Origin of the sequence: Tamilnaduibacter salinus, assembly GCF_003096655.1 — a bacterium.
Lineage (GTDB): Bacteria > Pseudomonadota > Gammaproteobacteria > Pseudomonadales > Oleiphilaceae > Tamilnaduibacter > Tamilnaduibacter salinus.
This window is the reverse complement of sequence record NZ_QEKQ01000003.1, coordinates 170,208-227,878: the sequence shown is the minus strand read 5'-3', so window position 1 is coordinate 227,878 and position 57,671 is coordinate 170,208. Positions and strand designations below refer to the sequence as shown.

General features: G+C 62.1%; 47 protein-coding genes, 1 pseudogene and 1 riboswitch (2 of these 49 cut by a window edge). Of the genes and pseudogenes, 11 read left to right on the top strand and 37 right to left on the bottom strand.

Annotation, left to right across the window (positions count from 1 at the left end; all coding sequences use genetic code 11):
* From C8D92_RS06080 to C8D92_RS06040, 10 genes and pseudogenes are all read right to left on the bottom strand, one after another.
* Positions 1-1,029, bottom strand: the 5' portion of a protein-coding gene (locus tag C8D92_RS06080; protein ID WP_116918737.1) for a choline dehydrogenase. It extends 636 nt beyond the left edge of the window; 1,029 of the gene's 1,665 nt are visible here — the first part of the coding sequence; its start codon is at positions 1,027-1,029; its stop codon lies off the left edge, out of view.
* A gap of 14 nt (positions 1,030-1,043) precedes the next feature.
* Entirely contained in the window at positions 1,044-2,195 is a 1,152-nt protein-coding gene (locus C8D92_RS06075) for an aromatic ring-hydroxylating oxygenase subunit alpha (RefSeq protein ID WP_116918736.1), read from the bottom strand.
* 185 nt (positions 2,196-2,380) lie between these two features.
* Positions 2,381-4,624 (bottom strand): excinuclease ABC subunit UvrA, encoded by a 2,244-nt coding sequence (gene uvrA, locus C8D92_RS16070; protein WP_481000423.1) that lies wholly within the window; start codon positions 4,622-4,624, stop codon positions 2,381-2,383.
* Between the two features lie 537 nt (positions 4,625-5,161).
* Positions 5,162-7,942, bottom strand: a pseudogene (gene uvrA / locus C8D92_RS16065) (excinuclease ABC subunit UvrA); the annotation flags it as partial.
* Positions 7,943-8,052: 110 nt separating this feature from the next.
* Entirely contained in the window at positions 8,053-9,216 is a 1,164-nt protein-coding gene (locus tag C8D92_RS06065; RefSeq protein WP_116918734.1) for an ABC transporter substrate-binding protein, read from the bottom strand.
* Positions 9,217-9,465: 249 nt separating this feature from the next.
* A complete protein-coding gene (locus tag C8D92_RS06060; RefSeq protein WP_095610036.1) occupies positions 9,466-9,906 on the bottom strand; it encodes a universal stress protein in 441 nt (146 codons plus the stop codon).
* A gap of 209 nt (positions 9,907-10,115) precedes the next feature.
* Entirely contained in the window at positions 10,116-11,102 is a 987-nt protein-coding gene (locus C8D92_RS06055) for an NAD(P)-dependent alcohol dehydrogenase (RefSeq protein ID WP_095610037.1), read from the bottom strand.
* A gap of 68 nt (positions 11,103-11,170) precedes the next feature.
* Positions 11,171-12,226 (bottom strand): calcium/sodium antiporter, encoded by a 1,056-nt coding sequence (locus C8D92_RS06050; RefSeq protein ID WP_095610038.1) that lies wholly within the window; start codon positions 12,224-12,226, stop codon positions 11,171-11,173.
* Positions 12,227-12,241: 15 nt separating this feature from the next.
* Entirely contained in the window at positions 12,242-12,775 is a 534-nt protein-coding gene (locus C8D92_RS06045; RefSeq protein WP_409456160.1) for a shikimate kinase, read from the bottom strand.
* Positions 12,748-13,191 carry a GFA family protein gene (locus tag C8D92_RS06040; RefSeq protein WP_207775123.1) on the bottom strand — a complete coding sequence of 148 codons (444 nt, stop codon included), beginning with the start codon at positions 13,189-13,191 and terminating at the stop codon, positions 12,748-12,750. The genes C8D92_RS06045 and C8D92_RS06040 overlap by 28 nt, the downstream gene beginning before the upstream one ends.
* Positions 13,192-13,291: 100 nt before the next feature.
* Between C8D92_RS06040 and C8D92_RS06035 the strand changes: the two genes are divergently transcribed.
* A complete protein-coding gene (locus C8D92_RS06035; RefSeq protein ID WP_095610040.1) occupies positions 13,292-13,864 on the top strand; it encodes an NnrU family protein in 573 nt (190 codons plus the stop codon).
* 59 nt (positions 13,865-13,923) lie between these two features.
* Here C8D92_RS06035 and C8D92_RS15835 read toward each other — a convergent pair whose 3' ends face one another.
* The 3 genes from C8D92_RS15835 to C8D92_RS06020 all read right to left on the bottom strand — a co-directional run bounded on the left by C8D92_RS15835 (position 13,924) and on the right by C8D92_RS06020 (position 15,906).
* Complete coding sequence (locus C8D92_RS15835; protein ID WP_116918733.1) at positions 13,924-14,511, bottom strand: PEP-CTERM sorting domain-containing protein; 588 nt, start codon at positions 14,509-14,511, stop codon at positions 13,924-13,926.
* Between the two features lie 300 nt (positions 14,512-14,811).
* The gene (locus tag C8D92_RS06025; protein ID WP_116918732.1) at positions 14,812-15,426 is read right to left on the bottom strand and encodes a cation efflux transmembrane domain-containing protein; all 615 of its coding nucleotides are present in this window, start codon (positions 15,424-15,426) and stop codon (positions 14,812-14,814) included.
* A gap of 3 nt (positions 15,427-15,429) precedes the next feature.
* Positions 15,430-15,906: a DUF302 domain-containing protein gene (locus C8D92_RS06020; RefSeq protein WP_095610043.1), complete on the bottom strand. Its 477-nt coding sequence runs from the start codon at positions 15,904-15,906 to the stop codon at positions 15,430-15,432.
* Between the two features lie 148 nt (positions 15,907-16,054).
* Between C8D92_RS06020 and C8D92_RS06015 the strand changes: the two genes are divergently transcribed.
* The 4 genes from C8D92_RS06015 to C8D92_RS06000 are packed head-to-tail and all read left to right on the top strand — an operon-like array spanning position 16,055 to position 20,104.
* Positions 16,055-17,029, top strand: a complete 975-nt coding sequence (locus C8D92_RS06015) for a metal ABC transporter solute-binding protein, Zn/Mn family (RefSeq protein WP_116918731.1) — start codon at positions 16,055-16,057, stop codon at positions 17,027-17,029.
* On the top strand, positions 17,026-17,838 hold the full coding sequence (locus tag C8D92_RS06010) for a metal ABC transporter ATP-binding protein (protein WP_095610045.1): 813 nt from the start codon (positions 17,026-17,028) through the stop codon (positions 17,836-17,838). The genes C8D92_RS06015 and C8D92_RS06010 overlap by 4 nt, the downstream gene beginning before the upstream one ends.
* The gene (locus C8D92_RS06005) at positions 17,838-18,977 is read left to right on the top strand and encodes a metal ABC transporter permease (RefSeq protein WP_116918730.1); all 1,140 of its coding nucleotides are present in this window, start codon (positions 17,838-17,840) and stop codon (positions 18,975-18,977) included. Before C8D92_RS06010 ends, C8D92_RS06005 begins: the two co-directional genes overlap by 1 nt.
* Complete coding sequence (locus C8D92_RS06000; protein WP_116918729.1) at positions 18,974-20,104, top strand: metal ABC transporter permease; 1,131 nt, start codon at positions 18,974-18,976, stop codon at positions 20,102-20,104. The genes C8D92_RS06005 and C8D92_RS06000 overlap by 4 nt, the downstream gene beginning before the upstream one ends.
* A 3-nt stretch (positions 20,105-20,107) precedes the next feature.
* Here the strand turns inward: C8D92_RS06000 and C8D92_RS05995 are convergent, their stop codons facing one another.
* From C8D92_RS05995 to C8D92_RS05985, 3 genes are all read right to left on the bottom strand, one after another.
* Positions 20,108-21,958 carry a sensor domain-containing diguanylate cyclase gene (locus C8D92_RS05995; protein ID WP_116918728.1) on the bottom strand — a complete coding sequence of 617 codons (1,851 nt, stop codon included), beginning with the start codon at positions 21,956-21,958 and terminating at the stop codon, positions 20,108-20,110.
* Positions 21,959-22,108: 150 nt separating this feature from the next.
* On the bottom strand, positions 22,109-23,167 hold the full coding sequence (locus C8D92_RS05990) for a ribonucleotide-diphosphate reductase subunit beta (RefSeq protein WP_116918727.1): 1,059 nt from the start codon (positions 23,165-23,167) through the stop codon (positions 22,109-22,111).
* A 207-nt stretch (positions 23,168-23,374) separates the two neighbouring features.
* Positions 23,375-26,143, bottom strand: a complete 2,769-nt coding sequence (locus C8D92_RS05985; protein WP_116918726.1) for a ribonucleoside-diphosphate reductase subunit alpha — start codon at positions 26,141-26,143, stop codon at positions 23,375-23,377.
* Between the two features lie 140 nt (positions 26,144-26,283).
* Positions 26,284-26,510: riboswitch (cobalamin riboswitch) on the bottom strand.
* A gap of 140 nt (positions 26,511-26,650) precedes the next feature.
* Here C8D92_RS05985 and C8D92_RS05980 point away from each other — a divergent pair.
* The 3 genes from C8D92_RS05980 to C8D92_RS05970 are packed head-to-tail and all read left to right on the top strand — an operon-like array spanning position 26,651 to position 33,413.
* Positions 26,651-27,691: an efflux RND transporter periplasmic adaptor subunit gene (locus C8D92_RS05980; RefSeq protein ID WP_243402375.1), complete on the top strand. Its 1,041-nt coding sequence runs from the start codon at positions 26,651-26,653 to the stop codon at positions 27,689-27,691.
* Complete coding sequence (locus C8D92_RS05975) at positions 27,684-30,905, top strand: efflux RND transporter permease subunit (protein WP_116918724.1); 3,222 nt, start codon at positions 27,684-27,686, stop codon at positions 30,903-30,905. Before C8D92_RS05980 ends, C8D92_RS05975 begins: the two co-directional genes overlap by 8 nt.
* Positions 30,906-30,929: 24 nt before the next feature.
* Positions 30,930-33,413, top strand: a complete 2,484-nt coding sequence (locus C8D92_RS05970; protein WP_116918723.1) for an efflux RND transporter permease subunit — start codon at positions 30,930-30,932, stop codon at positions 33,411-33,413.
* Positions 33,414-33,439: 26 nt separating this feature from the next.
* Here C8D92_RS05970 and C8D92_RS05965 read toward each other — a convergent pair whose 3' ends face one another.
* Positions 33,440-33,865, bottom strand: coding sequence for a potassium channel family protein (locus C8D92_RS05965; protein ID WP_116918722.1), 426 nt, complete (start codon positions 33,863-33,865; stop codon positions 33,440-33,442).
* Positions 33,866-33,970: 105 nt separating this feature from the next.
* Here C8D92_RS05965 and C8D92_RS05960 point away from each other — a divergent pair, with 105 nt between their 5' ends.
* Positions 33,971-34,687 (top strand): DUF3047 domain-containing protein, encoded by a 717-nt coding sequence (locus tag C8D92_RS05960; protein ID WP_423837071.1) that lies wholly within the window; start codon positions 33,971-33,973, stop codon positions 34,685-34,687.
* A 287-nt stretch (positions 34,688-34,974) separates the two neighbouring features.
* On the opposite strand, the gene C8D92_RS05955 is transcribed toward C8D92_RS05960, so the two are convergent.
* The 19 genes from C8D92_RS05955 to C8D92_RS05865 form a co-directional block, all read right to left on the bottom strand.
* Positions 34,975-35,826: a universal stress protein gene (locus C8D92_RS05955; RefSeq protein WP_116918721.1), complete on the bottom strand. Its 852-nt coding sequence runs from the start codon at positions 35,824-35,826 to the stop codon at positions 34,975-34,977.
* A 61-nt stretch (positions 35,827-35,887) separates the two neighbouring features.
* On the bottom strand, positions 35,888-37,375 hold the full coding sequence (locus C8D92_RS05950) for a SulP family inorganic anion transporter (protein ID WP_095610056.1): 1,488 nt from the start codon (positions 37,373-37,375) through the stop codon (positions 35,888-35,890).
* Positions 37,376-37,461: 86 nt separating this feature from the next.
* Positions 37,462-38,967, bottom strand: coding sequence for a sodium/proton antiporter NhaB (nhaB, locus tag C8D92_RS05945; protein ID WP_095610118.1), 1,506 nt, complete (start codon positions 38,965-38,967; stop codon positions 37,462-37,464).
* A 109-nt stretch (positions 38,968-39,076) separates the two neighbouring features.
* Entirely contained in the window at positions 39,077-40,909 is a 1,833-nt protein-coding gene (gene glmS, locus C8D92_RS05940) for a glutamine--fructose-6-phosphate transaminase (isomerizing) (RefSeq protein ID WP_116918720.1), read from the bottom strand.
* A 9-nt stretch (positions 40,910-40,918) separates the two neighbouring features.
* On the bottom strand, positions 40,919-42,292 hold the full coding sequence (glmU, locus tag C8D92_RS05935; protein ID WP_116918837.1) for a bifunctional UDP-N-acetylglucosamine diphosphorylase/glucosamine-1-phosphate N-acetyltransferase GlmU: 1,374 nt from the start codon (positions 42,290-42,292) through the stop codon (positions 40,919-40,921).
* 140 nt (positions 42,293-42,432) lie between these two features.
* A complete protein-coding gene (locus tag C8D92_RS05930) occupies positions 42,433-42,852 on the bottom strand; it encodes a F0F1 ATP synthase subunit epsilon (protein ID WP_116918719.1) in 420 nt (139 codons plus the stop codon).
* A gap of 38 nt (positions 42,853-42,890) precedes the next feature.
* Positions 42,891-44,279 carry a F0F1 ATP synthase subunit beta gene (gene atpD, locus C8D92_RS05925; RefSeq protein WP_095610059.1) on the bottom strand — a complete coding sequence of 463 codons (1,389 nt, stop codon included), beginning with the start codon at positions 44,277-44,279 and terminating at the stop codon, positions 42,891-42,893.
* A gap of 57 nt (positions 44,280-44,336) precedes the next feature.
* Positions 44,337-45,212 (bottom strand): F0F1 ATP synthase subunit gamma, encoded by an 876-nt coding sequence (atpG, locus tag C8D92_RS05920; RefSeq protein WP_095610060.1) that lies wholly within the window; start codon positions 45,210-45,212, stop codon positions 44,337-44,339.
* 71 nt (positions 45,213-45,283) lie between these two features.
* A complete protein-coding gene (gene atpA / locus C8D92_RS05915) occupies positions 45,284-46,828 on the bottom strand; it encodes a F0F1 ATP synthase subunit alpha (RefSeq protein ID WP_116918718.1) in 1,545 nt (514 codons plus the stop codon).
* Positions 46,829-46,856: 28 nt separating this feature from the next.
* A complete protein-coding gene (locus C8D92_RS05910) occupies positions 46,857-47,396 on the bottom strand; it encodes a F0F1 ATP synthase subunit delta (protein ID WP_116918717.1) in 540 nt (179 codons plus the stop codon).
* A gap of 12 nt (positions 47,397-47,408) precedes the next feature.
* On the bottom strand, positions 47,409-47,879 hold the full coding sequence (locus C8D92_RS05905) for a F0F1 ATP synthase subunit B (RefSeq protein ID WP_095610063.1): 471 nt from the start codon (positions 47,877-47,879) through the stop codon (positions 47,409-47,411).
* 91 nt (positions 47,880-47,970) lie between these two features.
* On the bottom strand, positions 47,971-48,198 hold the full coding sequence (atpE, locus tag C8D92_RS05900; protein ID WP_095610064.1) for a F0F1 ATP synthase subunit C: 228 nt from the start codon (positions 48,196-48,198) through the stop codon (positions 47,971-47,973).
* Positions 48,199-48,245: 47 nt separating this feature from the next.
* Entirely contained in the window at positions 48,246-49,100 is an 855-nt protein-coding gene (atpB, locus tag C8D92_RS05895) for a F0F1 ATP synthase subunit A (RefSeq protein ID WP_095610065.1), read from the bottom strand.
* A 15-nt stretch (positions 49,101-49,115) separates the two neighbouring features.
* A complete protein-coding gene (locus tag C8D92_RS05890; RefSeq protein ID WP_228151102.1) occupies positions 49,116-49,487 on the bottom strand; it encodes an ATP synthase subunit I in 372 nt (123 codons plus the stop codon).
* Positions 49,488-49,776: 289 nt separating this feature from the next.
* Complete coding sequence (locus tag C8D92_RS05885) at positions 49,777-50,649, bottom strand: ParB/RepB/Spo0J family partition protein (protein ID WP_095610120.1); 873 nt, start codon at positions 50,647-50,649, stop codon at positions 49,777-49,779.
* Between the two features lie 52 nt (positions 50,650-50,701).
* A complete protein-coding gene (locus C8D92_RS05880) occupies positions 50,702-51,493 on the bottom strand; it encodes a ParA family protein (protein WP_095610067.1) in 792 nt (263 codons plus the stop codon).
* Entirely contained in the window at positions 51,481-52,095 is a 615-nt protein-coding gene (gene rsmG / locus C8D92_RS05875; protein WP_423837072.1) for a 16S rRNA (guanine(527)-N(7))-methyltransferase RsmG, read from the bottom strand. Before rsmG ends, C8D92_RS05880 begins: the two co-directional genes overlap by 13 nt.
* A 52-nt stretch (positions 52,096-52,147) precedes the next feature.
* Positions 52,148-54,034: a tRNA uridine-5-carboxymethylaminomethyl(34) synthesis enzyme MnmG gene (gene mnmG, locus C8D92_RS05870; RefSeq protein WP_095610068.1), complete on the bottom strand. Its 1,887-nt coding sequence runs from the start codon at positions 54,032-54,034 to the stop codon at positions 52,148-52,150.
* A 270-nt stretch (positions 54,035-54,304) separates the two neighbouring features.
* Positions 54,305-55,630 (bottom strand): MFS transporter, encoded by a 1,326-nt coding sequence (locus C8D92_RS05865; protein ID WP_116918835.1) that lies wholly within the window; start codon positions 55,628-55,630, stop codon positions 54,305-54,307.
* 172 nt (positions 55,631-55,802) lie between these two features.
* Between C8D92_RS05865 and C8D92_RS05860 the strand changes: the two genes are divergently transcribed.
* Positions 55,803-56,087, top strand: a complete 285-nt coding sequence (locus C8D92_RS05860) for a PDC sensor domain-containing protein (RefSeq protein ID WP_116918716.1) — start codon at positions 55,803-55,805, stop codon at positions 56,085-56,087.
* Between the two features lie 51 nt (positions 56,088-56,138).
* On the opposite strand, the gene C8D92_RS05855 is transcribed toward C8D92_RS05860, so the two are convergent.
* Positions 56,139-56,675 carry a DUF3833 domain-containing protein gene (locus C8D92_RS05855; RefSeq protein ID WP_116918715.1) on the bottom strand — a complete coding sequence of 179 codons (537 nt, stop codon included), beginning with the start codon at positions 56,673-56,675 and terminating at the stop codon, positions 56,139-56,141.
* A gap of 267 nt (positions 56,676-56,942) precedes the next feature.
* Here C8D92_RS05855 and C8D92_RS05850 point away from each other — a divergent pair, with 267 nt between their 5' ends.
* Positions 56,943-57,671, top strand: the 5' portion of a protein-coding gene (locus C8D92_RS05850) for an acyl-CoA dehydrogenase C-terminal domain-containing protein (protein ID WP_116918714.1). The gene runs 1,092 nt beyond the window's last position; only the first 729 of its 1,821 coding nucleotides appear in the window; the start codon lies at positions 56,943-56,945; its stop codon lies off the right edge, out of view.

Below are 57,671 nucleotides of genomic sequence, written 5' to 3'. Positions count from 1 at the left end.
GCCGGCCTCAAACTGGTTGCTGGCGGCGAGACCGGCTTTCTGAAGGAACCAGCGCAGACCCACCCAGGCCTTGCGGGGAAAGCGGGTCCAGGGGGCGTTGGACACCGGCTCAGGGCAACGGTAGGCCACGACCGTGTCGGGGTGATCGCTCAGCCGGCGTCCAACGCCTTCCAGCGGGTGAACAGCTGGAATGGACCAGCGAGACAGCTCATCGTCAGGCCCGATGCCCGAGAGCATGAGCAGTTGCGGCGTGTTGATCGCCCCGCCGCAGAGCAGCACTTCGCGCGCGGCGGTGACGTCGAACGACACACCGCCTCGGCGGTAGCGAACCCCGGTGGCCCGCCCCTGAGAGACCAGTACCCGCTCAGCCAGAGCGCCAGTGATCACCGTCAGGTTGGGCCGCTTCCGGGCCCGGGCCAGATAGCCCCGGGCGGTGCTCCAGCGACGGCCTTGCCAGGTCGTGCGATCCACCCGACCGAAGCCCTCCTGGCAGTGGCCGTTGACGTCCTCTGAGAAGGCATAGCCGGCCTGCTCTCCGGCCCTGAGAAACGCCCGGGACAACGGGTCGTACGGCTGTCCTGAGGAGACCTTCAGCGGCCCGTCGCCACCGTGGTAGTCATTCGCTCCCAGCTCATGACACTCCGAGCGCCGGAAGTACGGCAACACGTGCCGGTAGCCCCAGCCCGCGCAGCCACTCGCCTCCCAGGCATCATAGTCCCGGGCATGGCCGCGAATGTAGACCATGCCGTTGATGGAAGACGAACCGCCCAGGGTTTTCCCGCGAGGGGTCGCCACCGACCGATTATCAAGCCAGGGTTCCGGGCCGGACCAGTAGTGCCAGTTGAAGTCCGCACCATCAATGGCCGCGCCCATGGCCGCTGGCATGTCGATTTTCCAGGACTGATCACGCGGGCCGGCTTCCAGAAGCAGCACCCGATACCGTCCATCTTCAGTCAGCCGATCCGCCAGGACGCACCCGGCCGATCCGGCACCCACTATGATGTAGTCGTACTCGGATTCAATACGCATGCGCCGTCCAACCCTTACTGGATCGGGTCGCCCTGGCCGTGAAGGGCCCGGTAAACCAGTCGATGGAAATGCAGGACCAGGTGCTCACTCTCATTACTGCGTTCAGGGTCGATCATGTAGCGCCCCTGGTCGTAGCCCAGTGAGTGAAGCCCTTTCTGAACCGTGATGTTGAGGTCGATGTCCTCCGGGCCGAGTTCGTTGTTCATCCAGTCCATGGCCGCACGCGATATCGCCGGCAGCGCTTCATGCGGGGTGTAGTAGCCAAAACGCAGGATGGTGCGCTCCTCGTCCAGGGGAATCATCATGAAGGTGCCCATGCACTGCGAGTACGGAAACTGGTAAAAGGTGTTATGGGGCCAGAGACCAATATTGAAGAAGCCGTCTGCATCCGTTGCCTTACTCTCTATGGGCACGCCATATGCGGAAGTGGCCTCCCGGTTGGGCGGTGCTCCGTACGTCCACCAGTTCTCGCGGTGGACCAGCTTGTACTCGGAAAAATCGATCAGCGAGGCCAGATCGACGTGGTGCGGGCCGGACAACTGAAAATGGTAACCCTCGATGGAGTTGTCCATGATGACCTTCCAGTTCGCCGGAACGATCACATCGTCTTCCTGAACCAGACGCATGTCGTCGAGGTTCGGAATCGACCGGCGGATGACGTCCTCCGCTTCCGGGAACAGGGTCTCCATGCCCTCCGCATCGGGGTCCAGGTTGAAGAACACCGAACCGGCAAAGACCTGCAGACGGACCGGCGGAATCCGGTGGTCATCGACGTTGAAAGCCGGAATCTTCTGACTGCGCGGTGCGCCTTTCAGGGAGCCGTCGTGGTTGTAGCACCAGGAGTGGTAGGGGCAACGGATGACGCCTTTCTGCACGCCGCGCGTCTCGGTCAGCAACCGGTTGCCACGGTGCTGGCAAACATTGTGGAAGGCATGGAGCTCGCCCGCCTTGTCCCGCATCAGAATGACGCTCTGATCAAACACGTCACGCACGACATAGGCACCGGGTTCGGACAGTTCGTTCACGTGACAGCCAAAGTGCCACGCTCCCATGAAAATCCGATCCCGTTCCGCCTCAAAGATCGCTCGGTCATAGAAATAGCGGGAAGGCAGTGTCAGCGCCTGTTCCGGGACCTGTTCGTCCCAGCGCATCTCAGTTTGTGACATGTCTCACCTCTCTCATCAGTCGTTCGAGTTGAGAGAGTCTAAGGACAGGTCACCGATCACACCTGACTAAAAACGCCATCCCATTTTACTACTTTTGATTAATAGCGTCGTTAAATAGCGCATTACATCAAATAAAGACGCAAAGACCGGCGGTATTGGTTGATTGAAAGCGTCACCCAGGGGCATCAGCGCCCTCTCAGAAAGTCCTTCAGAACCCGTGCCGTTTCACTCTTGCGGCGGGTCCGCACCACTTTCTCCGGTGGTCCTTCGGTGACAACCTTACCGCCGGCATCGCCGCCTTCCGGACCCATGTCGATGAGCCAGTCGGCCTCGGCGATGATGTCCAGGTTGTGTTCGATCAGCACCACGCTGTGGCCGGCGTCCACGAGTCGGTGCAGCACGCGGATCAGGCGTTCCACGTCCGCCATGTGCAGACCGACGGTCGGCTCATCGAGAATGTACAGTGTGTGGAGCTGGCGCTGGCGGCGGCTGTCCGGCCTCGCCTTGGCCAGTTCCGTGACCAGTTTCAGGCGCTGGGCCTCGCCGCCGGACAGGGTCGGACTGGGCTGACCCAGGGTGAGATAGCCCAGCCCCACGTCGCGCATCAGTTCCAGCGCGTGGTGGATCTTCGGGTGGGCGCGGAAGAAATCGACGCCCTCGTCCACGCTCATTTTCAGGACGTCACCAATGTGCTTGCCGCCATAGGTCACCGCCAGCGTTTCCGGCGTGAAGCGATCGCCATGGCAGACTTCGCAGGGCACGGACACGTCCGGCAGGAAGTTCATCTCGATGCGCTTCATGCCCTGGCCGTCGCATTCCGGGCAGCGGCCCTCTTTGGTATTGAAGGAGAAACGCCCGGCGTTGTAGCCCCGCAACCGGGCTTCCTGCGTACCGGCAAAGAGCTTGCGGATGGCGTCCCAGAAGCCGACATAGGTCGCCGGGCAGGAGCGCGGCGTCTTGCCGATCGGGGTCTGGTCCACTTCCAGCACCCGGTCCAGTGATTCCCAGCCGTCCAGCGCCTCGCAGCCCTCCAATGCAGGCCGGGGCTTGTTGCGACCGGCACCGGTCAGGCGTTTCAGGTTGCCATGCAGCACGCCGCGTACCAGCGAACTCTTGCCGGAACCGGACACCCCGGTCACGCACACCAGCCGTTCCAGCGGTACCGACACGTTGACGCCCCGCAGGTTATGCAGACTGGCCTTGCGCACCTCCAGCCGGTGTTCGGATGCCTCGGTGCGCCGGTCGTCCATCATCGGGTGGCGGATGGGATGGGCGAGGCAGTGTCCGGTAGTGGACTCGGGATGGGCCATCAGGTCCTCAACCGTGCCTTCGGCCACCACACGGCCGCCGTTCACACCGGCCCCCGGCCCCAGGTCAATCACATGTTCGGCCCGGCGGATGGTGTCTTCGTCGTGCTCGACCATCAGGATGGTGTTGCCCTTGTTCTCCAGCCGCGCCAGCGTGTCCAGCAACATGGCGTTGTCGCGTGGGTGCAGGCCGATGGTGGGCTCATCGAGGATGTAGCACACCCCCTGCAGATTGGAACCGAGCTGTGCAGCGATACGGATGCGCTGGGCCTCGCCGCCGGAGAGCGTGGGCGCGGCGCGATCCAGACTCAGGTAGGACAGGCCCACCTGATCGAGAAAACTCAGACGATTCTGGATTTCCGGCAGGATGTCCCGCGCGATTTCCGATTCGCGGTGGCCCAGGGGCAGGTGCCGGAACAGCTTCTGCGCCTCGGTGACCGACGCCTCGGTGTAGTGGGCAATGTTCCAGCCCTGGAAGGTGACCGCCAGCGCCTCGGGGTTCAGTCGCCGGCCGTCGCAACGCGGGCAGGTTCGGGGCTGACCGTCGTCTTCCTCCTCGAGCCAGGCGCTTTCCTCACCGGTCTGCTCTTCGTCAAAGCCGCTCAGGGACAGACCGGTGCCGAAACAGCCACCACACCAGCCGTGCTTGGAGTTGTAGGAGAACAGGCGCGGGTCCAGCTCCGGAAAGCTGCGGCCACAGCCCGGGCAGGCCCGCTTGACGGAGAAAATGGTTTCGCCGTCGTCGGAGAACATCTTCAGGGTGCCCTGGCCGAAGTCCAGCGCCCGTTCGATCAGCTCATCCAACTCGGGTTCCGCGCCGGCCGTTACTTTCACGGTGCCCACCGGCAGATCGATGGTGTGCTCCTGATGCCGGGCCAGGCGCGGCCAGTTGAAGGTCTCCAGGTACTCGCCATCCACCCGCAGGTGCTCGTAGCCTTTCTTGAACGCCCACTGGGCCAGATCGGTGTAGTAGCCCTTGCGGGCCACGATCATCGGGGCCAGCAAGGTCACCGTCTCACGCCGCGCCTGGCGCAGAATCTGGGCGCGGATGGCTTCCGGCGTCTGCGCCTCAATGGGCACCTGACACGTCGGACAGTGCTGGGTGCCAAGCTTGACGAACATCAGCCGCAGGAAGTGGTAGATCTCCGTCATGGTGGCGACGGTGCTCTTGCGCCCGCCGCGACTGGTGCGCTGTTCAATGGCCACGGTGGGCGGAATGCCGAATACCGCATCCACATCGGGCCGGGAGGCTGGCTGCACGAATTGCCGGGCGTAGGCATTCAGCGATTCCAGGTACCGGCGCTGGCCTTCCTGAAACACGATATCGAACGCCACGGTGCTTTTGCCGGACCCCGACAGGCCCGTGATGACCGTGAGCTGGTTCCGGGGAATGGTGACGTCGGTGTTCCTGAGGTTGTGTTCCCGGGCATGGTGAATCGTGATCGCCGACGGTGAGGCCTTAGCGTGGGTTGCGGCCGGGGCCTCGCTCGCCATCACACTCGCCACCTCGCCCGAGAGCATGCCGGACTGTCCGGTCTCGCCGCGCTGGGCCAGGTAGGCTTTCAGCGCGACGCCGGTGCGGCTTTCGGGTACCGCCATCACCTCGTCCGGCGTGCCCGCCGCCATCAGCTGACCACCACGGTCGCCGCCCTCCGGGCCCATGTCGATGAGCCAGTCCGCAGCGGCCATCACATCCAGATTATGCTCGATCACCGCCAGCGAGTGCCCCGCCGCCAGCAACCGCCGGAACGCCTGCAACAGCGTCGCCACATCGTCCATGTGCAGGCCGGTGGTGGGCTCGTCGAAAAGAAACAGCAATCGCTCGTCTGCTTTGGTCCGCCCGCTGGCCTTTGCCAGGTGCCCGGCCAGTTTCAGGCGCTGGGCCTCGCCGCCGGAGAGCGTCGGCACCGGCTGGCCCAGCCCCATGTATCCCAGACCGACGGCCTGCAGCGGCTCCAGCGCCTGCAGCACTTTCGGGTAGTCGGCAAAGAACGCGACCGCCTGGTTAACGGACATGGCGAGGACGTCAGCGATGGAACGCGGCCCACCTTCGAAGCCCACCGACGGCGCCAGCGTGACTTCCAGAATCTCCGGCCGGTAGCGCTTGCCATCACAGTCCGCGCAACGCAGGTAGACGTCGCTGAGGAACTGCATCTCCACATGCTCAAAGCCGTTGCCACCACAGGTCGGGCAGCGACCGTTGCCGGCATTGAAGCTGAATGTCCCCAGGGTGTACCCCCGTTCCTTCGCCTCGGGCAGCCCCACGAACACCTTGCGGATGGCGTCGAACGCGCCCACATAGCTGGCGGGCGTGGAGCGGGTAGTGCGGCCAATCGGGGACTGGTCGATTAACACCGCATCATCGATCCGGTCGGCGTGTTCGATGCGATCGTGCTCGCCAGGCACTTCGCCGGGACGCCCCTTGATCTCCGCCAGCGCGCGGTAGACAACGCTTTCCATCAACGTGGACTTGCCCGACCCACTCACGCCGGTGACCACCACAAACCGGTTCAGGGGCAGGTCCACATCGACGTTCTGCAGGTTGTGCTCACGGGCACCCCGCACGCCGATCCACGCCTCCGGCCGGTCGACAGCGCCAACGGTCGATGCGTCGACCACTGAACGCCGGCCCGTCAGGTAATCCGCGGTCAGGGAGGCGCCGGAGCGCATCAGCGTCCCCGGATCGCCCTGGAACAGGATCTCGCCACCGCGCTCGCCAGGGCCGGGCCCCATATCGATCACCCGGTCGGCGGCGTGCATGACCTGTGGGTCGTGTTCCACCACCAGCAGCGAGTTGCCGGCATCCCGGAGCTGATGCATGACGTGAATGATGCGGTCCATGTCGCGCGGGTGAAGGCCGATGCTGGGCTCGTCCAGCACAAAGAGGGTGTTCACCAGCGAGGTGCCCAGCGCGGTGGTCAGGTTGATGCGCTGCACCTCGCCACCCGACAGGGTGCGGGACTGGCGGTTCAGGGTCAGGTAGTCCAGCCCCACCGTGACCAGATAGCCGAGTCGCGCCCGAACCGCGTCCAGCAGCAGGTCGGACGCCTCGTCCAGCGGCGCGGGCAGCTCAATGTCCCGGAACAGGGCCTGAACCCGGCCCAGCGGCAGATCCATCAGATCGGCGATATTCAGCCCCGGCAGATCCGCCAGCACGTCATTGGAAAACCCGGTCTCGCGGGGCCGGAACCGCCGCTCGGGAGGCAGTACCGCGTCGGCGTTGGCCTTGGAACCCACCCGCCAGGCCAGCGACTCGGGCTTGAGCCGGGCGCCGTCACAGGTCGGGCATTGGTCGTAGGAGCGGTACCGGGAGAGCAGCACCCGGATGTGCATCTTGTAGGACTTGGTTTCCAGCCAGTCGAAGAACCGCTGAACCCCGTACCAGCCACCCTTGTGGCTCTGCCAGGTCCATTTTTTATCGCCCGCCAGTACCCAGCGCCGGTCCTCCTCGGTCATGTCCCGGAAGGGAATGTCCACCGGCACGCCGGCCCGTCCGGCGTGGGCAATGAGATCCCGCTGGCAACCGGCATAGGCCTTGGTCTGCCAGGGTTTGATAACGCCCTCTTCCAGGGTCTTGCCCTCGTCTGGCATGACCAGCCGGTAGTCGATCCCCATGACCCGGCCAAAGCCCCGGCAATTCTCACAGGCGCCCATCGGGGAGTTGAAGGAAAAGGTGTTGGGAATCGGGTCGGTGTAATCCCGGTCGCAGTCGGGGCAATGCAGCCCCTCGGAATAGCGCCAGTGATCGCGGGGCTGGCGGTCATCATCCAGCGGGAACACGCCAATCCGTCCCCGGCCGCCGCGCAATGCGCCTTCGACGGCCTCTGTGATGCGATCCCGGCGTTCTTCGTCCAGCCGCACCCGGTCCTGGGTCACCCGCAGGGTGTTGCGATCAATGGTGTCAACGCGCGTGTAGCCCTGGCGATCCAGCTCCGTGCGCACCTTGTCTTCGGCCACGTCGCCGGTGAGTGGCAGATCGAAGGCGATGACCGCCCGCTCGCCCTGGCCACGGGTCATCAGATCCTCGACGATACTGTCCTCGGTATCGCGCCGCACTTCGCGGCCACAGCCCTGGCAATACAACCGCGCCGCCCGGGCGAACAGCAGTTTCAGGTGGTCATTCAGCTCCGTCATGGTGCCGACGGTGGAGCGGGAGTTGCGCACCGGGTTGGTCTGATCGATGGCGATGGCCGGCGGAATCCCCTCGATCTGGTCCACGGCCGGCTTGTCCATCCGGTCCAGGAATTGCCGGGCGTAGGGCGAGAAGGTCTCCACGTACCGACGCTGGCCCTCGGCGTAGATGGTATCGAACGCCAGCGACGATTTGCCCGACCCGCTCGGCCCGGTCACCACGGTCATTTCACCGAGCGGGAGATCCAGGTCCAGATTCTTGAGATTGTTCTGGCGGGCGCCGCGAAGGCGGATCCGGTCGTCGGACATGGGCGGTTCCTGAGTAGTGGCAATTCCCGGAAATGGCTGTCGAGTATAACGGACACCGCTGCGACAGCACGATGGAAGCCCTTACGCGCCGCTCGGACCGATTGGATTGATCATTGAGTGGTGGATCGCTCGAACAGCCCTTGCCGGGGCGCCATCGCCCAGTTCGACTGGTAGCGTTTGAGCACATCCCGCAGCGAGAACTCGTAGTGCTTGCGGTTGGGGTTCTCCAGACGGGAGTACCGCGTGAAATCGACCCGGGAAAGGCTGTCAGGATTGTCCTCGAGACGTCCGAGCGCCTTGCGGACCACACCGACATTGTTGCGGTTCACCAGCAGCAGCGGCGTGTCGAACACCGGCCGGTCGGTCGCGGGCCAGGCGCCACCCAGATAGTCGTGGGCCAGGATGACCGACCAGGCGCCCTCCACATAGTGGCCACCGGCGGTGATGGTGACCCGACCGTCGGCAACCTGTTCAAGCGTGGCCGGGTTGATGTCGTAGGAATTGATCAGCAGGTCCTGGCCGGGGGTTAACCCCTCCTCCTCCATTGCCGAGAGAATACCTTCCGTGATGCGATAGTTCGCCGACCAGACCACATCCACACGCGGGTATCGTTGCAACAAGCCACTAAGGCGCGTCTTCGCTTCGCCAGCGCTCCAGTCGGTGTAGAACATCTGGGTGAAGGTCACATCCGGACGCCGCTCCAGTACCTGACGGACGCCGCGCTCGCGCTTGATCGCGGGGGTGTCCGACCGGTACCCGTTGATCGCCGCCATCGTCACCGGCTCGGAAGAGGCCCCCTGCTCCGCCCGTCGGATCAGGTACTCGGTCATGTCGGCGCTCGAGCCCACATCGTCCGGCACCAGATGGGCGATCCAGTGTGGATTGGAGCCGTCGGTCTGACCGCCAACCCCGTTCTCCGGTTCCTGCAGGCCACTGTTGAAGAGGACACAGGGGACGGCTTCCTGAGCACAGATCTCAAGAAAGCGGCTCGCGGTCTGTAGGAAGTTCGGAAAGATCGCCGCATCGAAGGCGCGATCACCCCGCAGGGCCGACTCGAACTGTCGCTGCATGCGGAGGCGGTCGGCATCGGCATCAAAAACCGTCAGTTCATCGCCCATGTCTTCGGTCGCCGCCCGGGCGAAGAGCACCACTCGATTCCAGAACGGCGTGTCATCAGGGATAAACAGCGCCAGCCGGTTCCCGGTCGAGGCCAGCGCCACCGGCGCATGCACCAGTACACTCAAAAGAACCAGACAAATCGCGCGATACATCATGGCACTCCGCTCTTACTCGCCCCGGTCACCGGAACAGTCGCCCGGCAACCCAGACCAGCCCGCATGGCACCAACCACTGTCAGGATGCGAGGAGCATCAGCCAGTACCAGCAGGAGTACCAGACCTACAGTCGCCAGTATCAGCAAACCCGAAACCGGTGAACCGGCCCGCTGCCGGGCAGGATGATACCGCCAGCTTTCTTTTGTGACGCCGGTCCCACCGGATCTGACCACCCGCCGTCACCGGCCGCTATTCACTGACAACAGTGACCGGCCCGGTGGCATGGCGAATCACTTTTTCGCTGATGCTGCCCAGAGTCAGGCTGCGTACAAGCGAGTGGCCCCGCCGTCCGAGGAAAAGATGAGTGTCCGGGTGGTTTTCCATGTACTTCAGGATTTCACTTGCCGGCTCCCCGACCAGAAGAACCTCTTCCGTCGGCTCAACCTTGTCTTTCAGCGCCTTTCTGGCGACATCAAACATTTCCTGGCCATACTGTTCCTCATTGGCCTCAATGGACTCCGGCTGTACGCCGCGAATCGCCATTCTTTCGGCCTGAGTGGATGGGAAAACGGACAGCAGTCGAAGCGACTGGCCAGTGGCTGACGCCAGGTCAGCCGCCAGTGCAGCCGCATTCGCGGACTGATCCGACCCATCGCACGCCACAACGATGCTTGAAGAAGTCTGTCCCATGGTGAAGCCTCCTTTGCTGATAGGTGCTCTTCAATGTAGCAGTGAGTTGGAGACAGTACTGTTGATTCGGATCAATACGCCGGAAAAAAGTTCAACGCGGATCAGCGTGACAATGCCGAAAAGATGGTCGACTCCAGCATTGAACGGTGCCACATCTGTCGCCGATGCCACGCTAATCGTCGATGAACCATCAACAGGAATACTTCGGGTCATCGGGAACGTCTGAAAGACGTGTCGTCCGCTTCCCCGTCGCCCCGGATCACCACCTTGCCCCGGCATCGGCCGGTCCCGTTTCGGTCATAGGCCCCGTTGGCATCGATCAGTTCAAAGGTGCTGTCGATGACCGGTTTGAGCTGGCCGCTCTCGACCATGGCGAACAGGGTCTCCAGATCCTCCCGGTAGGACTCGACAACCACCGTGCCGGCCTTCTTCCCCAGTAGCCGGTAGAAGGGCGTACCCACCATGGAGCGGGCATCGCCGCCGGTGGAGATGAAGTAGCCGCTCCGCCCGGTCAGGGCAGCACAGCTTGTCGGGGACTCGTAGGAGGTCACATCGAAGACAAGGTCGAACGGTCCGGCGCGGGTCCGGTAGTCGCCGGCCGTGTAGTCGATCACGGCATCAGCGCCAAGCGCCTTGACGAAATCGGTGTTTCGGTGGCTACAGACGCCGGTGACGTGGGCGCCCATGGCGTTGGCGATCTGTACCGCAAAGGTGCCGACGCCCCCGGAGGCGCCAATGATGAGCACCGAGCGGCCGAAGCCGGCATGGCCCTGTCGCAGCCCCTGCAGGGCCGTCTGGGCGGCCAGCGGCATGGCGGCTGCCTCCTCGAAGGACAGTGACGGCGGCATGCGGGCGATGCGCGTCTGGTGGATGCGGGTTCGTTCGGCCAGCGTGGCGGTCCGGGGGCGCATGTCCATGCCGTAGACGGCATCGCCAACGTCGAAATCCTCAACGTTGGCGCCTTTTTCGATCACGATGCCGGCCAGATCGTCGCCGAAAACCGGCGGAAATCGTTTCGTAACAACCGGTGGCGTCCATCGGGCCACATTGAGGTTCAGCTTCCGATCCTTGGGATTGACCGACGCGGCGTGCACGGCGACCAGCACATCCTCCGGCCCCGGCGCCGCGGGTTCGTCCACGTCTGTGAGCACCAGCCGGGTCTGTCGACCCCAACCGGACGGCATGATGGCTTTCATCCAATGACCCCCTCGGTCCTCCAAATGCGTGTGCAACGAGCGTACACCGGCATAATGCCCGGAGCGAATTACCCGGTTGAGGTCGCGGTCCGGCTTCGGCGAAGACTCACAACCAGCCCCAATACCGTGAGCGGCCCGACAAACCACAGCATGGCACCACTGAATGCGGGCAACGCCTCGTGGTGGCTGGCCGCGAGAATCAGGTACGCCGTGTAGGCCAGGTAGTAGCCGAACAGGACGCCACCCTCCAGGCGACTGATCACGCCTCCGGTAAAGAAAATCGGCAGGCAGGCAATCGCCACGGCCATCATCACCGGCAGATCAAAGCGCAGCACTGCCGGCGTGACCGCAAGCCCGTCCGGCGCCACCACCGCCGCCAGACCCAGCACGCCCATGATATTGAACAGGTTGCTGCCCACGACATTACCCACGGCGATGTCGCGCTCGCCCTTCATGGCCGCCATGATGGAAGTGACGACTTCCGGCAGCGAGGTGCCCGCGGCGACGATGGTCAGGCCGATCACCAGTTCGCTGACCCCGAGCGCCTCGGCGAAGGTGACCGCACTGCTCACCAGCCAGCGCGAGCCGAGCACCAGCAGGGCCAGTCCGACTCCGACACGTACGAGGTTCCAGGCGAGCTGGCGGGGTGGTCTGGCGCCGTCATCCGCGTCATCACCCCGCTCGTGCCGTCCCTGACGGATCAGGAAGGCGAAATAAGCGATCAGCACCAGGACCAGCACGCCCCCATCGATCCACCCCAAACGCCCGTCCAGCGCCAGCACCCAGACGCCAATCGACAGCCCGATCATCAGCGGCACGTCCAGACGAATAAGTTGACGGGACACCACCATCGGCACGATGAGGGCGGACACCCCGAGGATGAACAGCACGTTGAAGACGTTGCTCCCTACGACATTGCCCAGTGCCATGGTGGTCTGGCCCGACCACGCGGCCCCGATCGAAACCGCCAGCTCCGGCGAGCTGGTGCCGAAGGCCACTACCGTCAGGCCAATGATCAGCGAGGGAATGCCAAACGAGGCGGCGAGGTTGGAGGCGCCCTTCACCAGCGCATCGGCGCCGAGGATCAGTGCCACCAGGCCCGCCACAAACAACAGTACGCTCATCGGTCGATCGTCCGGTCAGTTGGGAATGGAGGCTAGGATCATGTCACAAATCCGCTCCTGGGTCCGGCCCTCACCGTCCACCGTGAGATCCGCATAGCGCTGGTACAACGCCAATCGCTCGTCGAACAGCGCCTCCAGCGACTGATCCGGTCGTTTCGACAGCCCCCGGAGACTGTAGTCACCAATCCGCTCGCGCACGGTGGCCAGCGGGATGTTGAGGAAGACGACCGGCCCTGTGGATTTCAGGTGCGCCATGGCCGTTTCGCCATAGACCGCGCTGCCGCCGGTGGCGATCACCTGACCAGCCCTGGGGATGCGGCACAGCACCCGCTCCTCCACCTCCCGGAGGGCCAGATAGCCGCGCTCATCCACGATGGTCTGCAGGGTCTGCCCCTGGTCCGACTGGATCAGCAGATCCGTGTCGACAAAATCCATTCCGGCGGCCTTGGCCAGCAGGACCCCGATCGTGCTCTTGCCCGAGCCGGGCATGCCGATGAGGATGATATTCGACCGGTCGCCCATCATGATTCCAGCGGGGGCAGGCGCCACCGGTCGCTGATCCGGCATTCGGCATGGCGCGGTACCGGATCGTGAACGCCATAGTAATCGCTCGCTTCCGCCGTTCCGATGTGCTCCGCCAGGCTCATGCCCGTGGGCGGGTCGATGACGCCACCACTGATGGACACCTCTGGCGAGCCGTACTCCTCGTACAGCAGACTGCTGCCGCATTCCTGACAGAAACCGCGACGGGCCACGTCCGAGGAGGCAAACCACTTGAGGCCACGATCCTCCAACAGGCGCAGGTCCTTCCGATAGCCGCGCGTGGCGGCCCAGTAGTGACCGGACGTCCGGCGGCAGGTTTCACAGTGGCAGCCGATGATCGGGCGCATCAGGCTCTCAATCTCGAAGCGGACCGCGCCGCAGGCACAGCCGCCGGTCAGATGGTAGTGTTTGAGGTCCGTCACGATGGCATCCTCTTTTCACCGATTTCCTCACCATGCATTACACCATCAACCTGCCATACTCAGCCACGGGAACGGCTTATTCTGACTCAGGAGCGACGTCATGCTGGCCTTGCTGACCGGACTGGTTCTTTTTCTCGGCATTCACTCCCTCTCAATCGTGGCACCGAGCCTGCGGGAGACATTTGCCCGGCGGCTCGGGGAATGGCCCTACAAAGGGCTCTACTCGCTCGTGGCCATCGCCGGCTTTGTGCTGATCATTCAGGGCTATGGCGCCGCCCGCCTCGACCCGCTGGTGCTGTACACACCTCCGGTCTGGATGCATCTGGTCACGGCCGTGCTGATGCTGATCGTGTTTCCGGGACTGCTGGCAACGTATTTTCCGGGCCGGATCAGCGCCGCGCTGAAACACCCGACGCTCGTCGCGGTCAAAGCCTGGGCCCTGGCGCATCTGCTTTCAAATGGTCAGCTGGCCGATGTGGCCCTGTTCGGAGGGTTCCTGATCTGGGCGGTTGCCGACCGTATCTCCATGAAGCGCCGGTCGCCGCGCCCGATACCGCACCTCCGGGCAAGCTGGATGAATGACGGCATCGTGGTGATTGGCGGTATGACACTCTATGTCGGGTTCCTGCTCTGGCTGCATCCGGCCTGGATTGGTGTGCCCGTGATCCCATAACAGAACAGCCCGCCGAAGCGGGCTGTGTGCGAGCCAGAACGGTCTTTGCGGCGCATTCTTCAGGCAGACTGCGTCCGGCGCCGCCGTGCCAGCCCGAGACCAAGCAGGGAGCCGCCCAGCAGGGCGAGAGTGCCCGGCTCCGGAACCGGCATGTACTCGATGGTCAGCTTGGATTGCTTGATGTAGAAATCGCCTTTTTTCGACTTCAGAGTGACCCCGAACATGCCATCTTCGAGGGCGGCCAGAGACACGTCATAGTCGTAAATGCCAGTGTCGACCTCACCCCAGTCCCAAGTGCCATCCTCAGCATAGCCGAACGCAAACTCCGTAGTGCACTTGCCGAAAATGCAAAGGTCGCTGTCGTCCTTGAGGTAAAGCTCCAGATTGCCACTGATCAGCGTGTCAGCCGGGGGATCGAATGTGTACTGGTGTTTCCATTCCACGTAATCGAACCCTTTAAAGAGGCTCGGATGGTCCAGTTTATTGACCGTCCCAAAGCCATGATCAACGTAGTCTTCTGGCGCATTGGTTCCACTAGGGCCAAAGTAGGTAATATCGTGAAGGGTGATCGGAGCAGCGGTAGCCAGCCCACTGAACCCCATCCAGCCAACAAGAATCCCTGCCAGCGCTTTCCATTGAGTGTTCATCGTCTTTTCTTCCCTCGTTATCCATTCCGTTTATCAAGGTCGTTTCAGACCGCGGGAATGCATAGGCAACACGTGTACCAATCTCGAAAAAGGCTTCAAAAACAGCACAGAACATCCGGGAGGGAAGCCGGTAGTGTAAAAATTGGTGACACTCCTGAGAGTGCCGATGGAACCCATTATGCAGTTGCTTAACGTCACAGCCGTCGTGAGCCACGCCCATCGTGGGGCTCAAGGGTGTCAGAATCCGAAACACTCACTCAAAACCATGGCGCCGATCATGATCCGTTGAACACAGCAGTGTCAGATCGCCCGACGCAGCTCGGCCCGCGCGTTCATCAGCACCCGGATGGCAGAACGGGTCAGCAACCAGAGCAGGCCCAGCGCCACCACCAGATCCGGCCAGCCGGAGCCGGTGAGCCAGACCGCGCCGGCCGCCACAAACACCGAGAGATTGGCAGCGATGTCATTGCGGGAGCACTCCCAGACGGAGGCCATGTTGACGTCCTCATGGCGGTGGCGCCACAGGAGGTAGAGGCAGGTGCCGTTGGCGCCCAGGGCGATGAGACTGAACAGACCCATCATCTCAAACACCGGCACGGCGGGCACCATCAGCCGGTGAACGATCTGGGCCGCGACGGCCATGGCCGCCAGCAGGATCAGACCTCCCTTGAACAGCGCCACCCGGGCTTTCATGTGATCGCCCCGTCCCACGGCAAACAGGCTCAGACCGTAGGTGAGGGCATCACCAAGATTGTCGAGACTGTCCGCCAGTAGCGCCGTGGACTGACTCCAAAGCGCAGCCACCACCATGACGGCGAACATCACGCCATTGATAGCGAGGACAACCCGTAATGTCCCGCGCTGCCGATCATCGCGCGCATCGACCGCGCAGTGACTGTCACAGCAATCCGTCAACGTCTACTCCGTCGTGCTCGTCCCTTCAGACGTTGCCGCCCTGGCGAAGCCATCGAGAGCCTTCCCAATCTTCCCGACGACCGCATCGCAGCCATCGATGTCGTGGCGCTCCGTGAGGTATGCCGGGTCATTATAACCGAGCCAGACCTGACCGTCGGCGTCTTCCCAGATCAGCGCTTTCTGGGGCAGATCGATGGCCACCGACTGCTGGCACTGCATCAGGGGTGTGCCCACCTTCGGGTTGCCAAAAATCACGATCCGGGTCGGACGCAGGGACAGATTCACGCCGGCGGCGCCCTGCCGATGGTCGACTTGGCGGAACACCGTCATCCCCTTATCCTTCAACGCATGGACCAGCCGATCGGTGGTGCGTTCAACGCTATGAGCACTTTCCATTTGAACCAAGCCATCGGCCGCCCAGAGCGTCGATGTGACCAGCACCAGCATCAGGCCGACCAGCGAACGAACCGTTAATCGCATGACATCCTCCCTCATTGCTCTGTTCTGTGATCCGTTCCCAGCGTATACCGCCCATCCTGACACGCCAATCGATACGATTGACCCGTATGGTCCGTATAGACGGTACACTGCCAGCAGTGCTGTTTCGACCGATAACAGAAGGACCGCCATGAAACGGATGCTCTCGATGCTTTTGGCCCTCGGCCTGTTGGTTGCCCCGCTGGCTAACGCCCAGTCCCAACCCCTGAGAATGGCTGTGACGGTCGGCATGATCGCCGATGTTGCGGAGAACGTGGGCGGCGAATGTGTCGATGTGACCGCAATGATGGGGCCGGGTGTGGACCCGCACCTCTATCAGGCCAGCGCCAGCGACGTGACGCTGCTCCGCCAGGCCGAGCTGATCCTGTATTCCGGCTACTCGCTGGAAGGCCAGCTCGGGCAGGTGCTGGAGCGGTTCGGGCAGACCAAGCCGACAGTCGCCGTGGCGCCGTCGTCAATCGATCCGGGTCAGCTCATTACGGTTCAGGACATCTACGGCATCGACCCGCACCTGTGGATGGACGTCAGCCTCTGGTCACAGATTGTGCCCACCATTGCCGATCACATCATCAAACAGCGGCCGGACTGCCAGTCGACGATCCGTGACAACGCCCAACGCTACCGGGCCCGGCTGGAGGCCCTGCATGGCTGGGTCCGACAGGCCGTCAACACGATTCCCGAGGCACAACGCATCCTTGTCACCGCCCATGATGCGTTCAATTACTACAGCCGTGCCTACGGCATCGAAGTGGCCGGCATTCAGGGCATCAGTACGGAAACCGAATCCGGTGTGGCGGACATTCGCGAGATGGCCGATGTGGTCACCGAGCGTCAGGTGCCGGCCGTATTCATCGAGAGCACCATCAACCCCCGGACCGTCCAGGCCGTAATCGACGCCGCCAAACAGCAGGGCCAGCCGGTGCGGATTGGCGGCGAACTGTTCTCCGACGCCATGGGCGAGGACGGCACCGCCGGTGGCACCTACATCGGCATGCTCTATGAGAACACCCGGCAGATCGTCACGGCGCTGGGCGGCACGCTCCCACCCCTGCCAGACGCGCTGTCGCGCTGGGCCGGACGTTGGGAGTTGACGGAGGCCCCATGATCGACACGCCCCATGAACCGCACCTGGCGCTGCACGTCGAGGATCTGACGGTCAGCTACCAGAGCAAACCCGTGCTGTGGGATATCGACTTCGACATTCCACCAGGCGTACTCGCCGGGATCATCGGGCCCAACGGCGCGGGCAAGAGCACACTGATCAAGACCATTCTCGGACTCGTGAAACCCGTCGCCGGGCACGTCACCATTTTTGGCGATACCTACCGCAAGCAGCGCCGCCACGTCGGCTATGTCCCGCAGCGCACCAGCGTCGACTGGGACTTCCCCACCACCGTTCTGGATGTGGTCACCATGGGACTCTATGGGCACCTGGGGTGGTTTCGCCGACCCGGCCGGCGCGAGCGGGACGAAGCACTGGATGCGCTCGCCATGGTGAACATGCAGGACTTCGCCCGGCGCCAGATCAGTCAGCTGTCCGGCGGGCAGCAACAGCGGGTGTTCATTGCCCGGGCACTGGTGCAGAAGGCCGATGTCTATTTTCTCGACGAGCCCATGGCCGGCGTGGACGCCACGACGGAACGGGCCATCATCGATCTGCTGCACCGGCTGCGCGATGAGGGGAAAACCGTCATCGTGGTGCATCACGACCTCCAGACTGTGCGCCGATACTTCGACTGGCTGATGATTCTCAACGTGCGGGTGATCAGCCAGGGCCCGGTCGAACAGGTCTATACCGGGCCCAACCTGCGACAGGCCTACGGCGGGCAGATTGCCCTGCTGGATGGCCAGGCCGTGATGCAGGACCAGCCGACCACGAAGCGGGACGCGACGGCGAATCACGGAGAACGCTGATGAGCTTGCTGGCGCTGCTGTCGGACTACACCATCCAGAACGTGGTGATCGGCGCCGCCCTTCTGGGGCTGGTCAGCGGCACGCTGGGATGCTTTGCGGTCCTGCGTAAGCAGAGTCTGCTCGGCGATACCCTGTCCCACGCCGCCCTGCCGGGCATCTGCCTGGGCTTCCTGGTGGCCGGCACCCGTGACATCGCCAGCATGCTGACCGGCGCCTTGATCACCGGCACGTTGGCCGCCCTTGTGATGCTGGTCCTCACCCGCCACAGCCGCCTGAAAACCGATGCCGGCCTGGGCATTTCCCTGAGCCTGTCCTTTGCGCTGGGCGTGGTCCTGCTGACCTACATCCAGGGCACCAACAACGCCGCCCAGGGCGGACTGGACTCTTTCCTGTTCGGCCAGGCCGCCGCCACGCTGCGCAGCGACCTGTGGATCATGGGCGGTATTACGCTGGCAGCGCTTGCTCTGGTCATGCTGTTCTGGAAGGAGTTCAAGCTGGTCTCCTTTGACCCGGCGTTTGCGGCTACGCGGGGCCTGCCCGTGGCGACGCTGGAAACCGGCCTGACCGTCATGGTATCGCTCGCGGTGGTGGTCGGCCTGCAGATGGTGGGTGTGGTGCTGATGGCCGCCATGGTCATTGCCCCGGCGGTCGCTGCCCGGCAGTGGACCCACCGGCTTGGCACTATGGTGCTGCTGTCCGCGCTGATCGGTATCGCCTCGGGCGTGTTCGGCGCGCTGATCAGCGCCATGGGACGGGGCCTGGCCACCGGGCCACTGATCATCCTGAGTGCGTCGGTACTGGTGGTGATCTCCCTGCTGTTCGCACCCGGTCGCGGCTTCGTCTGGTCGCTGCTGTCCCAGTGGCGGGCCCGCCGACACCTGCGCAGCCAGCAGGTGCTCACCACCCTGTACCGACTGGCCATGGAACACAAAGACACCACCTACCGGACCCAACAGGGCATGGTGGACACATACTACGGCATCGGCACCCGGCTTTCCCTGGCCCGGCTGCAGAAAAACGGGCTGGTTCGCCTGCGGGGGCAGGACGCACTCCAACAGCCCGGCTGGGAACTGACCACTGACGGCATTACCGAGGCCCAGCGCATTCTGGACGGACTGGGCCACGGAGACCGGCGATGATCGAGACGCTGCTGCAGAGTGTGCCCTTCCAGATCATGCTCACCGGCGCGCTGGTCGGCATGGCCTCATCGCTGGTGGGCACCTTTCTGGTCCTGCGGGGCAACAGCATGCTGTCCGACGCCATCGGTCACTCCATCGTGCTGGGTATCGTTGTGGTCTGGCTGCTTACCCACCAGCAGAGCGGCCCGTTCCAGATTGCCGGCGCGGCGCTCACGGGCATCCTGACGGTCTTTCTCACGGAGCTGCTGGTCACCACCCGGCGGGTCAAAAAGGATGCGGCCATCGGACTGGTCTTTCCCATGCTGTTCGCCATCGGGGTGCTGCTGCTCAACGTCTATGCCCGGGACGTGCATATCGACACCCATACGGTGTTGCTGGGTGAGATTGGTTTTGTCTGGCTGGACACGGTCGATGTCCTCGGTTGGTCGGTACCGATCGCCCTGCTCTCCATGGGCGGCATGACTGTGCTGAATGCGCTGTTCATCGGCCTGCTTTACAAGGAACTGAAACTGGCCACGTTTGACCCGGATCTGGCCAAGGCGCTGGGCTACGCGCCGGGACTGATGTTCTACGCCCTGCTGTTCCTGACCAGCGGGACCGCGGTGGCGGCATTTGATGCGGTGGGCGCCATCCTGTTCGTGGCGTTTGTGATCGTGCCGCCGTCCGCCGCCTACCTGATCACCGACCGGCTGTCGTGGATGTTCCTGTACGGCGGGCTGATTGCCATCGGGTCCAGTATCAGCGGCTACTATCTGGCGTCATGGTGGGACGTGTCCATCGGCGGCATGATGGCGCTGATGACCGGCACCTTCCTGCTGGTGGCGTTTTTGCTCAGCCCCCGCTATGGGGTCATCGCCCGGCTCATCCGCCAGCGCGGCCAGCACCGCAGCAACGAAACCCGTACTCTCGCCGTGCACCTGTACAACCACGAGGACAGCGCCCGGCGGGACGAGGAAAATGTCACCGCAGCGCTGCGCGAGCACCTGCTCTGGGACCGCGGCAAGGCCCGGCGTGTTCTGCTGGAGTGCCTGGACCGGGATATTGTTCGGCGAGAGGGCGATATTCTGACGCTGACCGAAAAAGGCCGGGGACTGGCGCGGGAGATACTGGCTCCCCACGGCGGCTGAGCGCTACTCCTGGCAGGCGGCGGCGTATCCGACTGAGACCCGGTTCCGCCCGTCGTTCTTGGCCTCATACAGGCACCGGTCCGCCTCGTTGAGAAGCGCCTCATGGGTTTCCCGGACATCGGCAGGAATCTCAGCGGCGACGCCAATGCTGACGGTCAGCGACACGCTCTGCTCTGCGTCACGGACGGGTGAGTCCGCCACGGCCCGGCGGATGGCCTCCGCCACCGACACCCCCCCGGGCCGGTCGGTGTTGGGCAACAGTACGACGAACTCCTCGCCCCCATAACGGGCCGCCAGGTCCGGCGGCCGCCTGATGCAGTCCCGGATCACGCTCGCCACCTGACGGAGGCAATGATCGCCGAACGGGTGGCCGTGCTCGTCGTTGAGCGGCTTGAAGTGATCAATATCGATCATCAGCACCGCCAGCGGGTATTTCTCGCGGTAGGCCCGGCGGTACTCCATCTCGAAGGTCTGATCGAAATAGCGCCGGTTGCGCAGACCGGTGAGCCCGTCCGTGATGCTGATTTCCTGTAGCTTGGCGTTGGCCTCTTCCAGCGCCTCGGTCCGCTCACGCACCTTGCAGTCGAGATCGCGGTTCATGGCCACCTGGGCATCGAGCAGCTCCTGCTGGGCCTGCGCCGACTGACGCTGGGCCTCCTCGCGCTTGCGACGCTCGTAGCTCATACGGTTCGCCAGCGCGAATGACAGCAGCAGCACTTCGGCGCTGGTACCGATCTGGCCGGCGTTCTCGGTAAACCAGTTGCGTGGGGCCACGCCGATTTTGTTCAGCAGCATGATCAGCCCGCCGCCGAGCATGAAGGTCCAGGCCAGGTTGTAGTAACGCGCGGCGTGGAACCCGTCCCACCAGCGCACGATCCCCGAGGCAAAGTTCAGGACAATGGCCGAACCGGCGAGCATGATGGTGGTCACCATCAGCTCCCGATAGGGCAGGAAGAACGATCCGATGGCCGTCAGTACGGCAAGCGCCGCCAGCCCGACCAGCATCTTCGCCATCCGGGGCCGGTCCTGCGGCATCTTGAGGAAATGGCGTGTGAACAGGCTCGGAAAGAACACCATGCCACTCAGGGCCAGTATCAGTGACACATCATTGAGCCCGGTGGAACCGGGCCAGAAATACTTGAACGTCACGCCATGAATGCCGGCCACGAGCGCCACCATCGACAGCACATAGAAGACGTAATACAGGTAGCTGGCGTCCCGGACTGCCAGGAAAATCAACAGATTGTAGATGGCCATGATCAGCATGGCGCCGTAGAACAGCGCAAAGGCGGTGGCCCGTTCAAAATCGTGGCCAATCAGTGCTTCCGGGCGCCACAGACGAATCGGCAACTGCAGTGAGGAACTGGTCTGTACCCGCATGTACAGATCGGTGGGCTGACCACCGGACAGGTGAACCGGAAACACAAAACCGGGGTGGTCCACGGGGCGCTCGGCATAGGGGATGCGATCACCGAGCCGGAACGAGCGCAGCTGCTCGCCACCATGCCAGAGCGACACATCGAGGCGATCCAGGACCGGGTAGTCAATCTCCACCATGAACCGGCGACGCTCGCCTTGGGCCGGCGGCAGGGTGACACGGGTCCAGTAGACCGCATCGGTATAGCCGAAATTGGGAATGTCCGCCCGGGCCGCCCGCCAGCGATCCGCCAGCGCCGGCGAGCGGGCGTCTGACAGACTCAGGACGCCTTCCGGGTCCTTGAGAAATTCCAGATGAGGGCCAAGCAGAACACTCCGCGTGTCGTTATCCACCACAAAAGCCCCGGCGTAAGCCGGGGCCATCAAAATCGCCAGACCCAACAGGACCAGCGTGGCAAGACGTCGACGATGACTCATGGAAAGCTTGAATTCCGTTCAATCTTTCACCAAGTATCGCCCAGCACGACGGATCATGCCACGGCGCCGGTGTCACAACGTGTTATTGTGGCGCGCCCTGACAAATAGCCTGAGTGTCGCTGTGACGCGGTTCCCTTCGAAATGCGTTTGTCACCACTCCAGCTGCGCCCCGGTCTGGTATTCGATCACGCGGGTCTCGAAGAAGTTTTTCTCCTTGCGCATGGTGGCCTGCTCTTCCAGCCAGGGCGAGACATTGCGTGCGCCCGGGAACGGTTCCTCCAGGCCGACCGTGCGGGCACGTCGGTTGGCGATGTAACGGAACTGTTCACTGTGGTACTCCGATGAGTAGCCCAGGATCGGGTCCCGGAGGATGTAGTTGGCGTAGTCGCGCTCGGCCGCTTCCGCCTCATCCCACATCTCACGCAGGGCTTTCGGGTCCAGTTTGATGTTTTCCTCTTCAAAGATCTGGTTGCAGACCTTCAGGCCGAAGGAGAAGTGCATGGCCTCGTCCCGAAGGATGTACTGGAGCTGCTCACCGGTACCGCGCATCAGGCCGCGACGCTGGAGCGCGAAGATCGGGCTGAAGCCGTTGTAGAACCAGGCGCCCTCGAAGATCGCCGCGAAGAACAGGTAAGACATGACGAATTCCTGCAGATCGTCCTTGTTCCGCAGATTGATGTCCGGGCGCATGGCGGCATCCAGCCGCCGGTTCGCCAGGCTGATCTTGCGGTTGATCTCCGGCACCACCCGATAGCGGTTGTAAATCTCGCTCTGGTCCAGGTTCAGGGTCTCAATGCAGTGCTGGTAGGCCCAGGTGTGCATGGATTCCTCATAGACCTGACGCGCTTGGTAGATCTGAAGCTCTGGCGCACTCATCTTCTCCATCACCGCCAGCCCGATGTTGCGCATGGCAAGGATGTCGGCCGTGGTGAGGTAGGCCAGCACGTTCTCGTACACATGCCGCTCCGCGTCGTTGAGGCGGTGGTGGTAGTCGTGGACGTCCTGGGACATGTTCACGTCCAGTGGCGTCCAGTGGTTCTTGTTGGCGTTCATGAAGTATTCCCAGGCCCAGGGATACTTGAACGGCGCGAGCTGGTTGATGTCCGTCTCGCCGTTGACCACGCGCTTGTCGTCCACGTTCACCGGCTGCGGCCCGTCGGTCGGGGCCTGCGTTTGTTCGGTGTTCGGCTCGTCGTCCCATTGGAGCATGGCTTGCCCTCCTGAAGATTCATTTTCGCCGCGGAAACCGCGGAAGGACGCGGAAAAATTGATAAGGACAAAGAGAAAACCGACTCGTCCATCTTCCTGTCAGCGCCCGCAGGGCGCTTTCCGTGTCCTTCTGTGGATTCCGTGGCCTTATCTCTTTCTTTCTCTTTGCTTCCGCGTCCTTCCGCGGTTTCCGCGGCGAACCGGTCGTTACTGACAGGCCTCGCAATCAGGCTCGTCGATGGAACACACCTGCGGCTGCGGCGCGGCGACCGGGGTGGTTTTCTCGGCGCCGGTCGCGCCCAGTGAGCGCAGGTAGTAGGTGGTCTTCAGGCCCCGCTCCCAGGCGAGCTGGTAGAGATCGTCGAGCTTGCGGCCCGAGGGCTCGGCCATGTAGAGGTTCAGGCTCTGGGCCTGATCCAGCCACTTCTGCCGCCGGGCAGCGGCTTCCACCAGCCAGCGCGGGTCGATCTCAAAGGCGGTGGCATAACGGGCCTTGATGTGATCGGGCACGCGGTCGAGCTGCTGGACGGAGCCGTCGTAGTACTTCAGGTCGTTGACCATGACGTTGTCCCACAGCCCTTCGGCCTTGAGCTCGTTGACCAGCGACGGGTTGATGACCGTGAACTCGCCGGACAGGTTCGATTTGACGAACAGGTTCTGGTACGCCGGCTCAATCGACTGGGAGACACCCACGATGTTGGAGATGGTCGCGGTCGGGGCGATCGCCATGACGTTGGAGTTGCGCATGCCGTACTGGCGAATCAGCGCCCGCACCGCGTCCCAGTCCAGGCGGGCCTCGGTGTTGACCTCGAAGTCGCCTTCGCGGCGGCTGTCACGCACCCGGTCCAGCGAATCGATCGGCAGCACGCCCTGGGACCAGAGTGAGCCCTCGTAGCTCTCGTAGGCGCCGCGGTCCCGGGCCAGTTCGGCGGAGGCGCGGATGGCGTAGTAGCTGATCAGCTCCATGGATTCGTCGGCGAAGGCGACCGCCTCTGGGCTGGCATAGGCGTAGCCCTGACGGTAGAGCGCGTCCTGGAAGCCCATCAGGCCCAACCCCACGGGGCGATGCCGGACGTTCGAATTGCGCGCCTGCGGGACCGCGTAGTAGTTGATGTCGATGACGTTGTCGAGCATCCGTACCGCGCGGTTGACGGTGCGCTCCAGCCGCTCACGATCCAGCTCGCCGTCGACGATGTGCGCCGCCAGGTTGATCGAGCCCAGGTTGCACACCGCGATCTCATCCTGGCTGGTGTTCAGGGTGATCTCCGTGCAGAGGTTGGAGGAATGCACCACGCCGGTGTGCTGCTGGGGCGAGCGCAGGTTGCACGGGTCCTTGAAGGTGATCCATGGGTGACCGGTCTCGAACAGCACGGTCAGCATCTTGCGCCAGAGCTGCTTCGCGGAGACGGTCTTGTAGAGCGTGATGTCGCCGCGCTCGGCCATCGTCTCGTATTCCTCGTAGCGCTTGCGGAAGTCGTTGCCGTACAAATCATGCAGATCCGGCACGTCGCTGGGGGAGAACAGTGTCCAGTTGGCGTCGGCGCGCATGCGCTCAATCAGCAGGTCCGGCACCCAGTTGGCGGAGTTCATGTCGTGGGTGCGGCGGCGCTCGTCACCGGTGTTCTTGCGCAGCTCCAGGAACTCGTCGATGTCCAGGTGCCAGGTCTCCAGGTAGGCGCAGACCGCGCCCTTGCGCTTGCCGCCCTGATTGACGGCGACGGCGGTGTCGTTGACCACCTTGAGGAACGGCACGATGCCCTGGCTCTTGCCGTTGGTGCCCTTGATGTGCGCGCCCAGCGCCCGCACCGGCGTCCAGTCGTTGCCGAGACCGCCGGCCCACTTGGACAGCATGGCGTTGTCGCGGATCGCGCCGTAGATGCCTTCCAGATCATCGTCGACCGTGGTCAGGTAGCAGGACGAGAGCTGCGAGTGCAGCGTGCCACTGTTGAACAGGGTCGGTGTCGAGGCCATGTAATCGAACGAGGACAGCAGGTCATAGAACTCAATGGCCCGCGCGGTCGGGTTGTCTTCCTGCAGCGCCAGACCCATCGACACCCGCATGAAGAACACCTGTGGCAGCTCGATGCGGCGCTCGCGGTGGTGGATAAAGTACCGGTCGTAGAGGGTCTGGAGGCCAAGGAATCCGAATTGCAGATCCCGCTCAGGCTTGAGGGCACCGCCCAGCTCCCGGAGGTCGAAGCGGGCCATGGCCGGATCCAGCAGCTCGTGTTCGATGCCGGTTTCGATGAGCTGACTCAGCGCCTTCGGATAGACCTCGGCCAGCGGGAGATCGAGCGGCAGTTCCAGCGTCTGGCCGACTTCCAGGCGCAGCTGCTCCAGCAGCAGTCGGGCGGTGACGGCACTGTAGTCCGGCTCCTGCTCGATCCGCCCGCGGGCGGTCATGATCAGGGCGTTGAGCACTTCGGTCTCGGCAATGCCGTCGTAGAGATTGCGCACGGCGTCGTCGACAATGGCATCCGGGTCCACCGAATCCAGCCCCTGCGAGGCTTCGCGGACCTGATGCTTCATCAGGCCCACATCCAGCGGGCGCTTCTCGCCATTGGATTGCGTCACGGTCAGGCTCGGGTGCTCCTCAACCGGCGCCAGCCGCGCCCGCTCGGCGGCGTGTGCTTCGCGATAGAGGACATAGGCCCGGGCGACGCGCTGCTCTTCGCCGCGCATCAGCGCCAGTTCCACCTGATCCTGAATGTCTTCAATGTGAACCGTGCCGCCCGCGTGGAGGCGGCGACTGAGGGCGCGCACGACCTGCCCGGACACACGCTGGACACTGTCGTGAATGTGCGCCGAGCCGGCGGCATCCTCACCCTCGACGGCGAGATAGGCTTTGGTGATTGCGACACTGATTTTGCTGGGGTCAAACCCGACGAGCGTGCCGTCGCGTTTGATGACCTGAAGGTCTTCGACCGGGGCCGTGGTGCCGGCCGACGGGGACGGGGCCGTTACCGCACTGGACATGAGCCATCTCCTGCATACGCGTTGGTGAAATCCATGTTCCCTTCGCGTAGACAGGACGGCATCGGACGGTGGGAAAAGACGAATCCATCGGAGGCCGTTTGCTGCTCACCCTGAACGCGAAGGTGCAGTCACGCCGATTCGTGATCGGCGCTTCCCTGGCAGGTCTTCGGACTCAGGGGCCAAAAAGAGCTTCCCGAAAGCTCCAGCCTCACGTGGCGACTTCCCGGCCTCCGCCAGTGTCGTTATGCCACGCTCGTTCCCCAATACCGCTGCGCGTCAGTTCCGGACTCTCACCGGATTCCCGACACCAGACTGATCAGTGATTGATCACAATATCTGGTGCTTAACCAAGGATGGAAACACTATATAACCCGAATGAAGCAAGAGCAAACCGGATTGCGTCCGGACCGGCACAGGGCGCCTTCGCGCCTGGGCTGCCGATTTGATATAACGGAAGCCCATTTCGTTATATCCGATAACAGCTCACCAATACCGGGGACCATGAACATGCTCCGAAACAGCCGTTGGCTGGTGTTGTTGGCCGCTTTCGCCGCCACTGCACTGAATGCCGACATCAGAACGGCTCGGGTCGAGCGGGCACCGCTTGAGGAAACCATCCGCCTGGACGGACGGATCGAGGCGGTTCAGCAGAGTACCGTCTCTGCCCGGACCGCCGGCACCGTGATTCGTCTGCCGTTCGACGTGGATGATTCCGTGAGCGCCGGTGAACTGATCGTGCAACTCGACGACAAGCGACAGCAGGCCGGTGTGGAGCAGGCCCGGGCGGCCCGGGCCGAAGCCCGCGCCAATCTGGAGGACGCCAACCAGCGATTCGCACGCATCCAGTCGGTTTTTGAGCGCGGCCTGGCCTCCCAACAGGAACTGGACCAGGCCCGCAATAACCGGGCTGCCGCCAAAGCTCGCCTGGAACGGACGAACGCGGCCCTGACCAATGCCCGGGAGGAACTGGGCGATACCCGCATCACGGCCCCATACTCGGGGATCGTCACCGAGCGCCATGTCGAGATCGGTGAATCCGTTCAACCAGGCCAGCCCCTGATCAGCGGGCTGTCCCGGGAAAAGCTGCGGGTGCTGACGCACGTGCCTCAGCCCTACGCAAACCATGCCCGTCAGCAGGGCCACGCCATGGTGACCCTGCCGGACGGTCGCCAACTGGCCACCGGCCCCATCACCTTTTATCCCTATGCCGACCCCCAGACCCACAGCTTCCGGCTGCGCCTGCCGGTGACGGACGACAGCGGCAGTCTATACCCGGGCATGCTGGTAAAGGTGACCTTACCCGTGGGGAGCCGGAGTGCTTTGTGGGTTCCGAAGGACGCCGTATTCCATCGCGGCGAAATGCGCGCGGTTTTCGTGCTGACTGACCACAACCAGCCCCGGCTGCGCCCCATTCGAACGGGCATTGAACACAACGGCCGGATCGAGGTCCTGGCCGGTCTGACCGAAGGGGAGCCGGTGGCAACCCGGCCGCAAAACCTGTTCGGCAGCGACGCCCTCAACCTGCCGGACGAGGCCGACGATGAGTGATTCCCTCCCTCCGGTCGGCCCTTCGGGGCAGATTGCCCGGGCATTCCAGAATGCCCACCTGACCCCACTGCTGGCCCTGCTAGGCATTCTGCTCGGCATTCTGGCGGTCGTGGTAACGCCCAAGGAAGAAGAGCCGCAGATCGATGTCACCATGGCAGACATCCTGGTGGCTCTGCCCGGCGCCTCAGCTCAGGAAGTGGAAAACGCGATTGCGACGCCCGGCGAACAGGTGATGAGTGAGATCAAGGGCGTGGAACATGTCTATTCGGTGTCACGCCACGGCCGGGCGGTGATCACGGTCCAGTTCGAGGTGGGCATTCCCCGTCAGGAAGCGCTGGTGCAGCTGTACAACCAGGTGCACTCAAACCGTGACTGGCTGCCGCCGGACTTCGGAGCCTCCGAACCGGTGGTCAAACCGCGCGGCATCGATGACGTACCCATCATGGGGCTGACGCTCTATGATCCCGCCAACAAATGGTCCGGTGAAGACCTGACGCGCCTCGCCCACACCCTGGAAATTGCCCTGAAACGGGTGCCGGGTACCCGGGATGTCGACACCCTCGGCGGCATTCCCGATCGGGTCGACGTGCGATTTGATCCGGCCCGGTTGAATGGCTACAACCTGACCGTGACGGACCTGCGCCAAGCACTTGCCAGTGCCAACACCAGCGCCCGAAACAACCGCATTACCCGCGACGGCGTCTCCATACCGGTACAGGCCGGTACGCTGATCGACAGCGTCGAGGCCGTCCGGCAACTGGTGGTGGGGATGCATCAGGGGGCCCCGGTCTTTCTCGATAACGTCGCCAACATCAACCGCGGGGGCACTGTTGCCGATCAGAGCGTAATGATCGGCTTTGGCCCGGCCTCGGAGCGGGCTGACCCTGGCCAGGTCCATCCCGCCGTGACCCTGGCCGTGGCCAAGAAAGCGGGTGAAAACGCCATTGATGTGACGCGGGCCATCGAGACCCGGTTAGAGGCGCTACGCAACCGGGCGATCCCCGAGGGTATTGAGGTGGTCATCAGCCGCGACTACGGGAAGACCGCCTCCGACAAGGCCGAAAAGCTGATCACCGACCTGATCTCGGCAACGGTCTGCGTGGTGCTGCTGGTTCTGGCCGCCATGGGCTGGCGGCAGGCCATCATCGTCGGTGTGTCGGTACTGATCACTCTGTTGCTGACACTGGTTTTCTCCTGGGCCTGGGGCTTTACACTCAACCGCGTTTCCCTGTTTGCCCTGATCTTTGCCATCGGCATTCTGGTCGACGACGGCATTGTCATCACCGAAAACATCAACCGGCGCATCCGTAACAGCCGTCACGCGGTCCGGGACATCATTCCCGTGGCAGTCGATGAGGTGGGTACGCCGACCATCATGGCCAGCCTCACCATCATGGCGGCCCTGCTGCCCATGGCATTCGTCACCGGTTTGATGGGGCCCTATATGAGCCCGATCCCCATCAACGCCTCGGCCGGCATGGTGCTGTCACAGCTGGTGGCCTTCTTGGTCGCACCCTGGCTGGCCATGCGCCTGCTGGCCCATCAGAGCGGGGCGGATGTCGCCCGGGAAGCCGCCCTGAGCCACTCGGCCGAGGGCGTGAACACCACCGTTCTCGGCTTTTTCCACCGCCTGCTGTCGCCCTTTCTCGGCGATCACCACTGGCGCCGGCGCTTCCTTGGACTCGGCGTGGTGGGGTTAACGCTCGCCGCCGCCGCCCTGCCGGTGTTCCTCGCAGTCATCCTCAAAATGCTGCCATTCGACAACAAGTCTGAGCTCCAGATTGTCGTGGACATGCCCGAACATACCCCCGTGGAAACCACACAGCAGACACTGCTGGCTCTGGGCGAGCACCTGGAAACGGTTCCGGAAGTGACCAACTGGCAGGCCTACGCCGGAACCCATTCACCAATCAACTTCAACGGCCTGGTCCGTCAGTATTACCTGCGCTCGGCGCCCTATCTGGGTGATCTGCAGGTCAATCTGGCGGACAAGAGTGAGCGCGGACGCGAGTCCCACGCCATTGCCCAGGCCATGCGGGAACCGCTCCAGGCCATCGGCGAACGGTTCGGCGCCACCGTCCGGATTGTTGAAGTGCCCCCCGGGCCACCAGTTCAGGCGCCGGTGGTTGCCGAGGTGTACGGCGTCGGTCCGGAGCATCGGGCAGAGCTGGCCCGCGCCATTGAAGCCACCATGCACAACACGCCCGGCCTGGTGGATATCGACACATCACTGGAAGCGCCCACACAGCAGTGGGAGGTGCGCGTGGACCGCGAGCGGGCAGCCCGGCTCGGCGTCTCCCAGGCTCAGGTGGTCCAGACATTGAGCACCGCCTTCGGCGGACAGGGCATCGGCTATCTCCATGGTGCCCATGCCAAATACCCGGTGCCTGTACGAGCGATTCTCGATGAGGGCGACAAAGCCCAGCAAGCGGCCCTGATGTCGCTTTCTGTCCGCAGCCGCAGCGGTGAACGCGTCCCCCTGGCCAGCATTGCTGATATTGCCACCGTCGACTGGCCCGGTGCCCGCTATCACAAGGATCTGATGCCGGTCACCTACGTGACGGCCGATATGGCCGGAGCGGTGGACTCCCCCCTGTATGGCATGTTCAACCTGGTCGGTCGACTGTCGCAACAGCGCGCGATGCCGGATCAGTATTTCACCAGTCTGCCGTCGGTCGCCGAGAAAGGGGCCATCAAATGGGACGGCGAGTGGCGGATCACCTACGAGACCTTCCGGGACATGGGGCTGGCCTACAGCGTGGGTGTGTTCCTGATTTTCCTGCTGCTGGTGGCCCAGTTCCGCTCCTATGTGCTGCCATTGGTGATCATGGCGCCCATTCCCCTGACGTTAATCGGCATCATGCCGGGCCACGCCCTCCTGGGTCGGGAATTCACGGCCACCAGTATGATCGGTATGATTGCGCTGGCCGGCATCATCGTGCGTAACGCCATCCTGCTGGTCGTGTTCATCCGTCAACTGCTGGAGGAGGGCGTCGCCCTGGATGAGGCCGTGGTGCTGGCCGGCGCGGTCCGGATCAAACCCATTGCCCTGACGGCAATCTCAGCGATGGTCGGCGCGTATTTCATACTGGATGATCCGATCTTCAATGGCCTTGCCATTTCGTTGATCTTCGGGCTGGCTGTCTCGACCCTGCTGACCATCGTGGTCGTGCCACTGCTCTACTACTCTCTGGCCCGGGTCCGCTGGCTCTAACCCAACACCGACACTCAGGATTGTATGTCGCCACTGCGCCGTTTCTATCGTCAGTTGCTCCTGCCCCATTCGGGGTGGGTGCTGGTTCTCTTCGCTCTGATCATGGGGGGCATGAGCCTCCAGATCGACCGCTTCGAGCTGGATGCCTCAGCCGAGTCCCTTGTGCTGGAGAACGATCAGGCGTTAGCCCAGTACCGTCAGGTCAATCAGCGCTTTTCCACCTCCGACGACTTTCTCATCGTCACCTACACACCGGATGAGACGCTGTTCTCGGAAGCGGAACTGTCCCGTCTGGCATCGCTGCGTGATGAGCTGGGGGGCATTGAGGCGGTCGGCAGCACCACCAGCATCCTCAGCGTCCCGCTGCTGCACAGCCCGGAGCTGACACTGGACACCACGGACACCGCGATCAAGACGCTGGACGAGGACCCGGTGCCACCACAGACGGCCCGTCAGGCCCTGCTCAGTAATCCACTCTATCCGAACCTGCTGATCAGCGAGGACGGCCAGACCACGGCCATCCAGGTCACCCTGCCGACACCACCGCGCTACTTCGAGCTCATTGAGGAGCGCCAGCAATTGCGTCAGGCCCTGGACGCCGGCGATGGCGATCCGATGACGGCCGAACGCCTGGATCAGGTGGAGCGGGACTATCAGTCATTGACCGACCGGCTGGATCAGCGCCGGGACCGGACGATTGCACAGGTGCGCGCGACGCTGGACGGTTACCGGGATCATGCCGAGATTCATCTGGGCGGCGTTCCGATGATTGTCGCGGACATGATCCGGTTCATACAGAACGACCTGTCGACGTTCGGACTCGGGGTGCTGGCGTTTCTGCTACTGACCCTGGCCGTCATTTTCCGTCAGTGGCGATGGGTTGTGGTGCCCCTGCTGTGCTGTTCCTTCACGGTGTGGCTGATGATCGGTTACCTGGGGTGGGTCCAGTGGCCGGTGACGGTCATCTCCTCGAACTTCGTCGCCCTGCTCCTGATCATGACGCTGTCGCTTACCATCCACCTGATGGTGCGTTACCGCGAATACCAGCATGATGAGCCGGACGCCGAGCCGCAGTCCACCCTCGTCAATACGCTGGCGGCCATGATCAAACCCTGCGCGTACATGGCCATCACCACCATCGTGGCATTCGGCTCCCTGACCGTCAGCGGCATCCGGCCGGTGATCGACTTCGGCTGGATGATGACGCTCGGGCTGGCCGTCGCCTTCATCATGGCCTTCATCATCTTCCCGGTCCTGCTGCGACTGCTCCCGCCCCCCGTTGACCAGCGCGTCCGCGCCGGTGGCACACCGTTGACCCATCATTTCGCCAGCGTCACGGATCGTCGCGGCGGGCTGGTGCTGCTGGTGGCTGTGACGCTCGCCGTCGTGTCGGCCATGGGCATCAGTCGCCTGACGGTGGAAAACAGCTTCGTGGACTACTTCAAGTCGAGCACGGAGATCCATCAGGGCATGGTGACGATCGACAACCGGCTTGGTGGCACCACACCGCTGGATGTGGTCATCACCGACAAGCCGGCCCCAGACACCGGGGGCGACCCGTTTGCCAGCGACTGCGACCCCTTTCTCGAGGACTGCGGGGATGACGCCGACCATCGCGACACCTGGTACACCTACCAGAAAATGGAGCGCCTGGAGTCGGTACACGACTATCTCGACGGCCTTCCCGAAACCGGTAAGGTGCTGTCCATCATCAGCACGCTCGATGTGCTGGCGGAGATCAATCAGGGCGAGCCCCTCGACGCGCTGGAACTGGCGTTCGTGCCCGCCGCCGTACCGGACAACCTGAAGGACACGCTGCTCACCCCCTACATCTCCGAGGTCCACGATCAGGCCCGGTTCACAATCCGGCTCCGGGACACGGCGCCGGGCCTGAACCGGGATCAGCTGCTGGAACAGATCCGCGACCACCTGACCGGTGAGCTCGGCTTTGCCCCGGAGCGGGTCACACTGACCGGCATGACGGTGATGTACAACAATATGCTGCAGAGCCTGTTTGACTCGCAGATCAAGACCATTGGCGTCGTTTTTGCCGCCATTGCCATCATGTTTCTGATTCTTTTCAGATCCTGGAAGCTGGCACTGATCGGCATCCTGCCCAACATGCTCGCCGCCGCCTCCGTGCTGGGCCTGATGGGCTGGATGGGCGTCCCGCTGGATCTGATGACCATCACCGTCGCCGCCATCACCGTGGGCATTGCGGTGGATGACACCATTCACTACATCCACCGTTTCCGGGAGGAGTTCCGCAAAGACCGGAGCTATCATGGCGCCATGTATCGTGCCCATGACAGTATCGGGCGGGCGATGTTCTACACCTCGCTCACCATCATTGTCGGCTTCTCGATTCTGGTGCTGTCGAACTTCCTGCCGACGATCTACTTCGGCCTGTTCACCGGTTTCGCCATGCTGATGGCGCTGCTGGGTGCGCTGACATTGCTGCCACGGTTGATACTGCTGATCCGGCCGCTGGGGCCATCTGTGGACTAGGAGTCTGCGCCAGTATCAGAGGCTCCCTAACGGAACGCCCAGTGGCGCTGCATCTCAACGAACAGGTAAGACGCACTCCAGGTGATCAGTACCAGACCGGTGAGTCCCTCAATGCCGGTCAGGAACCGCACGGTGCCCAGGGGCTCGATGTCACCGAACCCGAGCGTCGTGAAGGTGGTGAATGAGAAGTAGACCGAATCCATAAGGGAGCCATCAAAATTGCCCTGAAAATGCCCCCAGCCGTCCGCACGATGCATCCCGTAATACACCAGTGCGAACACCCAGACCTCCACCGCATGGGCCACAAGAACGCCGAGCACGGTGACCAGCAGGCGAACCCGGTGTCGGGGGCGTGTCCGGGCCAGAAAGCCGCTCAGGCGAATCAACGCTTCATAGTGAATGAGTACAACGGTCATGACGACCAGCACGTTTAGGGCGGTGGCAAGCAACATCGGGGCCTCGTGAGCGAACCAAAGGCAATCTTCGCGTTCATACTAGGGTAGTCCGGTGCCGTCCACCAGATCGTTCCGTATCAAGTCGTTAGAGGTGAGCCACCAATGAAACGAGCACTGACCGTCTGCTTCGTCATTGTCGGTTTCATGTCCGCGCCACTGGCGTCAGAAACACTCCCGCGTTTTTCGTCCATGACCGATCTTGACGATGGTGGCTCCTGGGAGCCATTGATTTTCCCGGACATCGATACCCATACCGACTACAGCCTGGTCACGGTTGGAGACCAAACCGTGGTTCGTGCCAACACCGACGGCGGCGCGTCCGGGCTGATTGCCCGGCAGCGCATTACGCCGGGCGACTCACTGATCCTGCGATGGCGCTGGAAAGTGTCGAATGTCTACGACGCCGGCGACGCACGACAGAAAAGCGGGGACGACTATCCGGCCCGGATCTACGTGGCATTCGCGTTCCAGCCGGAGAAAGCCGGGTTTTTCGAACGGGCCAAACGGGCCACCGTGGAGACGCTGTTCGGCGAGGAACTGCCAGGGAATGCCCTCAACTATATCTGGGCGAACAGGGTACCGAAAGGCACCATCCTGCCCAATCCATTCACGGACACGACACAGATGGTGCCCGTGAACGGCGGCCCGGAGCGCGTGGGGGAGTGGGTCACCATCGAGCGGGATGTGGTGGCAGACTACCGGGCCGCCTTCGGCGAGGCACCGCCGCCGATTATCGGCATTGGGCTGATGACGGACAGCGATAACACCGGCGAGTCCGCCACCGCGTGGTATGGCGATATCGAGATCGTTGAACCCTGAAAGACTGAAACTCATCCAGCCGGCCACTGTCCTCAAGACGTCGGCACGCGTCGTCCATGCGCCGAACAATACGTGCGACGTGTGTCAGCCTGACGAGAGACAATGAACGCGCCTCGGCGCTTTCACTGGCGCACTAACTGGTTGGTGTGGCGCCAATCGGACCCTGATCGGCCAATGGGTGGTTTTTTATCAGTCGTACACTGACAGAATCACCACGGCATTGCCCGGTTCTACTACCGCAGCATCACCGACGGCGGGCGGGCAGCGAACCGGGCATTGCGCTCCTCCTAACGAAGAATGACGAGTGGCGTGCGCGTATTCGTCAGCATGCTGGTGGTGGTGCTGCCGACCAGGAAACGCCGGATTTTTGAATGGCCGTACGCGCCCATGACCATCAGGTCGATCTCATGTTCGTCCTGGTAGGCATGCAGCGTCTTCTCCACATCGCCGGCCCGGATGGCCGTGTGTACTTCACAGCCATTTGCGGTCAGCGCGGATTCGGCCTTGCCCAGTTGCTCTCGACGGTCGTTGGTGTCCGGCCCCACCATCACCAGATGCAGCGGGAAATCCCGGAACACCGGACTCTCTGCCAGCAGGCGGACGCCGTTGAAGGCCGTCTCACTGCCGTCGAAGGCCAGCATGGCACTGCGCGGCTCCCGGAACTCGTCTGGCACCAGCATGATCGGCCGGTGCAGGGTGCGGATCACCGTTTCCAGCTGACTGCCGATGTGGACGTCCCGGTCGGTACTGCTCTCGCCGTGCAGGCCCATGACGAGCACCCGTGTCTCGGGTTCGATGTCCAGCAGGCAGTCCGGCAGATCGCCGTGACGCTGGCGGCGCAGGATGGTCTCGGCACCATCGGCCCGGGCCCGCTTTTCGGCCGCTTCCAGCATGTGGCGGCCCTGTTCCAGCGCCAGACGACTGCGTTTCTGGTCCAGCTCCGCCAGTTCGTCCAGCAGATGTTCCCGACTGCCCAGACCGATGCTGCCGGCCAGGTCCGGCTCGCCCGGGTAGCGGGCTTCATCCAGAACGTGAAACAGCATCAGCGGGGCATCCATCCGCTGGCTGGCCCAGGCGGCATGGTCACACACCGACTGGGAGGCACGGGAGCCATCAATGCAGGCGACAATGTTCGGCATGGGATCTCCGTTGGTCCGTTGTTGTTTTTGGGAAGCGTCAGTGTTTCGCATCATACACACCTTAATGTCCCATGAGCTGATCAACGGCATCCGGCTTGTCGTGCACCCCGAAGCGGTCCACGATCGTCGCACTGGCCTCGTTCAGGCCGATCACTTCCACCTCGGCACCCTCACGGCGGAACTTGATGACGGCCTTATCGAGCGCCCCCACCGCCGTGATGTCCCAGAAATGGGCGCGGCTGAGATCGATGACGACATGCTCTACCGCTTCCCGGAAGTCGAAGGCATCAATGAACTTCTCAGCAGAGCTGAAGAAGACCTGCCCCACCACCGTGTAGGTGCGCGTCTCGCCGGATTCATCGAGTGTTGAACGGATCGCCATGAAATGGCTGACTTTGTTGGCGAAGAACAGGGCCGCCAGCAGCACACCCACCAGCACACCAAACGCCAGGTTGTGTGTTGCGACCACCACGATCACCGTCGCGACCATGACGATGTTGGTCGACAACGGATGACGGCGCAGGTTGATCAGCGACTCCCAGCTGAAGGTGCCGATCGATACCATGATCATGACGGCGACCAGGGCCGCCATGGGGATCTGCACCAGCCAGTCGTCCAGCACCAGCACCATCACCAGCAGGAAGGACCCGGCGGTCAGCGCGGAGAGCCGAGTGCGGCCACCGGATTTCACGTTGATGATCGACTGGCCGATCATGGCGCAGCCGGCCATGCCACCCAGCAGACCGGCGCCGATGTTGGCGATGCCCTGCCCCCGGCATTCCCGGTTGCGGTCACTGGTGGTGTCGGTGAGGTCGTCCACAATGGTGGCGGTCATCATCGACTCCAGCAGGCCCACCACCGCCAACGCGAGGGAGTACGGGAAGATAATCGCCAGCGTTTCCAGCGTCAGGGGGACATCTGGCCATAGAAAGACGGGCAGCGTGTCGGGCAGTTCGCCCATGTCGCCCACCGTACGGATGTCCAGACCAAACCAGAGCGCCACGCCGGTCAGCACCACGATGCAGACCAGCGGCGAGGGTACCAGGCGGCCAATCACCGGCATACGCGGGAAGAGATAGATGATACCCAGGCCCGCCGCGGTCATGGCGTAGACATGCCAGGTCACGTCGGTCAGCTCCGGCAGTTGGGCCATGAAGATCAGGATTGCCAGCGCGTTCACGAAGCCGGTCACCACCGACCGGGAGACGAACCGCATCAGACCACCCAGTTTCAGACCACCCGCAATGATCTGCAGTACACCGGTCAGCAGCGTTGCGGCCAACAGGTACTCAAGGCCATGTTCCCGGACCAGCGTCACCATCAGCAGGGCCATGGCCCCGGTGGCGGCGGAAATCATGCCGGGGCGACCGCCGACGAAGGCGATCACAACCGCGATACAGAACGAGGCATAAAGGCCCACGCGGGGGTCCACGCCGGCGATGATTGAAAAGGCGATGGCCTCCGGAATCAGGGCCAGCGCCACCACGATACCGGCGAGCAGATCGCCGCGGATGTTGGAGAACCATTCGGATTTGAGTGTCTTGAGCATGCGCTTTCCAATTACCAATACAGAAACAAAGCGACCCGGCCGCGTGGTCGATGACCACACGCCGGGTCGGAGACGTTACAAGAGAATCAGGTCAGGACGATGACCGCCCCCAGACCGATGCCGCCCAGTACCAGGGTGTAGGGCAGCGCCATGAATACCATGCGCCCGTAAGAGAGGCGCACCAGCGGTGCAATCGCCGAGGTCAGTAGAAAGAGGAACGCGGCCTGGCCATTGGGCGTTGCCACGCTGGGCAGGTTGGTCCCTGTGTTGATCGCGACTGCCAGCTCCTCAAAGTGCGCGCGGGAGATTTCCCCGGCTTCCAGCGCCTGCTTGATCTCGCTGATGTAGACGGTGGCGACAAACACGTTGTCGCTGATCATGGACAGCAGCCCGTTGGCGGCAAACAGCAACCCCGGTTGCCGTGACTCGGGTTGTGCCAGTACCGCCTCGATGATGGGCGTGAACAGATGCTGATGGTGAATCACCGCGACGATGGTGAAGAACACCACCAGCAGGGCCGTGAATGGCAGCGCCTCCTGAAAGGCCTTGCCAATCTGGTGCTCATCCGTCACACCCGTGAATGAGGTGATCAGAATGATCACCAGCAGGCCAATCAGGCCGACTTCGGCCACATGAAAGGCCAGACCGGCCACCAGCACCACCGCCGCCAACGCCTGCACCCAGAGCGCGGCCTGATCGGCCGGTGAGCGCTTTTCGCGTTCGGTGCGGGCAAACTCCTCGAGCACCTGCCGGACCGGTTTGGGCAGCCGGGCGCCATACCCGAACCAACGGCGCTTTTCCAGAATGAGGCAGGTCAGCAGGCCCGCGCCCAGTACCGGCAGGCTGACGGGTGCCATCGCCTGGAAGAAGCCGGCAAAATCCCAGCCGACCACCTTGGCGATCAGCAGATTCTGGGGTTCCCCCACCATGGTCGCCACGCCACCCAGCGCCGTCCCGATCGCGCCATGCATCAGCAGCGAACGCAGGAAGGCACGGAACTGGTCCAGATCCTCCCGGTGCAGGTCGATCACGCCCTTGTCCGAGCCGGGGTTGTGATCGTTATGGTGGTACCCCTTCCCGGAGGCCACACGGTGATAGACCGAGTAGAACCCCACGGCCACGCTGATGATCACCGCCGTCACGGTCAGGGCATCCAGGAAGGCCGACAGGACCGCCGCCGCAAAACAGAACAGCAGAGACAGCGCCGACTTGGAACGTACCCCCACCAGGATCTGGGTGAAGGTGACCAGCAACAGCTCCTTCATGAAGTAGATGCCCGCCACCATGAACATCAGCAGCAGGATCACCGGCAGATTGGTGCGGATTTCCAGATACACCGAGTCCGTCGTCGTCAGTCCGATCAGCAGCGCCTCAACGGCGAGCAGCCCACCCGGCAGGAGCGGATAGCACTTCAGCGCCATCGCGAGGGTGTAGATAAACTCCGCCACGAGCAGCCAGCCGGTGAACACCGGCCCGAACAACCAAAGGCACAGCGGGTTGGCGGCGAGGAACACCAGAATGGTCTGTTTGTACCAGGTGGGTGCATTGCCGAGGAAGTTGCTGGCAAAGCCGCCGAAGACAGTCGTGGGCATGGCGATCGGACGATAACGGATGAACGGGAAACGGGAGCGCGATTCTACCACTCCCGGACCGGTTTTTGCGGATTATTGTCCGGCCCCCGGGGGTGGGGCCGGAAACCACTTACTCGACCGTCACACTCTTGGCGAGATTCCTGGGCTGATCCACATCCGTGCCCTTGAGGACCGCGACGTGGTAAGACAGCAGTTGAAGCGGAATGGTGTAGACGATCGGGGCCGTGATGGGATGAACGCTCGGCATGTTCATGACGTGGACGCCCGGTTCTTCGGCCAGTCCGACCGCCTCATCGGCGAAGACGAACAGCTCACCGCCACGCGCCCGCACCTCCTCGAGGTTCGAGCGCAGCTTCTCCATCAGGGCATTGTTGGGAGCGACGGTCACCACCGGCATCTCACTGTCCACCAGCGCCAGCGGCCCATGCTTAAGCTCACCGGCCGGGTAGGCCTCTGCATGGATGTAGGAAATCTCCTTGAGCTTCAGCGCGCCTTCCAGCGCCACTGGAAACTGCGAACCACGGCCCAGGAACAGGCTGTGGTGCTTGTCCACAAACGCCTCGGAAAGTCGCGCGATGGGCGTATCCAGCGCCAGCACCTGGTCAATCTGTCCCGGGACCTGGCGCAGGGCCTGGACCATGTCCGCCTCTTCGGCTTCAGGCAGTCCATTGCGCCGTGCCAGTGCCAGCGTGAAAAGCAACAGCGCGGTCAGCTGGGTGGTGAAGGCTTTGGTGGAGGCCACACCGATTTCCGGCCCCGCCTGGGTCATGATGACCAGATCGGATTCGCGCACCAGAGAGCTGCCCGGCACGTTGCAGATGGCCAGCGCCGCCCGGAATCCCGCTTCCTTCGCCTGCCTCAGCGCCGCCAGGGTGTCGGCAGTTTCACCGGACTGGGAGATGCACAGGAACAGGGTGTCCGGCTGGATCACGTGCTTGCGATAGCGGAATTCGGAGGCCACCTCGACCGAGCAGGGAATGCCCGCCAGTTCCTCGATCCAGTAGCGGGCGACCATGCCGGCGTGATAGCTGGTGCCGCAGGCGATGATCTGGACGTGGCGGACATCCTGAAGCAGGTTTTCCGCATCGGTGCCCAATGCCTGCTCCAACACGCGCCGGTCCGTGAGGCGGCCTTCCATCGTGGCCTGCACCACCCTCGACTGCTCGTGAATTTCCTTGAGCATGAAGTGGCGGTAGTCCCCTTTCTCGGCCGCATCAGCGCTGTGCTCGAATCGTGTCACCGGGCGTTCGACGGGGTTGTCATCGCGGTCGATGACGTCAATCCGGTCCCGGCGCACTTCCGCGATGTCCCCTTCCTCAAGGAACATAAACCGGTCAGTCACGGGCAGCAGCGCCAATTGATCCGAGGCGATGAAGTTCTCACCGATGCCCACACCCAGCACCAGCGGGCTGCCCTGGCGGCAGACGATCAGCCGCTCCGGGTCGTCGGCATGAAGAACGGCAAGAGCATAGGCGCCATGGAGCTCGGCGGTTGCCCGTCGAACCGCACTGAGCAGGTCCTTTGTTTGCTGGAAGTGGGATTCGATCAGGTGGGCCACCACCTCGGTATCGGTCTGGGAGTCGAAGGTGAAACCCTCGTTGCGCAGCCGATCCCTCAGGGTCTGGTAGTTCTCGATGATGCCGTTGTGGACAATCGCCAGCCGTTCACCGGACATGTGTGGATGGGCATTCGTCTGCGACGGCTCGCCGTGGGTTGCCCAACGGGTATGGGCAATACCGATGCGCCCCCGGGGGGGCTGACCATCCAGCGCGGTTTCCAGCGCACTGACCTTGCCGACTTCCCGGTACCGGGTCAGCGTGTGCTGTTCATTCAGGACAGCCATGCCCGCTGAGTCGTAGCCCCGGTACTCGAGGCGCCGCAATCCCTCCAGCAGGATACCCTGAACATCCCGTTCCGATACGGCTCCGACAATCCCGCACATGGTTGTGATTTACTCCTGATCCGATGGATTGGTTGGCCGTTGCCAGTTGGCGATATTGCGTTGACGTCCCCGGGCGACGGCCAGTTCCTGAGATTCGATGTCCCGGGTGATGGTCGATCCGGCGCCGATGGTGGCCCTGTCCGCCACAGTCACCGGGGCCACTAGCGCGGTGTTGGACCCGACAAACACGCCATCGCCGAGTACCGTTCTGTGCTTGTTCACTCCATCATAATTGCAGGTGATCGTGCCCGCACCCACGTTCACATCTCGGCCCAGGACGGCATCACCGACGTAACTCAGGTGGTTGATCTTACTCCCCTCGCCCACCTCTGACTTCTTCGTCTCCACAAAATTGCCGACCTTGCTTCGGGTCGCCAGTTGGGTACCCGGTCGCACCCTGGCAAAGGGACCGACCGAGGCGGACGGACCGACGTCTGACCCTTCGACGATCGAATGAGCCTCAATCACCGCGCCTTTCCGCAGAATACTGTCACGGATCACGCAGTCGGGGCCAATGCGCACCCCGTCCTCAATCGTGACCTCGCCCTCGAACACCGCGTTCACATCAATACTGACGTCCCAGCCCACGCGAACATGGCCCCGTACATCCACCCGTGCGGGGTCCGCCAGTGTGGCACCTTCCTGCATCAGTCGGGCCGCCTCGTTCTGCTGATACCACCGCTCCAGAACAGCCAGCTGCTGACGGTTATTCACCCCCTGAACCTCATACACGGTGTCAGGCTGTGCGACCCGGACCCGCACATCCTGCGTCACGGCCATGGCAATGACGTCCGTCAGATAGTACTCGCCCTGGGCATTATTACTGGACAGGGCCGGTAACCAGTCTTTCAGGTGGCGAGCCGAAAGGCCCAGGATACCGGTGTTGACCTCTGTGATGGCACGCTGCTCCTCAGTCGCGTCCTTCTGCTCGACGATGGCCGTCACCTCACCGCGGTCATTCCGAAGGATGCGGCCATAGCCATCGGGATCCGCCATTGTGACGGTCAGCAACGCCATCGAGCGGTCACTGATCTGATCCGCCAGATGGGCCAGCGTTTCCCGGCTTGTCAGTGGCACATCGCCATAGAGGACCAGTACCCGGGCGTCATCCGGCAGGTTCGGCAGCGCCTGGGCGACGGCGTGCCCGGTGCCAAGCTGTTCGGCCTGATGCACCCAGAAGGTCTCCTCACCCGGCGTCGCGTCGCGAACCGCCTCGGCACCGTGACCGATAACGGTATGAATGGCTTCAGCGCCGAGGGCACGCGCGGTGCTCATCACGTGATGGAGCATGGGCCGTCCCCCGACCGGATGGAGCACTTTGGGCAGACGCGACCGCATGCGCGAACCCTGGCCAGCGGCGAGAATCACAACATGCAGGGGCAGCGTGGAATCACTCACGGATTATCGTCCTTTTAACAGGTTCCAGAAGCAAAAAAACCGCCTCTGCCATCACGACCGGCCGGGCCGGAGGGATGGTCAGAGACGGTTGGGTCAGGCTGTCGGGCCCATACCCGCTGCCGCAATCAGCGCCGGTTACGGAGTTGCTGAACGGTCCGCAGCTTGGCCACCGCTTCGGCGAGCTCAGCCGCAGCGCGGGTGTACTCGAACTCACTGGTCTTTTGAGCCATCGCCTTTTCAGCGTCCTTCTGGGCTTGCTGAGCAGCGGCTTCATCGACATCCTTGGCGCGGACGGCGGTGTCGGCGAGCAGGGTGACGATATCGGGCTGCACTTCCAGGTATCCCCCGGACACATACAGGATTTCCTCGTCGCCACCCTGCTTGATGACCCGAACCGGACCCGGCTTGAGCGCCGTCAGCAGCGGGGCGTGCCCCGGGGCAATGCCCAGATCCCCTTCTGAACCAGCCGCAATCAGCATCTCGACCCGGTCCGAGTAGATCTTCTCTTCTGCGCTGACGACATCGCAATGCACGGTCATAGCCATCTTCTCTAGCCTCTTTGATCAGTCGGGAAATGTCGTCGTTACGCTTCGGACTTCATTTCCTTCGCTTTTTCAACGGCTTCTTCAATTGAACCGCACATATAGAAGGCCTGCTCAGGCAGGTCATCATAGTCGCCATTCAGAATGCCCTGGAAGCTCTGGATCGTCTCCTTGAGCGACACGTATTTGCCAGGCATACCGGTGAAGACTTCTGCCACGTGGAACGGCTGTGACAGGAAACGCTCGATCTTTCGGGCGCGGTCAACCGTCTGCTTGTCTTCTTCCGACAGCTCGTCCATACCCAGGATGGCGATGATGTCCTTCAGTTCCTTATAGCGCTGCAGGACCGTCTGGACGCCGCGGGCTACCTTATAATGCTCCTCACCGATCATCAGAGGATCGAGCTGGCGCGAGGTGGAGTCGAGCGGATCGATCGCCGGGTAGATGCCCTTCGCAGCAATGTCACGGCTCAGTACCACGGTCGCGTCCAGGTGCGAGAAAGTGGTGGCCGGTGACGGGTCGGTCAGGTCGTCCGCCGGAACGTATACGGCCTGGATGGAGGTGATGGAGCCGTTCTTCGTGGAAGTGATCCGCTCCTGAAGTTTGCCCATTTCCTCGGCCAGCGTCGGCTGATAACCCACCGCGGACGGCATCCGGCCCAGCAGTGCCGATACCTCGGTACCCGCCAGGGTGTAACGGTAGATGTTATCAATGAACAGCAGGACGTCACGCCCTTCATCCCGGAACTTCTCGGCGATGGTCAGACCGGTCAGGGCAACACGCAGACGGTTCCCCGGCGGCTCGTTCATCTGGCCGTATACCATCGAGACCTTGTCCAGGACGTTGGAGTCCTTCATCTCGTAATAGAAGTCGTTACCCTCACGGGTCCGCTCACCGACACCGGCGAATACAGACAGACCGGAGTGCTCCTTGGCGATGTTGTTGATCAGCTCCATCATGTTGACGGTCTTACCAACACCGGCACCGCCAAACAGGCCGACCTTACCGCCCTTGGCGAAGGGGCACACCAGGTCGATGACCTTGATGCCGGTTTCAAGGAGCTCTTCAGAGCCCGCCTGGTCGGCATAACCCGGTGCCGTGCGGTGGATGGCCCAGCGCTCCTGCTCGCCGATCTCGCCCTGTTCGTCAATCGGGCGACCCAGGACATCCATGATCCGGCCCAGTGTCTCAGTGCCGACGGGCACGGAAATGGCCGCGTTCGTGTTTTCGGCTTTCAAGCCGCGCTTGAGGCCTTCGGTGCTGCCCATCGCGATGGTACGTACAACGCCATCGCCCAGCTGCTGCTGGACTTCCAGCGTGGTCTCACCGCCTTCAAGCAGCAGCGCGTCGTAAACGTTGGGGACGGCATCGCGCGGGAATTCCACGTCGATAACCGCGCCAATGATCTGAACGATATGTCCGCTACTCATGCTCGGTTCCTCGTTATCTGAATCTGCTGAAAAATCCTGTCGACCGCCCTGGTGCCGTTAAACGGATGCGGCGCCGCTGACGATCTCCGAAATCTCCTGGGTGATGGCAGCCTGGCGTGCCTTGTTGAATGCCAGCTGCAGGTCGTCGATCAGGTTTCCGGCGTTATCGGTCGCGCTCTTCATCGCGATCATCCGTGCCGCCTGTTCACACGCCAGATTTTCAACGACACCCTGGTATACCTGAGACTCGATGTAGCGCGGCAGGACGTCGTCAAGTATCAACCGTGCATCGGGCTCGTAGATATAGTCTTTACCAGCCGCCATCGAGTCCGCGTCACCGCCATCATCCTCAATGCGAGGGAGTGGTAGGAGTTTCTGGATTTCCGGCTTCTGCGTCATGGTATTGACGAACTCGTTACTGACAAGGAACAGCGCATCAATCCTGCCTTCCTCGTAGGCATCGAGCATCACTTTGACATTACCAACCAGCTCCTGAGCGCCGGGACGATCCCCTAGGTGGGTTTTTGCCGCCACCAGGTTGCCACCGTAGTTCTGGAAAAAGCCGGCTCCCTTGGCACCCAAAGCACACAGGTCGGCTTCGACACCCTGGTCTTTCCAGGCCTTCATGTCTTTAACCATCGCCTTGAACAGGTTGTGATTCAGGCCGCCACAAAGACCTCGGTCACTGGAAACGACGATGTAGCCGACGCGATTGACCTCCCGCTCCTGCATGAACGGGTGCCGATACTCTGGATTCGCCTTGGCGATGTGTCCGATCACCTGACGCATCTTCTCCGCATAGGGGCGCGTTGCCTGCATGCGCTCCTGTGCCTTGCGCATCTTGCTCGCAGCCACCATCTCCATCGCGCTGGTGATCTTCTGCGTGCTTTTGATGCTTGAGATCTGGGTTTTTATCTCTTTGCCTGCGGCCATAACTCACTGCCTTTTCAAGTTGGACACCTGGACCCTATCCGACGACGGCCCGCGCGGGGCGGGCCCGGCGGTTACCAGGTCTGGGTGGTCTTGAATTCCTCAAGTGCCGCTTTCAGCTTGGCCGCGACGTCGTCGTTATAGTTGCCGTTCTCATTGATGCTCTTGAGCAGATCCGCCTTCTCGCTGCGCATCCAGTCCAGCATTGCCGCCTCAAACGAGACCACTTTGTCGACCTCAACATCGTCCAGGAAGCCTTCGTTGGCTGCGAAGAGGACCGTTGCCATTTCAGCAACCGACAGCGGGCTGTACTGGTTCTGCTTCATGAGCTCGGTCACACGCTGACCATGCTCCAGTTGCTTCCGGGTGTTCTCATCCAGGTCGGAGGCGAACTGGGCGAACGCGGCCAGCTCCCGATACTGGGCCAGGGCCAGACGAATGTTGCCACCCAGCTTCTTCATGATCTTCGTCTGCGCCGAACCACCCACACGGGATACCGAGATACCGGCGTTCATCGCCGGACGGATGCCGGAATTGAACAGGTTGGTTTCGAGGAAGATCTGACCGTCGGTGATCGAGATCACGTTGGTCGGAACGAATGCCGAGACGTCACCGGCCTGTGTTTCGATGATCGGCAGAGCCGTCAGCGAGCCGGTCTGACCTTTGACCTCGCCATTGGTGCGCTTCTCGACCTCGTCGGCGTTGATCCGTGAGGCACGCTCAAGCAGACGGGAGTGGAGATAGAACACATCCCCGGGGAAGGCTTCACGCCCCGGCGGACGACGCAGCAGCAGGGAAATCTGGCGATAGGCCACAGCCTGCTTGGACAGGTCATCGTAGACGATGAGGGCATCCTGACCGCGGTCACGGAAGAATTCGCCCATGGAGGTACCGGCGTAGGGGGCCAGGAACTGCATGGCAGCCGAATCAGCGGCACCGGCATTGACCACGATCGTGTGGTCCATGGCGCCATGATCTTCCAGCTTCCGGACCACCGCCGCGATGGAGGACTGCTTCTGGCCCACCGCCACGTAGATACACTTGATGCCAGAATCTTTCTGGTTGATGATCGCGTCGATCGCCACCGCCGTCTTACCGATCTGGCGGTCGCCGATGATCAGCTCACGCTGGCCACGACCAATCGGCACCATGGTATCGATCGGCTTCAGACCGGTTTGGACCGGCTGATCAACACCTTCCCGCGCGATTACGCCAGGTGCCACCTTTTCGACCGGGGCCGTCTGGTCCGTGCCCAGCTCACCCTTGCCATCGATCGGGTTACCCAGCGCGTCGGTCACGCGACCGAGCAGCTCTTCGCCCACCGGCACTTCCAGAATGCGGCCGGTACACCAGGCCTTCTGGCCCTCGGCGAGACTTTCGTACTCACCAAGCACAACGACGCCAACGGAGTCGCGTTCCAGGTTCATGGCCATACCGAAAACGCCATCCTGGAATTCGATCATCTCGCCGTACATCGCGTCGGCCAGACCGTGAATGCGAACGATGCCGTCGGAGACCGACACAATCGTCCCTACGTTTTTTGCTTCAGAAGAGATATCGAGCTTCTCAATTCTCTTCTTGATAATGTCACTGATCTCGGATGGATTCAGTTGCTGCATGCCAATATCCTCAAACCTTTTGCTGAAATCAGGAGCCCAGAAGCGTCTCGGACAGCCGGTTCAGTCGACCGCGTACCGATGCGTCAATGACCGTGTCACCTGCCCGGATAACCAAACCGCCGATCAGGGACTTGTCGCTGTCTGCTGTCAGCGACACCTGTCGGTCCAGCCGCTTCGCCAGTGCTTCCTTGAGTTTCTGCTGTTGTTCGTCACTGAGCTCGTAGGGCGATGTGAGGGTCACGTCGACCGTTCGATCCTGTTCGGCGCGCAAGGCCTGGAAAAGCGCTGCAACTTGGGGAAGTAGCAGCAGCCGGCGGTTGTCCGAAAGGATTGTCAGGAAGTTCCGGAACGGCTCTGTCACCGGGTCACTAAAACAGTCGCAAAGCACCGCGACTTTTTCCGCGCCAGTCAACTCCGGGTGCGCCAGAACCTGTTGCATATCGCGGTCTGCCGCGAGGGCTCCCGCAAAAGCCAGTGACTCACCCCAACTGTCGATACTGCCGTGCTGGTGGGCCTCGCCAAAAGCGGCTTTGGCGTAGGGTCGTGCCAGCGTTGTCAGTTCTGCCATGTTGAACCTCGTTTACAGTTCCGCTGCCAGCTTATCGAGCATCTCGCTGTGCTTATTGGCATCGACAGAGGTTTCCAGGATTTTCTCGGCACCCGAGACCGCGAAGGTGGCGATTTCCTTACGGAGTGCTTCCCGGGCCTGATGACGCTCCTGCTCGATTTCGGCTTTGGCCTGCTCAATCAGGCGTTCGCCTTCCTTGCGGGCATCATCCTTGGACGCTTCCACAATCTGATTGGCACGCTTGTTGGCCTGCTCGATTAGAGACGCCGCCTCGTTCTTCGCCTCACGCAGTTCCTGTGTGGCCTTTTCCTGCGCCAGCTCAAGATCCCGCTCTGCGCGGTCAGAGGCGGCGAGGCCGTCTGCGATTTTCTTCTGGCGCGCCGCCATGGCCTGAGTAATCGGAGGCCAAACGTACTTGACGCAGAACCAGACGAAAATAGCGAAGGCAATCGATTGCCCTATTAACGTAAGGTTTATATTCACGGCAATATACCTCTTGCTATTCGTTGCATTCCGGTGCTTTTAACACCGGGCGCAGCCTTATGAGGGAGCAAAGCTCCCCTTTTTTGGCTTATTAACCCGCAACAACGAAGATCAGGTACATAGCGATACCGACGCCGATCATGGGCACCGCGTCGAGCAGGCCGGCCATGATGAAGGCTTTGGTCTGGAGTTGGTTACCGAGCTCCGGTTGACGAGCGGTGGATTCGATCAGCTTGCCGCCCAGAAGACCGAACCCAATACCTGCGCCCAGAGCGCCCAGGCCGATGATCAGTGCTGCTGCGATAAATACCATTTCCATTGAAGACTCCTCAGGTTTTTCGGATAGTTAAGGGTTGATTGTCAAAGTCAGTGATCTTCATGCGCGGCGCTGAGGTAAACCACAGCGAGCGTTGTAAAAATAAAGGCCTGCAGCGTCACCACCAAGATGTGGAATATGGCCCATGGTACGTGCAGCGTCCATTGAATCCACAAGGGTAACAGCGCAATCAGGATGAATACGACCTCGCCAGCATACATGTTGCCAAAAAGTCGCAACGCCAGGCTGACCGGTTTGATGATGAGGGCCAGCAGCTCCAGCACCAGATTGAAAGGGATCAGTGCCCAGTGATTGAACGGGGTAAAGGACAATTCCTTGGCGAATCCGCCGGGCCCCTTGATTTTGAAGCTGTAAAACAGGATCAGCAGGAAAACGCCGATAGAGATACCAAAGGTGCCATTGGGGTCTGTCGTTGGCACGATCTTGAAGTAATCAAGGCCCATCGCGTGCGCGACGGACGGAATGTAATCCACCGGAATCAGTTTCAGGGAGTTCATCAGGAAGATCCAGACGAACATTGTCAAAGCCAGCGGTGCGATAATCGGATTTCTCGCATGGAAGACATCCCGGACGATGCCCTGGACGAACTCTACCGTCATTTCCACGAGGTTCTGCAACCCTGTAGGCGTGTCCGTGCTGGCACGTTTTGCGGCGAATCGAAAGAGCGTGAGAAAAACCACACCGAGAAAAATGGACCACCCCATGGTGTCCACATGGATCGCCATAAAGCCCATATCCATTGCTTCCTGGCCGCTCCTGGCCATCGTCCAGGTGGATTCCTGAATAACGGTACCGTCCGCCCTCTCGTAGCCGGCCGGCAGTTTACCGTAAGTCAGGTTCTGTAAGTGGTGCTTTATATACTCTACTGGGGTATCAGCTGCCATACTGCTCTCGTCCAGTCATCGCTGCGGTTTTGGTCGGATGAGCCACCGCAGAAGCGGGCTCACCGCAACCATCACAGCAAAAGTGAATAACAGAGCGGACACATGGATCGGCTCTATTAAGATGAAAACGGCCGCGAAAAAGACGGCGGTCAAGGCCAGTTTTATTGATTCGGCCCTGAACATACTGCCCACCACCAGACGTGCCTGTCGGCCGCCTTGGTACCGAAACATCCGGTGAGCAAAATACGCGTTTGGTATGACATAAATCAGACCGCCTGTCAGAGCGGAATAAAACGCCAACCGATTTTCGAAACTCCAGCCGAAGCTAATGAGGCCGATCAGTCCTGACTCGATTACCAACCACTCGAGAAAGGGCAATCGGGTCATTCGACTCTTGGGTCTGGGCATGAAACCAGCCTGACAACGGTTTTTGGATACGCAACGGTCTCTACCCACCAGCAACGCGCCGGAGTCGTTAAAAACGCGCAAAATTATATGTGTTAACCGATATCTGTTCAACAGAGCCGCCGATAAAAACTGGCGGAAAAGCGATCAAATTAGGGTCCTATCCGGTTAGATTGAGCACAAATTTGGTCTCACATCGTTACCCACAACGAGATGTGGTGCCCGGCTTCTCGATTCTTTCTTTCATTGCTCATCAAAAAATACACCTGGCTTACTGAATGTGGCCCAGAATGCCGTCCAGTTCGTCCAGCGAACTGTACTGAATCACCAGTTTGCCTTTGCCGCGCTGACCATGATCGATGGACACCTTTGCCCCGAGGCGCTCGGCAAGGTCGTCCTGAAGCTGACGGATGTTCGGGTCCTGGGGGCCCTTCTTTTTCGGGGCGTTGTTCGTTTCATGCTGCAGACGACGGACCAGCGCTTCGGTCTGGCGAACGGACAACGCTTTCGCCGCCACCTGTCGTGCGGCCTGCGCCTGCTGCTCCGGTGCCAGCGCCAGCAGCGCCCGGGCATGACCCATTTCCAGGTCCCCATGTTCCAGCATGGTCCGCACATCGCTCGCCAGCCCTGTCAGGCGCAGCAGGTTGGTGATGGTGGTGCGGGACTTGCCGACCGCTTCGGCCACCTGCCCCTGGGTCAGGCCGAACTCGTCCTGAAGCCGCTGCAGAGCGAATGCCTCTTCAATCGGATTGAGGTTCTCCCGCTGGATGTTCTCCACCAGCGCCATGGCGATGGCGGCGTCATCCGGGACATCCCGGATCAGGGCGGGGATGTTGGCCAGCCCGGCCAGCTGGGTGGCACGCCAGCGGCGTTCGCCGGCAATCAGCTCGTAACGGCCCTCGCCACCGGGACGTACGACAATGGGCTGCATCACCCCTTGCTGACGGATGGAGTCGGCCAACTCCTGCAGGGTGGCCTCGTCCATGTCACGGCGCGGCTGGTAGCGGCTGCGCACCACGAGATCGATGGGAATCTCCCGGAGCTCCCCCTCATGCGGAACCGGTGCCTCATCCAGGTTCACCTTGGAACCCTGCAGAAGGGCGCCGAGGCCCCGTTCTCCCAATCCTCGTTTCTTTGCCGCCATGGTGTCCGTCATTCTTGTCGTCAGTCGATTCGGCCGATTCAGTGTGTGGTGCTCAGGAAGCTGCGCTCGCCGGCGCTGTCTGACCGGTGCGCCGGACCATCTCACCCGCCAGTGCCAGGTAGGCAATCGCGCCCTTGGACTGACGGTCGTATTTCAATGCCGGCAGACCATAGCTGGGCGCCTCTGCGAGCCGCACGTTCCGGGGTACGACGGCGCGGTAGACCTTATCGCCGAAGTACTCGTTGAGCTGACCCGAGACGTCCCGGGTGAGGCTGTTGCGGGGATCGTACATGGTTCTCAGGATGCCCTCCAGAACCAGCTCCGGGTTCACCGTCTCCTGTATCTGCTCGACGGTGTTCATCAGCGCGGCCAGCCCTTCCAGCGCGTAATACTCGCACTGCATCGGGATCAGGACGCTGTCGGCCGCTGACAGGGCATTGACCGTCAGCAGATTCAACGACGGCGGACAGTCCACCAGGATGAAGTCGTAACGGTCCCGAATCTGGTTCAGCGCCAGGCGTAACCGGTGTTCCCGACCGATTTCGTTCATCAACTCCACTTCCGCCGCCGTGAGGTCACCGTTGGCCGGCAACAGGTCGTACCCGGCCTCTTCGGCGGGCAGGATCACATCACCGGCGGCCTGACGACGTGTCAGCACATCGAAACCCGACAGGCTGAGGGCGTTCTTGTCGACACCGCTGCCCATGGTGGCGTTGCCTTGCGGATCCATATCCACAAGCAGCACCCGCCGACGCGTGGCGCTCAGGGAGGCGGCCAGATTGACGCAGGTGGTGGTCTTGCCCACACCGCCTTTCTGGTTGGTTACCGCGATCACGCGCGCCATGTCTCGCCTCCTGTCTCTGGACTGCGGTCAATGATAAGCAGGTGACGTTCGCCCCCACAACCGGGCACCGTCAGCGACTCGCTGCCGCGCAGTCGCCAGCCGGCCCCCAGGGCCGCCACTTCGTCGTCGGGGTAAACGCCTTTCATCGCCAGGAATGTGCCATGCTCCGCCAGCAGATGATCACACCAGTTCACGAGATTATCCAGCGCCGTGAAGGCCCGACAGGTGATCTGCTCAAAGGGCACGGCCGACTCGAAGGCCTCGGCCCGGGCTGCAGCGACCTCGACGTTGTCGAGGCCAAGCTCCAGAACGCACTGCGTCAGGAAACGGGTTTTCTTCTGATTGCTGTCCAGCAGGGTCAGAGTCCGTTCCGGGCAGGCGATGGCCAGCGGAATGCCGGGCAGGCCGCCGCCGGCACCCACATCCAGAATCCGGTCGGCGGTCAGAAACGGCAGGATTGAGAGGCTGTCCAGCAGCTGGCGCGAAACCATTTCGGCCGGGTCTCGAACGGCGGTCAGGTTGTAGGCCCGATTCCATTTCGCCAACAGACCGAGAAAATCCAGCAGCCGCTGGCGCTGATCGGGCGTCAGGGCCAGCTCCATCCGGGCAAGGCCGTCATCCAGTTGCGTGGACCATTCGTGCGCCGCCACCACCTCAGGCCGTTTCCCGGCGCAGCAGGTCCCGCTTCTTCAGGTGGATCAGCAGCTGGGAAATCGCCGCCGGGGTGACCCCCTGAATGCGTGAGGCCTGGGCCACGGTCTCGGGCCGGACCTCCTTGAGCTTCTGGGTAATCTCGTTGGACAGGCCGCCGACGGCATCGTAGTCCAGATCCACCGGCAACGGCAGGTCCTCGTTGCGGCGCAGCCGGTCAATCTCCGCTTCCTGGCGCGAGATGTACCCCTCGTACTTGATCTGAATTTCAACCTGGCCGGCGACCGTGTCGTCCCCGGCGCGCTCGCCACCAATCTCCGCCACCTGGTCGTAACCGATTTCAGGCCGGCGTAACAGGTCGGACAGCGACAGCGCATCCTTCATCGGACTCTTCAGATAGCGGTTTGCCACCTGCGCCTGTTCGGACGCGGGCCGGACCTTGGTGGTGTCCAGCCGCTGACGCTCCGTGGCAATGCCCTCGCGCTTCTCATTGAAGCGCTGCCAGCGCCGGTCATCGACAAGACCCAGTTTCCGGCCGGTTTCGGTCAGACGCAGGTCGGCATTGTCTTCACGCAGGATCAGACGATACTCCGCGCGGCTTGTGAACATCCGGTAGGGTTCCTTCGTGCCCATGGTGATCAGGTCGTCCACCAAAACGCCCAGATAGGCCTCGTCCCGGCGCGGGTACCAGCCGTCCTGTCCCTGGGCGCGGCGCGCCGCGTTGATGCCTGCCAGCAGGCCCTGGGCACCAGCTTCCTCGTACCCCGTCGTACCGTTAATCTGACCGGCAAACCACAGGTTGTGGATGAACTTGGTCTCCAGGGTGTGGCGCAGGTCCTGAGGATTCAGGAAATCATACTCGATGGCATACCCCGGGCGCGTCACATGCGCGTTCTCAAATCCGGGAATGGAGCGCACCGCCTCCAGCTGGACATCAAACGGCAGACTGGTGCTGATGCCGTTGGGATACAGCTCGTGGGTGTTCAGGCCCTCGGGCTCCACGAAGATCTGATGCGAATTCTTGTCGGCAAAGCGGTGCACCTTGTCCTCAATGGACGGGCAATACCGCGGGCCGATGCCCTCAATGTCACCCGCAAACATCGGCGAGCGGTCCAGGCCGCCGCGGATGATGTCGTGGGTCCGCTCGGTAGTCCGGGTGATGAAGCAACACATCTGCTCAGGATGCTGGCTGCGATCCCCCATGAAGGACATGATTGGTGTCGGGTCATCGCCCCACTGTTCTTCCATGACGGAGAAATCCACCGTCTTGCCGTCAATGCGCGGCGGCGTGCCGGTTTTGAGCCGGCCGACATTGAACGGCAGTTCCCGCAGGCGTTCGGCCAGACCGATCGTGGACGGATCGCCGGCGCGGCCACCGGAATGGTTCTGCATGCCCAGATGGATCACACCACCGAGAAAGGTGCCGGTGGTGAGCACGACGGACGATGCATGGAACCGGATGCCGGTCTGAGTCACCACGCCCTTCGCCTCGTCGCCGTCGACGATCAGATCATCGGCGGCCTGTTGGAACAGCGTCAGGTTGGGCTGGTTCTCCAGCATTTCACGGATGGCCGCCTTATAGAGCACCCGGTCGGCCTGGGCCCGTGTGGCACGTACCGCCGGACCCTTGCGGGCATTCAGCGTGCGGAACTGGATACCGGCGCGATCGGTTGCTTCGCCCATCGCGCCGCCCAGAGCATCGATTTCCTTGACCAGATGGCTTTTGCCGATGCCACCGATGGCCGGGTTGCAGGACATCTGGCCCAGGGTTTCGATGTTGTGCGTCAGTAGCAGCGTCTGGCAGCCCATACGAGCTGCGGACAGCGCCGCCTCCGTGCCGGCGTGGCCGCCACCAATGACGATCACATCAAACCGATTCGGATAATCCACACGTCACCTCGGAACCTGAAAAAATAGGGCGGGATTATAACGTGTCCCGCGCCCGGATTGCACCGCATATGGTTATTTTTTAATCACGGAAGCGGATTTCTTGAAATCAACCGGTTAGCCATTATTTCTCACGTGGTTGTTAAAAAGTTATCCACAATTCTGACGGCTCAATAAAGTGGCTTTGAATTCTATATGTTATTGTTTTAGATGAATTTTTATAAAGTCTTACAAAAGATCCCCACGGTCTGTCCCCGTTTTTGTCCACAGGGTTTAGCGATGCTTGGACAGCTTCTCGCCGGGATCGTCCGGCAAGGTCCGGCGGTGCTGGTGCAATCGCCACAGCAGCCCCAGGGTCACCGGCAGGCTCACCAGCGAAAGCATTAACAGGAAGATCGGAATCGACAGCCCGATGATGCCGAGCAACACCATGCCGAGCATGGCACTGATCACCATGAACAGGGCGTTGATCACGTTCAGTGCCGCGATGATGCGAGCCCGGCGATCCGGCGGTGTCTCATTCTGAATGAATGCATAGAGCGGCACGATAAACAGCCCCCCGCTCAGACCGATGCCAAGCAGGTCCGCCTCAAGCCGGTAGAAACGGCTATCGGTCAGCAATACCCACCAGTCGGGCGACGAGGTGACCGGCGGTACCGCGAAATACAGGTCGGTCCCGAAGGCGCTCAGACCCAGTGCAGCGAACGGAACCAGACGCAGACTCACCGCACCCCGGTTGAGCGTTTCGCACAGCATGGCACCAATCGAAATCCCGATAATGAACAACACAAGCAGCAGGCTGACCACCGTCTCATCGCCGTTCAGGACCGTGCGGGCAAAGTTGGGAAACTGGGTGAGGTAGGCCGCGCCCAGCAGCCAGAACCAGGAGATGGCCAGAATTCCGAGCAAGACGATTCGACGTTCCCGTGCCAGTCGCAGGATGGCAAGGGTCTCGCGAAAGAGGCTCAGCTTCTCCCGCACCGGCGGGCCCGTCGGCATCGTGGCCGGAATGGATCGCGCCGCCAGATACCCCAGAACCGCCACGCTCAGTACGGCGCCGGCGCCAATCCACAGGGCACCGGGCAGTACCATGATCGGTCCGGCGGCAATGGTCCCCAGCAGAATGGCCACAAAAGTCCCCATCCCAACCAGGCCGTTGCCGCCCACCAATTCGCGCTCCGCCAGCACACGGGGCAGAATGGCGTATTTCACCGGCCCAAAGAAGGTGGACTGGACCCCGGTCAGGAACAGCAACAGCAGCAACACCTCGTACCACCCCATTAGCAGCCCGGTGGCGGCGACCACCATAATGCCCACCTCCAGCGCCTTCACCCGCCGGATCAGCACCGCCTGTTCAAACCGGTCCGCAAGTTGACCCGCGATGCCGGAGAACAGGAAATACGGCAGGATGAACAGAAAGGCGGCAAGGTTCACCACCAGATCCACCGACAGACCCATCAGGCCACCGGCCCGGTAGGTGATCACCAGCAGAAGCAGGTTCTTGAACAGGTTGTCGTTGAAGGCACCGGAGAACTGGGTCAGGAAATAGGGCAGGAATCGTCGCTGCCCCAGGAGCTGGAACTGCCGCCGTGTTGCCATGACGCCATAGATCTCCCTGTCGAACCGAATCACCGCAGTCTGCGACAGGCCTGCTCCTTTCACAAGCAACCCGGTTTACCTTGCACTACACGATAGCTATCTGCGACTGCTCACACTGGCCGGCATCCGGCGCTGTTTCATTCTCAACGACGAAGGGATCCAGATCGGGGGCGTGATCAGCGATACGTCCGGGGGCACACGGGGGGCCGACTTCAATCCGCTGCACCAGTCCGGCGGCGCCTGCTGGTCGCACCGGGATTACTTCCGCCGTGCCCTGGAGCACCCCGACCGCGTGTGCGCCTCCCGACCCTACGTTGGCCTGCCCGACGCCGTACGGACCGTGACGTTCGCGACCCGGATACCGGCCGGTCCGGTGTTCTGCGTGGACATGCACCCGGACGAGGTGTTCGAAGGCCAGCTCAACCTGCCCGACCTGTTACCCCCGGCATGGGACTGAGTCGGCCAGAGACCATCGCGACGGACAGTCCCAACCCGGTATGGTCGGCCCTTACTGTCCTTGGTCAGATCCGGTCTTCTGAATCACCAGCACCACCTCACCGACCTGAACTCCCCATTTGCTCATGGTGGTTTCATTGATGACGGTGTCCGGTGTGACTTGATACATCCAGTCATCCATACGGACGTTGATGGTGCCATCCCCGTACGGCACCTCCAGAACATAATTCATGTGGATGGCGTTGCCCTGCCATTCCATGAAGCCCGACTCGGTCACATCGCCGGCGGTGGCACGATAGCCGTCTTGTTCTGGCGTCAGCGTCCAGACCCGGGTGTCGGTTTCGCCATCGTTGTACTGGAAGACCTCGTCCAGAGTGCCCACACCATCGTCATCCCAGCTGGCATCAATCGTCGCATCGAACGTGCGGATGACAGCGCCGGAACGGTCTTTGACGACCCCACGGGCAGTGAGCTCACCCTGGAAGAACTCAGAGGGAACGAGGCGGGGTTGTTCGTCCCGGTAATCCGACAGATTCGGGCCAGCGCAGCCGCCCAGTAGAAGCAACAGCGAGAGAATTGTGACACGCATCAGACACACTCCATGATGGTCATTCAAGCACTGGCACCCATCGCGCCAGCCCCGAATCAATACGGCAGCGGTGCGTCTGCAGACCAGCCCGTCCATAGTTGTCATTAAGGGCCAAACACACGGATATCTCTGCGTCATTTCAGCAAATTGGCTGCGAGGACAGACCCCGGAGTGGTTTTCGTCAATGGCAGCCCTGGATGTTTGTCGTAAAACAGCCTCATCGCGGCGCCACCCGGCGTCAGCACTTTTGCAATGAGAGGATTCGCTATGCCGACGTACAAAGCGCCCCTGCGGGATATGAAGTTCCTGCTCAACGATGTGTTCGACTACCCGCGCCACTACGAGGCGCTGAGCAACGGCGAGAACGCCACGCCGGACATTGTTGATGCCATCCTGACCGAGTGTGGCCGGTTCTGCGAAGAAGTGCTGAGTCCGCTGTATCAAAGCGGCGACGAGGAGGGCTGCAAACTCGAGGACGGCAAGGTCACGACGCCGACCGGTTACAAGGAAGCCTACGAACAGTACGTGATGGGCGGCTGGCAGGGACTGTCCGCGCCGGAAGAATTTGGTGGCCAGGGACTGCCCGCCTCCATGGGCCTGCTCAAGCAGGAAATGATGGGCACGGCCAACTGGCCATTCAGCATGTACCCGGGGCTGTCACTGGGGGCGATGAACACGATTCAGCTGCACGGCACTGAGGAACAGCAACAGCAGTACCTGGTGCCGCTGACCGAGGGACGCTGGGGCGGCACCATGTGCCTGACCGAACCGCAGTGCGGCACGGATCTGGGCCAGGTAAAGACCAAGGCGGAAGCTCTGGACGATGGCAGCTACAAGCTGACCGGCACCAAGATCTTCATCTCCTCGGGCGATCATGATCTGACCGAGAACATCGTCCACATCGTGCTGGCGCGACTGCCGGACGCTCCCAAGGGCACCAAGGGCATTTCCCTGTTCATTGTCCCCAAGTATCTGCCAAACGATGACGGCAGCGTC

What these genes read in the sequence shown, in the direction of transcription:
- C8D92_RS05975 (WP_116918724.1), top strand. Translation starts at nt 27,684, where the DNA reads ATGAGTGATTCCCTCCCTCCGGTCGGCCCTTCGGGGCAGATTGCCCGG.
- C8D92_RS05880 (WP_095610067.1), bottom strand. Translation starts at nt 51,493, where the DNA reads ATGGCGCGCGTGATCGCGGTAACCAACCAGAAAGGCGGTGTGGGCAAG.
- atpG (WP_095610060.1), bottom strand. Translation starts at nt 45,212, where the DNA reads ATGGCCGCAGGCAAAGAGATAAAAACCCAGATCTCAAGCATCAAAAGC.
- uvrA (WP_481000423.1), bottom strand. Translation starts at nt 4,624, where the DNA reads ATGTTCGTCAAGCTTGGCACCCAGCACTGTCCGACGTGTCAGGTGCCC.
- C8D92_RS06015 (WP_116918731.1), top strand. Translation starts at nt 16,055, where the DNA reads ATGAAACGGATGCTCTCGATGCTTTTGGCCCTCGGCCTGTTGGTTGCC.
- atpA (WP_116918718.1), bottom strand. Translation starts at nt 46,828, where the DNA reads ATGCAGCAACTGAATCCATCCGAGATCAGTGACATTATCAAGAAGAGA.
- C8D92_RS05970 (WP_116918723.1), top strand. Translation starts at nt 30,930, where the DNA reads ATGTCGCCACTGCGCCGTTTCTATCGTCAGTTGCTCCTGCCCCATTCG.
- C8D92_RS06005 (WP_116918730.1), top strand. Translation starts at nt 17,838, where the DNA reads ATGAGCTTGCTGGCGCTGCTGTCGGACTACACCATCCAGAACGTGGTG.
- C8D92_RS05985 (WP_116918726.1), bottom strand. Translation starts at nt 26,143, where the DNA reads ATGTCCAGTGCGGTAACGGCCCCGTCCCCGTCGGCCGGCACCACGGCC.
- C8D92_RS05910 (WP_116918717.1), bottom strand. Translation starts at nt 47,396, where the DNA reads ATGGCAGAACTGACAACGCTGGCACGACCCTACGCCAAAGCCGCTTTT.
- C8D92_RS05855 (WP_116918715.1), bottom strand. Translation starts at nt 56,675, where the DNA reads ATGCGTGTCACAATTCTCTCGCTGTTGCTTCTACTGGGCGGCTGCGCT.
- C8D92_RS05955 (WP_116918721.1), bottom strand. Translation starts at nt 35,826, where the DNA reads ATGCCGAACATTGTCGCCTGCATTGATGGCTCCCGTGCCTCCCAGTCG.
- C8D92_RS06020 (WP_095610043.1), bottom strand. Translation starts at nt 15,906, where the DNA reads ATGCGATTAACGGTTCGTTCGCTGGTCGGCCTGATGCTGGTGCTGGTC.
- C8D92_RS06050 (WP_095610038.1), bottom strand. Translation starts at nt 12,226, where the DNA reads ATGAGCGTACTGTTGTTTGTGGCGGGCCTGGTGGCACTGATCCTCGGC.
- C8D92_RS15835 (WP_116918733.1), bottom strand. Translation starts at nt 14,511, where the DNA reads ATGAACACTCAATGGAAAGCGCTGGCAGGGATTCTTGTTGGCTGGATG.
- glmS (WP_116918720.1), bottom strand. Translation starts at nt 40,909, where the DNA reads ATGTGCGGGATTGTCGGAGCCGTATCGGAACGGGATGTTCAGGGTATC.
- C8D92_RS06060 (WP_095610036.1), bottom strand. Translation starts at nt 9,906, where the DNA reads ATGGGACAGACTTCTTCAAGCATCGTTGTGGCGTGCGATGGGTCGGAT.
- rsmG (WP_423837072.1), bottom strand. Translation starts at nt 52,095, where the DNA reads ATGGAGCTGGCCCTGACGCCCGATCAGCGCCAGCGGCTGCTGGATTTT.
- C8D92_RS05980 (WP_243402375.1), top strand. Translation starts at nt 26,651, where the DNA reads ATGCTCCGAAACAGCCGTTGGCTGGTGTTGTTGGCCGCTTTCGCCGCC.
- atpB (WP_095610065.1), bottom strand. Translation starts at nt 49,100, where the DNA reads ATGGCAGCTGATACCCCAGTAGAGTATATAAAGCACCACTTACAGAAC.
- C8D92_RS05930 (WP_116918719.1), bottom strand. Translation starts at nt 42,852, where the DNA reads ATGGCTATGACCGTGCATTGCGATGTCGTCAGCGCAGAAGAGAAGATC.
- C8D92_RS06055 (WP_095610037.1), bottom strand. Translation starts at nt 11,102, where the DNA reads ATGAAAGCCATCATGCCGTCCGGTTGGGGTCGACAGACCCGGCTGGTG.
- C8D92_RS05865 (WP_116918835.1), bottom strand. Translation starts at nt 55,630, where the DNA reads ATGGCAACACGGCGGCAGTTCCAGCTCCTGGGGCAGCGACGATTCCTG.
- atpE (WP_095610064.1), bottom strand. Translation starts at nt 48,198, where the DNA reads ATGGAAATGGTATTTATCGCAGCAGCACTGATCATCGGCCTGGGCGCT.
- C8D92_RS06010 (WP_095610045.1), top strand. Translation starts at nt 17,026, where the DNA reads ATGATCGACACGCCCCATGAACCGCACCTGGCGCTGCACGTCGAGGAT.
- C8D92_RS05885 (WP_095610120.1), bottom strand. Translation starts at nt 50,649, where the DNA reads ATGGCGGCAAAGAAACGAGGATTGGGAGAACGGGGCCTCGGCGCCCTT.
- C8D92_RS06035 (WP_095610040.1), top strand. Translation starts at nt 13,292, where the DNA reads ATGCTGGCCTTGCTGACCGGACTGGTTCTTTTTCTCGGCATTCACTCC.
- C8D92_RS05890 (WP_228151102.1), bottom strand. Translation starts at nt 49,487, where the DNA reads ATGACCCGATTGCCCTTTCTCGAGTGGTTGGTAATCGAGTCAGGACTG.
- C8D92_RS05965 (WP_116918722.1), bottom strand. Translation starts at nt 33,865, where the DNA reads ATGTTGCTTGCCACCGCCCTAAACGTGCTGGTCGTCATGACCGTTGTA.
- nhaB (WP_095610118.1), bottom strand. Translation starts at nt 38,967, where the DNA reads ATGCCCACGACTGTCTTCGGCGGCTTTGCCAGCAACTTCCTCGGCAAT.
- C8D92_RS05960 (WP_423837071.1), top strand. Translation starts at nt 33,971, where the DNA reads ATGAAACGAGCACTGACCGTCTGCTTCGTCATTGTCGGTTTCATGTCC.
- C8D92_RS06075 (WP_116918736.1), bottom strand. Translation starts at nt 2,195, where the DNA reads ATGTCACAAACTGAGATGCGCTGGGACGAACAGGTCCCGGAACAGGCG.
- C8D92_RS05950 (WP_095610056.1), bottom strand. Translation starts at nt 37,375, where the DNA reads ATGCTCAAGACACTCAAATCCGAATGGTTCTCCAACATCCGCGGCGAT.
- atpD (WP_095610059.1), bottom strand. Translation starts at nt 44,279, where the DNA reads ATGAGTAGCGGACATATCGTTCAGATCATTGGCGCGGTTATCGACGTG.
- C8D92_RS06000 (WP_116918729.1), top strand. Translation starts at nt 18,974, where the DNA reads ATGATCGAGACGCTGCTGCAGAGTGTGCCCTTCCAGATCATGCTCACC.
- C8D92_RS05990 (WP_116918727.1), bottom strand. Translation starts at nt 23,167, where the DNA reads ATGCTCCAATGGGACGACGAGCCGAACACCGAACAAACGCAGGCCCCG.
- C8D92_RS05995 (WP_116918728.1), bottom strand. Translation starts at nt 21,958, where the DNA reads ATGAGTCATCGTCGACGTCTTGCCACGCTGGTCCTGTTGGGTCTGGCG.
- C8D92_RS06065 (WP_116918734.1), bottom strand. Translation starts at nt 9,216, where the DNA reads ATGATGTATCGCGCGATTTGTCTGGTTCTTTTGAGTGTACTGGTGCAT.